At 64.5% G+C, this 53,974-nt stretch carries 61 protein-coding genes and 1 pseudogene (2 of these 62 only partly in view); 36 read left to right on the top strand and 26 right to left on the bottom strand.

The features are described 5' to 3' along the window. Together ACQY5B_RS03120 and ACQY5B_RS03115 are read left to right on the top strand one after the other, a co-directional pair. Positions 1-948, top strand: partial view of a UbiH/UbiF/VisC/COQ6 family ubiquinone biosynthesis hydroxylase gene (locus ACQY5B_RS03120; protein ID WP_420326418.1) — the 3' portion only. Its footprint begins 300 nt before the window's first position; only the last 948 of its 1,248 coding nucleotides appear in the window; the start codon falls outside the window, past its left edge; the stop codon is at positions 946-948. A gap of 73 nt (positions 949-1,021) precedes the next feature. After that, the gene (locus tag ACQY5B_RS03115; RefSeq protein ID WP_305969151.1) at positions 1,022-1,774 is read left to right on the top strand and encodes an SDR family NAD(P)-dependent oxidoreductase; all 753 of its coding nucleotides are present in this window, start codon (positions 1,022-1,024) and stop codon (positions 1,772-1,774) included. A gap of 66 nt (positions 1,775-1,840) precedes the next feature. Here ACQY5B_RS03115 and ACQY5B_RS03110 read toward each other — a convergent pair whose 3' ends face one another. Continuing rightward, the gene (locus ACQY5B_RS03110; RefSeq protein WP_420326419.1) at positions 1,841-3,370 is read right to left on the bottom strand and encodes a hypothetical protein; all 1,530 of its coding nucleotides are present in this window, start codon (positions 3,368-3,370) and stop codon (positions 1,841-1,843) included. A gap of 154 nt (positions 3,371-3,524) precedes the next feature. On the opposite strand from ACQY5B_RS03110, the gene ACQY5B_RS03105 reads away from it, so the two are divergent. Together ACQY5B_RS03105 and ACQY5B_RS03100 are read left to right on the top strand one after the other, a co-directional pair. Next, positions 3,525-4,280, top strand: a complete 756-nt coding sequence (locus tag ACQY5B_RS03105; protein ID WP_305969153.1) for an SDR family oxidoreductase — start codon at positions 3,525-3,527, stop codon at positions 4,278-4,280. Beyond that, the gene (locus tag ACQY5B_RS03100; protein ID WP_420326420.1) at positions 4,277-4,885 is read left to right on the top strand and encodes an enoyl-CoA hydratase/isomerase family protein; all 609 of its coding nucleotides are present in this window, start codon (positions 4,277-4,279) and stop codon (positions 4,883-4,885) included. Before ACQY5B_RS03105 ends, ACQY5B_RS03100 begins: the two co-directional genes overlap by 4 nt. On the opposite strand, the gene choV is transcribed toward ACQY5B_RS03100, so the two are convergent. Both choV and choW read right to left on the bottom strand, forming a co-directional pair. Next, positions 4,882-5,889 (bottom strand): choline ABC transporter ATP-binding protein, encoded by a 1,008-nt coding sequence (gene choV, locus ACQY5B_RS03095; RefSeq protein WP_420326421.1) that lies wholly within the window; start codon positions 5,887-5,889, stop codon positions 4,882-4,884. The two genes, ACQY5B_RS03100 and choV, sit on opposite strands and share 4 nt — an antisense overlap. Further along, positions 5,886-6,719 (bottom strand): choline ABC transporter permease subunit, encoded by an 834-nt coding sequence (gene choW, locus ACQY5B_RS03090; protein ID WP_305969156.1) that lies wholly within the window; start codon positions 6,717-6,719, stop codon positions 5,886-5,888. The genes choV and choW overlap by 4 nt, the downstream gene beginning before the upstream one ends. Before the next feature lie 131 nt (positions 6,720-6,850). Between choW and ACQY5B_RS03085 the strand changes: the two genes are divergently transcribed. Further along, a complete protein-coding gene (locus tag ACQY5B_RS03085) occupies positions 6,851-7,486 on the top strand; it encodes a glutathione S-transferase family protein (RefSeq protein ID WP_420326422.1) in 636 nt (211 codons plus the stop codon). A gap of 44 nt (positions 7,487-7,530) precedes the next feature. Here the strand turns inward: ACQY5B_RS03085 and choX are convergent, their stop codons facing one another. Beyond that, complete coding sequence (gene choX, locus ACQY5B_RS03080) at positions 7,531-8,451, bottom strand: choline ABC transporter substrate-binding protein (RefSeq protein ID WP_420326423.1); 921 nt, start codon at positions 8,449-8,451, stop codon at positions 7,531-7,533. A 158-nt stretch (positions 8,452-8,609) separates the two neighbouring features. Here choX and ade point away from each other — a divergent pair, with 158 nt between their 5' ends. Next, positions 8,610-10,304, top strand: a complete 1,695-nt coding sequence (ade, locus tag ACQY5B_RS03075) for an adenine deaminase (RefSeq protein WP_420326424.1) — start codon at positions 8,610-8,612, stop codon at positions 10,302-10,304. A gap of 34 nt (positions 10,305-10,338) precedes the next feature. Here ade and ACQY5B_RS03070 read toward each other — a convergent pair whose 3' ends face one another. Next, entirely contained in the window at positions 10,339-11,514 is a 1,176-nt protein-coding gene (locus ACQY5B_RS03070; RefSeq protein WP_420326426.1) for a lytic murein transglycosylase, read from the bottom strand. A gap of 257 nt (positions 11,515-11,771) precedes the next feature. Here ACQY5B_RS03070 and ACQY5B_RS03065 point away from each other — a divergent pair, with 257 nt between their 5' ends. After that, a complete protein-coding gene (locus ACQY5B_RS03065; protein WP_371931748.1) occupies positions 11,772-12,128 on the top strand; it encodes a response regulator transcription factor in 357 nt (118 codons plus the stop codon). A gap of 6 nt (positions 12,129-12,134) precedes the next feature. Here ACQY5B_RS03065 and ACQY5B_RS03060 read toward each other — a convergent pair whose 3' ends face one another. The 7 genes from ACQY5B_RS03060 to def (ACQY5B_RS03030) all read right to left on the bottom strand — a co-directional run bounded on the left by ACQY5B_RS03060 (position 12,135) and on the right by def (ACQY5B_RS03030) (position 16,387). Then, positions 12,135-13,124, bottom strand: a complete 990-nt coding sequence (locus ACQY5B_RS03060) for a glutathione S-transferase family protein (protein WP_420326427.1) — start codon at positions 13,122-13,124, stop codon at positions 12,135-12,137. A gap of 97 nt (positions 13,125-13,221) precedes the next feature. Further along, positions 13,222-13,455 carry a GlsB/YeaQ/YmgE family stress response membrane protein gene (locus ACQY5B_RS03055; RefSeq protein WP_420326428.1) on the bottom strand — a complete coding sequence of 78 codons (234 nt, stop codon included), beginning with the start codon at positions 13,453-13,455 and terminating at the stop codon, positions 13,222-13,224. Positions 13,456-13,590: 135 nt separating this feature from the next. Further along, positions 13,591-13,833 carry a hypothetical protein gene (locus ACQY5B_RS03050; protein ID WP_420326429.1) on the bottom strand — a complete coding sequence of 81 codons (243 nt, stop codon included), beginning with the start codon at positions 13,831-13,833 and terminating at the stop codon, positions 13,591-13,593. A gap of 58 nt (positions 13,834-13,891) precedes the next feature. Beyond that, a complete protein-coding gene (gene fmt, locus ACQY5B_RS03045) occupies positions 13,892-14,803 on the bottom strand; it encodes a methionyl-tRNA formyltransferase (RefSeq protein ID WP_420326430.1) in 912 nt (303 codons plus the stop codon). A 65-nt stretch (positions 14,804-14,868) separates the two neighbouring features. Beyond that, the gene (def, locus tag ACQY5B_RS03040) at positions 14,869-15,363 is read right to left on the bottom strand and encodes a peptide deformylase (protein WP_420326431.1); all 495 of its coding nucleotides are present in this window, start codon (positions 15,361-15,363) and stop codon (positions 14,869-14,871) included. Further along, a complete protein-coding gene (gene def / locus ACQY5B_RS03035; RefSeq protein WP_420326432.1) occupies positions 15,360-15,863 on the bottom strand; it encodes a peptide deformylase in 504 nt (167 codons plus the stop codon). Before def (ACQY5B_RS03035) ends, def (ACQY5B_RS03040) begins: the two co-directional genes overlap by 4 nt. Next, complete coding sequence (def, locus tag ACQY5B_RS03030) at positions 15,860-16,387, bottom strand: peptide deformylase (RefSeq protein ID WP_420326433.1); 528 nt, start codon at positions 16,385-16,387, stop codon at positions 15,860-15,862. The genes def (ACQY5B_RS03035) and def (ACQY5B_RS03030) overlap by 4 nt, the downstream gene beginning before the upstream one ends. A 103-nt stretch (positions 16,388-16,490) precedes the next feature. On the opposite strand from def (ACQY5B_RS03030), the gene ACQY5B_RS03025 reads away from it, so the two are divergent. Beyond that, on the top strand, positions 16,491-17,666 hold the full coding sequence (locus tag ACQY5B_RS03025; RefSeq protein WP_420326434.1) for a MalY/PatB family protein: 1,176 nt from the start codon (positions 16,491-16,493) through the stop codon (positions 17,664-17,666). 102 nt (positions 17,667-17,768) lie between these two features. Here the strand turns inward: ACQY5B_RS03025 and ACQY5B_RS03020 are convergent, their stop codons facing one another. The 6 genes from ACQY5B_RS03020 to ACQY5B_RS02995 form a co-directional block, all read right to left on the bottom strand. Next, on the bottom strand, positions 17,769-18,389 hold the full coding sequence (locus tag ACQY5B_RS03020; protein WP_420326435.1) for a trimeric intracellular cation channel family protein: 621 nt from the start codon (positions 18,387-18,389) through the stop codon (positions 17,769-17,771). A gap of 13 nt (positions 18,390-18,402) precedes the next feature. Next, positions 18,403-18,855 (bottom strand): ribonuclease HI, encoded by a 453-nt coding sequence (rnhA, locus tag ACQY5B_RS03015; protein ID WP_305969171.1) that lies wholly within the window; start codon positions 18,853-18,855, stop codon positions 18,403-18,405. Continuing rightward, a complete protein-coding gene (locus ACQY5B_RS03010) occupies positions 18,848-19,438 on the bottom strand; it encodes a class I SAM-dependent DNA methyltransferase (RefSeq protein ID WP_420326436.1) in 591 nt (196 codons plus the stop codon). The genes rnhA and ACQY5B_RS03010 overlap by 8 nt, the downstream gene beginning before the upstream one ends. A gap of 41 nt (positions 19,439-19,479) precedes the next feature. Further along, entirely contained in the window at positions 19,480-19,932 is a 453-nt protein-coding gene (locus ACQY5B_RS03005; protein WP_420326437.1) for a DUF3429 domain-containing protein, read from the bottom strand. A gap of 24 nt (positions 19,933-19,956) precedes the next feature. Then, a complete protein-coding gene (gene ispH, locus ACQY5B_RS03000) occupies positions 19,957-20,913 on the bottom strand; it encodes a 4-hydroxy-3-methylbut-2-enyl diphosphate reductase (RefSeq protein ID WP_420326438.1) in 957 nt (318 codons plus the stop codon). Positions 20,914-21,137: 224 nt separating this feature from the next. Beyond that, on the bottom strand, positions 21,138-21,710 hold the full coding sequence (locus tag ACQY5B_RS02995) for a LabA-like NYN domain-containing protein (RefSeq protein ID WP_219513532.1): 573 nt from the start codon (positions 21,708-21,710) through the stop codon (positions 21,138-21,140). A gap of 173 nt (positions 21,711-21,883) precedes the next feature. Between ACQY5B_RS02995 and folK the strand changes: the two genes are divergently transcribed. The 8 genes from folK (at position 21,884) to acpS (ending at position 28,519) form a co-directional block, all read left to right on the top strand. Further along, positions 21,884-22,408 (top strand): 2-amino-4-hydroxy-6-hydroxymethyldihydropteridine diphosphokinase, encoded by a 525-nt coding sequence (gene folK, locus ACQY5B_RS02990; protein WP_420326440.1) that lies wholly within the window; start codon positions 21,884-21,886, stop codon positions 22,406-22,408. A gap of 98 nt (positions 22,409-22,506) precedes the next feature. After that, positions 22,507-22,860 carry a DNA-directed RNA polymerase subunit omega gene (rpoZ, locus tag ACQY5B_RS02985; RefSeq protein WP_043142299.1) on the top strand — a complete coding sequence of 118 codons (354 nt, stop codon included), beginning with the start codon at positions 22,507-22,509 and terminating at the stop codon, positions 22,858-22,860. A gap of 28 nt (positions 22,861-22,888) precedes the next feature. Beyond that, positions 22,889-25,039, top strand: a complete 2,151-nt coding sequence (locus ACQY5B_RS02980; protein ID WP_305969176.1) for a RelA/SpoT family protein — start codon at positions 22,889-22,891, stop codon at positions 25,037-25,039. Positions 25,040-25,055: 16 nt separating this feature from the next. After that, the gene (locus ACQY5B_RS02975; RefSeq protein ID WP_305969177.1) at positions 25,056-25,691 is read left to right on the top strand and encodes a DUF2062 domain-containing protein; all 636 of its coding nucleotides are present in this window, start codon (positions 25,056-25,058) and stop codon (positions 25,689-25,691) included. 93 nt (positions 25,692-25,784) lie between these two features. Then, positions 25,785-26,534, top strand: coding sequence for a pyridoxine 5'-phosphate synthase (locus ACQY5B_RS02970; protein WP_420326441.1), 750 nt, complete (start codon positions 25,785-25,787; stop codon positions 26,532-26,534). 113 nt (positions 26,535-26,647) lie between these two features. Beyond that, positions 26,648-27,481, top strand: coding sequence for a 2OG-Fe(II) oxygenase (locus ACQY5B_RS02965; protein WP_420326442.1), 834 nt, complete (start codon positions 26,648-26,650; stop codon positions 27,479-27,481). Positions 27,482-27,591: 110 nt separating this feature from the next. Next, entirely contained in the window at positions 27,592-28,050 is a 459-nt protein-coding gene (locus ACQY5B_RS02960) for a hypothetical protein (protein ID WP_305969180.1), read from the top strand. A 67-nt stretch (positions 28,051-28,117) separates the two neighbouring features. After that, positions 28,118-28,519: a holo-ACP synthase gene (gene acpS / locus ACQY5B_RS02955; RefSeq protein ID WP_420326443.1), complete on the top strand. Its 402-nt coding sequence runs from the start codon at positions 28,118-28,120 to the stop codon at positions 28,517-28,519. 17 nt (positions 28,520-28,536) lie between these two features. Here the strand turns inward: acpS and ACQY5B_RS02950 are convergent, their stop codons facing one another. Beyond that, entirely contained in the window at positions 28,537-30,222 is a 1,686-nt protein-coding gene (locus ACQY5B_RS02950) for a trypsin-like peptidase domain-containing protein (RefSeq protein ID WP_420326444.1), read from the bottom strand. A 324-nt stretch (positions 30,223-30,546) separates the two neighbouring features. On the opposite strand from ACQY5B_RS02950, the gene lepB (ACQY5B_RS02945) reads away from it, so the two are divergent. The 7 genes from lepB (ACQY5B_RS02945) to recO all read left to right on the top strand — a co-directional run bounded on the left by lepB (ACQY5B_RS02945) (position 30,547) and on the right by recO (position 36,288). Beyond that, on the top strand, positions 30,547-31,380 hold the full coding sequence (gene lepB / locus ACQY5B_RS02945; RefSeq protein WP_305969183.1) for a signal peptidase I: 834 nt from the start codon (positions 30,547-30,549) through the stop codon (positions 31,378-31,380). Next, positions 31,377-32,345 (top strand): signal peptidase I, encoded by a 969-nt coding sequence (gene lepB, locus ACQY5B_RS02940; protein ID WP_420326446.1) that lies wholly within the window; start codon positions 31,377-31,379, stop codon positions 32,343-32,345. The genes lepB (ACQY5B_RS02945) and lepB (ACQY5B_RS02940) overlap by 4 nt, the downstream gene beginning before the upstream one ends. After that, a complete protein-coding gene (rnc, locus tag ACQY5B_RS02935; RefSeq protein WP_305969185.1) occupies positions 32,342-33,022 on the top strand; it encodes a ribonuclease III in 681 nt (226 codons plus the stop codon). The genes lepB (ACQY5B_RS02940) and rnc overlap by 4 nt, the downstream gene beginning before the upstream one ends. 189 nt (positions 33,023-33,211) lie before the next feature. Further along, complete coding sequence (locus ACQY5B_RS02930) at positions 33,212-34,102, top strand: DMT family transporter (RefSeq protein ID WP_420326448.1); 891 nt, start codon at positions 33,212-33,214, stop codon at positions 34,100-34,102. An 88-nt stretch (positions 34,103-34,190) separates the two neighbouring features. Then, complete coding sequence (era, locus tag ACQY5B_RS02925; RefSeq protein ID WP_420326449.1) at positions 34,191-35,099, top strand: GTPase Era; 909 nt, start codon at positions 34,191-34,193, stop codon at positions 35,097-35,099. Continuing rightward, positions 35,099-35,428: a DUF1491 family protein gene (locus tag ACQY5B_RS02920; protein ID WP_420326450.1), complete on the top strand. Its 330-nt coding sequence runs from the start codon at positions 35,099-35,101 to the stop codon at positions 35,426-35,428. The genes era and ACQY5B_RS02920 overlap by 1 nt, the downstream gene beginning before the upstream one ends. Positions 35,429-35,562: 134 nt before the next feature. Beyond that, positions 35,563-36,288 (top strand): DNA repair protein RecO, encoded by a 726-nt coding sequence (gene recO / locus ACQY5B_RS02915; RefSeq protein WP_420326451.1) that lies wholly within the window; start codon positions 35,563-35,565, stop codon positions 36,286-36,288. On the opposite strand, the gene ACQY5B_RS02910 is transcribed toward recO, so the two are convergent. Then, on the bottom strand, positions 36,272-36,658 hold the full coding sequence (locus tag ACQY5B_RS02910; RefSeq protein ID WP_420326452.1) for an META domain-containing protein: 387 nt from the start codon (positions 36,656-36,658) through the stop codon (positions 36,272-36,274). The genes recO and ACQY5B_RS02910 overlap by 17 nt on opposite strands. A gap of 92 nt (positions 36,659-36,750) precedes the next feature. Here ACQY5B_RS02910 and pgsA point away from each other — a divergent pair, with 92 nt between their 5' ends. The 4 genes from pgsA to ACQY5B_RS02890 are packed head-to-tail and all read left to right on the top strand — an operon-like array spanning position 36,751 to position 38,930. Further along, on the top strand, positions 36,751-37,416 hold the full coding sequence (gene pgsA / locus ACQY5B_RS02905; RefSeq protein ID WP_305969191.1) for a CDP-diacylglycerol--glycerol-3-phosphate 3-phosphatidyltransferase: 666 nt from the start codon (positions 36,751-36,753) through the stop codon (positions 37,414-37,416). Then, positions 37,416-37,661 (top strand): molybdopterin converting factor subunit 1, encoded by a 246-nt coding sequence (gene moaD, locus ACQY5B_RS02900; RefSeq protein WP_420326453.1) that lies wholly within the window; start codon positions 37,416-37,418, stop codon positions 37,659-37,661. Before pgsA ends, moaD begins: the two co-directional genes overlap by 1 nt. Before the next feature lie 5 nt (positions 37,662-37,666). After that, positions 37,667-38,110 (top strand): molybdenum cofactor biosynthesis protein MoaE, encoded by a 444-nt coding sequence (locus tag ACQY5B_RS02895; protein WP_420326454.1) that lies wholly within the window; start codon positions 37,667-37,669, stop codon positions 38,108-38,110. 49 nt (positions 38,111-38,159) lie between these two features. After that, positions 38,160-38,930: an FCD domain-containing protein gene (locus ACQY5B_RS02890; RefSeq protein ID WP_305969194.1), complete on the top strand. Its 771-nt coding sequence runs from the start codon at positions 38,160-38,162 to the stop codon at positions 38,928-38,930. Positions 38,931-39,102: 172 nt separating this feature from the next. On the opposite strand, the gene ACQY5B_RS02885 is transcribed toward ACQY5B_RS02890, so the two are convergent. The 3 genes and pseudogenes from ACQY5B_RS02885 to ACQY5B_RS02875 all read right to left on the bottom strand — a co-directional run bounded on the left by ACQY5B_RS02885 (position 39,103) and on the right by ACQY5B_RS02875 (position 41,444). Continuing rightward, the gene (locus ACQY5B_RS02885) at positions 39,103-39,558 is read right to left on the bottom strand and encodes a hypothetical protein (RefSeq protein ID WP_420326455.1); all 456 of its coding nucleotides are present in this window, start codon (positions 39,556-39,558) and stop codon (positions 39,103-39,105) included. A 183-nt stretch (positions 39,559-39,741) separates the two neighbouring features. After that, positions 39,742-41,075, bottom strand: a pseudogene (locus ACQY5B_RS02880) (ammonium transporter). A 30-nt stretch (positions 41,076-41,105) separates the two neighbouring features. After that, entirely contained in the window at positions 41,106-41,444 is a 339-nt protein-coding gene (locus tag ACQY5B_RS02875; protein ID WP_305969197.1) for a P-II family nitrogen regulator, read from the bottom strand. 253 nt (positions 41,445-41,697) lie between these two features. Between ACQY5B_RS02875 and ACQY5B_RS02870 the strand changes: the two genes are divergently transcribed. Together ACQY5B_RS02870 and ACQY5B_RS02865 are read left to right on the top strand one after the other, a co-directional pair. After that, entirely contained in the window at positions 41,698-43,851 is a 2,154-nt protein-coding gene (locus ACQY5B_RS02870) for a transglycosylase domain-containing protein (RefSeq protein WP_420326456.1), read from the top strand. Positions 43,852-44,069: 218 nt separating this feature from the next. Beyond that, the gene (locus tag ACQY5B_RS02865) at positions 44,070-44,831 is read left to right on the top strand and encodes a hypothetical protein (protein WP_420326457.1); all 762 of its coding nucleotides are present in this window, start codon (positions 44,070-44,072) and stop codon (positions 44,829-44,831) included. Positions 44,832-45,259: 428 nt separating this feature from the next. On the opposite strand, the gene ACQY5B_RS02860 is transcribed toward ACQY5B_RS02865, so the two are convergent. Both ACQY5B_RS02860 and ACQY5B_RS02855 read right to left on the bottom strand, forming a co-directional pair. Continuing rightward, entirely contained in the window at positions 45,260-45,847 is a 588-nt protein-coding gene (locus tag ACQY5B_RS02860) for an MlaC/ttg2D family ABC transporter substrate-binding protein (protein ID WP_305969208.1), read from the bottom strand. Between the two features lie 13 nt (positions 45,848-45,860). After that, complete coding sequence (locus ACQY5B_RS02855) at positions 45,861-46,607, bottom strand: MlaA family lipoprotein (RefSeq protein WP_305969209.1); 747 nt, start codon at positions 46,605-46,607, stop codon at positions 45,861-45,863. Between the two features lie 196 nt (positions 46,608-46,803). Here ACQY5B_RS02855 and ACQY5B_RS02850 point away from each other — a divergent pair, with 196 nt between their 5' ends. From ACQY5B_RS02850 to ACQY5B_RS02825, 6 genes are all read left to right on the top strand, one after another. Then, positions 46,804-48,534: a type I secretion system permease/ATPase gene (locus ACQY5B_RS02850; protein ID WP_420326458.1), complete on the top strand. Its 1,731-nt coding sequence runs from the start codon at positions 46,804-46,806 to the stop codon at positions 48,532-48,534. Continuing rightward, the gene (locus tag ACQY5B_RS02845) at positions 48,531-49,835 is read left to right on the top strand and encodes an HlyD family type I secretion periplasmic adaptor subunit (RefSeq protein WP_420326459.1); all 1,305 of its coding nucleotides are present in this window, start codon (positions 48,531-48,533) and stop codon (positions 49,833-49,835) included. Before ACQY5B_RS02850 ends, ACQY5B_RS02845 begins: the two co-directional genes overlap by 4 nt. A gap of 109 nt (positions 49,836-49,944) precedes the next feature. Then, a complete protein-coding gene (locus tag ACQY5B_RS02840; protein ID WP_043142615.1) occupies positions 49,945-50,409 on the top strand; it encodes a RidA family protein in 465 nt (154 codons plus the stop codon). Then, the gene (locus ACQY5B_RS02835) at positions 50,409-51,158 is read left to right on the top strand and encodes a glycerophosphodiester phosphodiesterase family protein (RefSeq protein ID WP_420326460.1); all 750 of its coding nucleotides are present in this window, start codon (positions 50,409-50,411) and stop codon (positions 51,156-51,158) included. Before ACQY5B_RS02840 ends, ACQY5B_RS02835 begins: the two co-directional genes overlap by 1 nt. 34 nt (positions 51,159-51,192) lie before the next feature. Then, positions 51,193-52,392 (top strand): GNAT family N-acetyltransferase, encoded by a 1,200-nt coding sequence (locus ACQY5B_RS02830; RefSeq protein WP_420326461.1) that lies wholly within the window; start codon positions 51,193-51,195, stop codon positions 52,390-52,392. After that, positions 52,389-52,679 (top strand): 4a-hydroxytetrahydrobiopterin dehydratase, encoded by a 291-nt coding sequence (locus ACQY5B_RS02825; RefSeq protein WP_305969214.1) that lies wholly within the window; start codon positions 52,389-52,391, stop codon positions 52,677-52,679. Before ACQY5B_RS02830 ends, ACQY5B_RS02825 begins: the two co-directional genes overlap by 4 nt. A gap of 48 nt (positions 52,680-52,727) precedes the next feature. Here ACQY5B_RS02825 and ACQY5B_RS02820 read toward each other — a convergent pair whose 3' ends face one another. Continuing rightward, a complete protein-coding gene (locus tag ACQY5B_RS02820) occupies positions 52,728-53,216 on the bottom strand; it encodes a peroxiredoxin (protein WP_305969215.1) in 489 nt (162 codons plus the stop codon). A gap of 83 nt (positions 53,217-53,299) precedes the next feature. On the opposite strand from ACQY5B_RS02820, the gene ACQY5B_RS02815 reads away from it, so the two are divergent. Continuing rightward, on the top strand, positions 53,300-53,974 hold the 5' portion of the coding sequence (locus ACQY5B_RS02815) for an NAD(P)/FAD-dependent oxidoreductase (protein WP_420326462.1). It continues 531 nt past the right edge of the window; only the first 675 of its 1,206 coding nucleotides appear in the window; it begins with the start codon at positions 53,300-53,302; its stop codon lies beyond the right edge, outside the window.

Raw genomic sequence — 53,974 nt, 5'->3', positions numbered from 1 at the left:
GGTGTCTTCCTGGGCCTGCATTTCGACAGTGCCGAGATCGAGGACGGCCCGATGGGCTACATGGTCGAGGACCGCTACCTGCGACGCGCCCTGTTGGTCGCACTGGCAGATTCGGAGATGATCGAACACCGCGCCGAAAGCCTTGTCACCGCGCAGGAGGTCACGCCGGAGGGCGCGGCGGTCACGCTGGCGGATGGGACCGTGCTGCGCGGGCGGCTGATCGTGGGCGCGGACGGGCAGAAAAGCGGTGTCGCGCGCCGGGCAGGCATCCGGCGGATGGGTTGGACCTATGGTCAGACAGCGCTCGTCTGCGCCATCGCGCATGAGGAACCGCATCACGGTGTGGCGCATCAATTGTTCCTGCCCGCCGGACCGCTGGCCATCCTGCCGCTGACCGGCAACCGTTCCAGCATCGTCTGGAGCGAAACCGACGCGCGGGCCAAGGCCATCAACGCCTTGCCGGACGCAGGGTACCTTGAAGTGCTGCGCCCGCGCTTCGGCGACTTCCTGGGCGAGATCTCCCTGGCCGGCGCGCGATTCACCTATCCGCTGACCCTGTCGCTGGCCCGGGCCTTCGTGGCGGACCGGGTGGCGCTGGTGGGGGATGCAGCGCACCGGATGCATCCGATCGCGGGCCAGGGGCTGAACGCGGGACTGCGCGACGTCGCCGTGCTGGCACATGTGATCACACATGCAGCGCGGCGCGGAGAGGACATCGCGGCGCCGGGCGTGCTGGACCGCTACACGCAGTGGCGGCGGTTCGACACGGCGACGCTCGCCGCCTCCACCGACCTGTTCAACCGGTTGTTTTCAAATGACAACCCGCTTCTGCGGGCCGCGCGCGACATCGGCATGGCGGCGATCAATGCCGCCCCCAACTTGCGACGCGGTTTCATCCGCGAGGCGGCCGGGTTGACCGGCGACCTGCCTGACCTCATGCGGGCATGACACGCGTCTGACGGGGCTTCCCCCCGATCTGCGGCCTGCCTAGAGTGCCCGGCAGAAGATCGGGAGGACATCAATGGACAAGAAATGCGCAATCGTCACCGGCGCCGCGCGCGGCATCGGCCTGGCCACGGCGGACCTGTTCCTGGAGAACGGTTGGCAGGTGGCGATGCTGGACCGCGACGGGGACGAGTTGCTGAAGCAGACCGCCACGCGCGAAAACGTGCTGCCGCTGGTGCGGGACGTGTCGAACCCGCAGGACGTGGCCGCGATGGTGCGCGAAGCGCATGGCTGGGCCGGCCGCATCGACGCGCTGATCAACAACGCGGGCGTGGCCGAATTCGGTCCCATCGAAGACTGCGATTTCGCGATGTGGAGACGGGTGATGGAAACCAACCTGGACGGCGTTTTCCTTTGCTCCCAGGCGGTCACGCCTTACCTGAAGGACACGCATGGGGCCATCGTCAACATCGCCTCGATCAGCGGGTTGCGCGCCTCGACGCTGCGGGTGGCCTATGGCACCTCGAAGGCGGCGGTCGTCCACCTGACCAAGCAGCACGCCGCCGAGCTGGGCGAATTCGGCATCCGGGTCAACTGTGTCGCACCGGGGCCGGTCAAGACCAAGCTGTCGATCGCCGTTCACAGCCCCGAGATCATCCAAGCCTACCACGACTCGATTCCGCTGAACCGCTACGGCAGCGAACGCGAGCTGGCCGAGGTGATCGTCTTTCTGGCCTCGGAGAAAGCGTCCTACGTCAGTGGTCAGATCGTGTCGGTGGACGGTGGGTTCGATTCCACGGGCGTGGGCCTGCCGGCTTTGCGGGCCTGAGCCACATCAAAGGAACGAAAAAGGGCGGGGATATCCCCGCCCTTTTGCTGGCCCCGAACAGGCCTCTTACTGGATACGTTGGCCGTTGGCCAGAACGTGACCCTCGGCGTTGACCTCGATGGTCGACGTCGCGGTGTCGGGGTCGGTGCCGGGCACGGTGAACATCGACATCATCATGCGGAAGCCCATCGCGTCCTCTTCGGGCAGCAAGCCCATCGAGATCAGGCTGTCGACAAGGCCGTTCGCACCCGCGATCGACACGTCCAGCTTGCCCTCGGGACGCGGAACGCCGCCGAATGTCTGCAGGTCGGTGTTGTCGAAGGTGAAGGCGCCCGAGCCCTTGACCATCGCGCCCACCGCATCGACCACGAGGGTGTTGAGCGTCAGCGAGTTCAGCTCACCCGGCATACCGCCGGTCATGCCCAGCTTTTCCATCGACTCGGGGTCCAGCAAGCTGACGAAGGGCGTGACCATCGCGTCCAGGCTGAAGGCAACTGTGGCCGGATCGCGGGGCAGCACCTGGCCCGGGTCAAAGATGTTCCACAGCATGTCGTCCATCGTGAACTCGCCAAGTGTCAGCGACAGCGACGCCGGGCGGGGCTCTTCGGACGGAGAAAGCGGCATCACCAGAGAGAAACCGGCCTCGCCCAGGGCTGCATTGATCGGCAGCGGCAGTTCCGGGCCGGCCATTGCAACGGTCTGATCCAAAGCCGAGAGGCTGTAGGACAGGTCGGTTTCCGACACGGCCACACCAAACTGGCCACCGGAAGAGCTGAACATGCCGGTGGTCGGGCCGTCGCCTTCGTCGAGACTGAACTCGGTCTTGCCGCCGTTGTGCTTGAGCACCGCGTCGACCATGCCGCCGTTCTTGAACATCGAAGTCGGGTCGTCGACGTCCAGATCCAGCGGCAGGCGGGTGGTGCCCGTGCTGCTGAGACCGGCAAGGTTCATCGAGAACGCAAAGGCCTCGTCTCCATCGGGTTCGTCGAAACTGACGTCGATGGCCAGGTCGCCCATCGTCATATCCTGTTCGATGCTGCGCATCACATCGTCCAACACGATGTGCGAGGTGCCCGACAGCGGCCCCATGCTCATCGTTGCGCTGATGATGTCGCGGCCGTATTCCTCGTTGTCCTCGTGGTTGAAGACACGGGTCAGTTCCAGCGCGACCCGCTCGCCCGAGTAGGTGTAGCTCAGATCACCGGGGTTGCCCGAGACCAGCATCTCGAGGTCGGTGTGGGTCATTTCCAGCGCGACTTCGCCGACAACCTCGTCACCGTCTTCGACAAAATAGACCATGACCTCGCCCACCTCGGGGTAGGTGATCGCGACGCTGCCTTCGCCGGCTTCGGCAAAGGTCATCGGCGGCATGGTCACGCGGACAAGGCCATCCTCTTCGGGGATGGTCACGACCATCGTCATGTCCGAGATCACCAGCGACGAACCTTCCATCGTCTCGGTCGCGGTGATCTGGTAGCCGAAGTTGGACATGTAGGCTTCGAAGTCGTCCCAGACCTGCTGGGGCGTGACATCGGCCCAAGCCTGTCCGGCCATAGCAACAATGGCCAGCGCCGAGGCTGTTGCGTAGCGTTTCATAATCTCTCCTCTCTGTCGGGGCAAACGAATGTATGCAGTGTCAAGGCCTTCCGAGGGCCGGTCAAGGGACTGGATTCCATACTATTGAGCGATTACGACAGTTGCGAGACGCCTTTTTGTGGCGCAATTCACCTATTTTAGCAGGAGACCGGGCATGAGCAGCGATCTGAACGGAAAGACGGTGCTGATCACGGGCGCAAGCCGCGGGATCGGGGCCGAGGCGGCGCGGGCATTCGCCGCGGCTGGGGCACGGGTGGCGCTGGTGGCGCGCACTGCCGAGGCAATCGCGGACCTGGCCGGCGAGATCGGCGAACAGGCGGTGGCGATCCCCTGCGACATTGCCCGCTACTGGGAGGTCGAACAGGCCGTGTCCAAGTGCCTGCAGGCGCATGGGGGACTGGACATCCTGGTGAACAACGCCGGGGTGATCGAACCCGTGGCACGCATGGCCGATGCCGATCCCGAGGCCTGGGGCGAAGTCATCGACATCAACCTCAAAGGGGTGTTCCACGGCATGCGCGCGGCGCTGCCCGTCATGCTCGAAGCCGGTGGCGGCACGGTGCTGACCATCGGATCCGGCGCGGCACATGGCCCGGTCGAAGGCTGGTCGCACTACTGTTCATCCAAGGCGGGCGCGCTGATGCTGACCCGGATGATGGACAAGGAATACCGCGACCAGGGGATGCGGGCGATCTCGCTCTCGCCCGGGACGGTGGCCACGCAGATGCAGCGCGAGATCAAGGCCAGCGGCATCAACCCCGTCAGCCAGCTTGACTGGTCGGCCCATATCCCGCCCGAATGGGTTGCGAAAACCCTGGTCTGGATGTGTTCGGACGCGGCGGACGGCTGGCTGGGGGACGAGGTTTCCCTGCGGGACGAGAGCATTCGCAAGGCCGTGGGACTGGCATGATCCGGCTGGATCGCGACGGCGGGCTGTGGATCGCCACCATCGACCGGCCGGAAAAGGCCAATTCTCTGACCGCCCGGATGCTCGAAGAGCTGTGCGACATCGCCGAGGATGCGCAGACGGGCGCGCGGGCGCTGGTGCTGACCGGCGCGGGAAAGGTCTTTTCTGCCGGTGCAGACCTGGAGGCGGCCAAGGCCGGGCTGGCGGTCTCGCCCCTGTGGGAGCGGCTGTCGGGGGCAATCACCCGGCACCCGGGCCTGACGATCTGCGCATTGAACGGCACCGTTGCAGGCGGGGCGATGGGCATGGCACTGGCCTGTGATCTGCGGATTTCCGTCCCCGGCGCCAAGATCTTTTACCCGGTGATGAAGCTGGGCTTTCTTCCCCAGCCGTCGGACCCCAGCCGCCTGGTGGCACTGGCGGGGCCGTCCCGGGCCAAGATGATCCTGATGGCAGGCCAGAAGATCCCCGTCGAAGAGGCGCAAACCTGGGGCCTTGTCGACCGGCTGGTCGAGGGCGACCTGCTGGACGAGGCGCGCGCGCTGACCGCCGACACGGTGGACGCCGGTCCGGACCACGCCCGCGCGATCAAGGGGCTGATCGTCTAGGTCCCCGAGCAGAGCCGGGCGATCACGCTGTCGGCGGTCACACGCCCCAGCGCTTCCCCCGCTTCGGTCACGGTCAACGGACCGTCCTTCAGCCTTGGCATCAGGTCGCGGATCGGCGTTTCCGCCGCGACCTCGATGGACCCGGCGCCGGCTTCCATCACGTCGCGCGCGGTCAGTACGCCCAGAGGGTTCATGTTGGCGACGAAGTCGGCGACGTAATCCGATGCGGGGTTCGAGAAAATCTCGCGCGGGGTGCCGGTCTGAACGATGCGGCCACCTTCCATGATGGCGATGCGATTGCCGATCTTGAAGGCCTCGTCGAGGTCATGGCTGACAAACAGGATGGTACGTTTCAGCTCGCTCTGCAGGTCCAGCAGTTCGTCCTGAAGACGGCTGCGGATCAGCGGATCCAGAGCGGAAAACGGCTCGTCCATCAGAAGGATCGGCGCATCGGTGGCAAAGGCGCGGGCAAGGCCGACGCGTTGCTGCATCCCGCCCGACAGTTCGCCCACCTTGCGACCCCCCCAGTCCGCCAGGCCCACAAGCGCCAGCTGGCGCTCGACGGTCCGGGCGCGATCCGCGGTCCCCTGCCCCGCCAGTTCGAGGCCGAAACCCACGTTTTCGGCCACCGTGCGCCAGGGCAGCAGGCCGAACTGCTGAAAGACCATCGCGACATGCCCCTGCCGGACACGACGCAGGGCGCTCTTGGAACAATTGGTGACATCCGTCACCTCGTCCCCGCAGGACACCCTCACCGCGCCCCGGCTGACCTTGTTCAACCCGTTGACCGCGCGCAACAGCGTCGACTTGCCCGACCCCGACAGCCCCATGAGAACGACGATTTCGCCTTCCTCCACGTCGAGCGAGCAGTTGTGCGCCCCGAGGACCTGCCCGGTTTCGGACTGGATCTCTGCCCGGTCCCTGCCTTCATCGGCCAGAGGCAGGGCCCGCTTGGGGTGGTCGCCGAAGATGATGGAGACGTTATCAAAGGAAACAGCGGTCATTTGCCACCCACCCGCAGCGCACGATCAAGCATGATGGCGACGACGACGATGATCAGCCCCGCCTCGAACCCAAGGCCCGTGTCGACCCGGTTCAGCGCGCGCACAACCGGCACGCCCAGTCCGTCGGCCCCCACCAGAGCCGCGATCACCACCATCGACAGCGACAGCATGATGGTCTGGTTCAGCCCGGCCATGATCTGCGGCAGCGCGCTTGGCAGCTCGACCTTCCACAGCTTCTGTCCGGGCGTGGCGCCGAAGGCATCCGCCGCCTCCAAAAGCGACTTGGGTGTCGAGGATATACCGAGATGCGTCAGGCGAATGGGCGCGGGCACGACAAAGATCACGGTTGCGATCAGGCCCGGCACCATGCCGATGCCGAAAAAGACGATGGCCGGGATCAGGTAGACGAAGGTGGGCAGCGTCTGCATCAGGTCGAGAACCGGCCGAAGGAACCGATAGAGGCCGGGATTATGGGCGGCAAAGATGCCGATGGGCACGCCCACCCCCATGCAGACCACGCAGGCCGAGAGCACCAGCGTCAGGCTTTCGGTCGTTTCTTCCCAGTACCCCTGGTTGAGAATGAAGAGAAAGCCAAGCAAGACCATCAGTGGCACCTGCCAACTGCGGTGCAACGCGGCTGTGGCGGCGGCGAACAGCAGCACGACCAGCATCTCATGCGGCGTCTGCAGAAGCCAAAGGATCGCGTCGATCAGCGCCTCCATCGCCACGGCCATGCCGTCGAAAAACCATCCTCCGTGTTCCTGCAACCAGTCGAAGACCGCCTCCGCGGCATCACCTACGGGGAGCTTGTGCTCGGTCAGCCAGTCCAAATGTCATCCCTTTCCGTTCCCGGGCCAAGCATGGGGGCTGTTCGGTCAGATGTGAAGCGGGTTTAGCGATTGACGCTTGGTGACGGGCGCCCGACGTGCGAGCCTGAGAACATGGACCTCGGAGAGAGATCATGAGTGACATCACCCTTTATACCAACCCCATGTCGCGGGGGCGCATCGCCCGCTGGATGCTGGAAGAAACCGGCGTTCCCTACCAGACAGAGGTCCTGCAGTACGGTCCGGAGATGAAAGCCCCCACCTACAGGGCGTTGAACCCGATGGGCAAGGTGCCGACCCTGGTGCATGGCAAGACCATCATCACGGAATGCGCGGCGATCTGCACCTATCTGGCGGATGCCTTTCCCAAGGCCGGGTTGGCGCCAGAGCCGGGGTCGAACGCGCGGGGCGCTTACTATCGCTGGCTGTTCTTTGCCGCCGGGCAGGTCGAGGCAGCGGTGACCGCGGCCTCTTTCGGCTTTGACACGCAGGATGAACAGTCCTTTGGCCGCGCCGGCTGGGGCAACCTCGAGACGGTGACGGATACGCTGGATGGGCTGCTGTCGGACGGGCGGACTTACCTGCTGGGCGATACGTTCTCGGCGGTGGATGTCTACCTGGGTTCGCAGATCGCCTGGGGGCGCGAGTTCGGCAGCTTGCCCGACCGAACCACCTTTGGCCCCTATGTCGCACGGATCATGCGACGCGATGCGGCGATCCGGGCGCAGGACATGGACAATGCCCTGATGCCGCAACAGGACGAGAGTTAGCTCAGGCGGCGCGGAACGGGGGCGCCTTGGCGCCCCCGCCGGGATCACTTCAGCGCGTCCATGACCGCGGCCTTGGCGTCGCCACCGTCGATCGCGGTCACGCCGTCCAGCCAACCGTCCAGAACGCCGGTGTTAGCCGACAGCCAGGTCCTGGCGGCATCCTCGGGGTCTTCACCCTCGTCGAGGATCAGGGCCATGATCTCGTTTTCCATCGCCAGGCTGAACTCGAGGTTCTTGAGCAAAGCGCCGACGTTGGGGCATTCATCGACGTAACCGACACGGGTGTTGGTATAGACCGTCGCGCCACCCAGGTTCGGACCGAAATAATCGTCGCCGCCGGTCAGGTAGGTCAGGTCGTAGTTGGCGTTCATCGGGTGCGGTTCCCAGGCCAGGAAGACCACGGGCTCATCGCGGCTGACCGCGCGCCCGACCTGCGCCAGCATCCCCTGTTCCGAGCTTTCCTTGACCTCGAATTCGCTGAGGCCGAAAGCATCCGCGTCGATCATGTCCATGATCAGGCGGTTGCCGTCGTTGCCCGGTTCGATGCCATAGATCGTTTCGTCCAGCGCATCCGCATGGTCGGCGATATCGGCGAAATCCGTGATCCCCAGCGCGGCGCCGGCGGCATTGGTGGCCAGGGTGTATTTTGCCCCCTGCAGGTTGTCGCGGACGGTCTCGACCGTGCCTGCGTCGCGGTAAGGGGCAATATCGGCCTCCATCGTCGGCATCCAGTTGCCAAGGAAGATGTCGATGTCGCCCTCGGCCATCGAGGTATAGGTCACCGGAACGGACAGCACCTTGATATCCGTCTCATAGCCCAGCGCGTCCAGCACCAGCGTGGTGGCGGCGGTGGTGGCGGTGATGTCGGTCCAGCCCACGTCCGAAAAGGTGACGGTGCCGCAATCGGCCATCGCGGTTCCCGCAACAAGGCTCAGCGCAAGCGCGGAAGTGAGGGTCTTTTTCATGGAAGTCTCCCTGGTTGGCTTTGCGCGCAAGTAGATCGTGCCTTGGGGTCCATTGCAACCGGCGGATGGGTCGGCTTGGTTGCGGCGGCGTAAGCCCTCGCAGGGGACCGGACGCTGTGCCATCATCCGGCACGAAGCAGTTTTCGAAAGGCAAAGTCATGGCGGATCTGGAACGACGCATCGCGCAGGGGCGCGGGGATGAACCCGCGGACAAGGTGCTGCGCGGTGGGCGGGTGTTCGACCTGATGACCGGAGAGTTGCTCGACGGCGACGTCGCCATCTCCGGCGACACAATCGTCGGCACCCTGGACCGCTACGAAGGCCGCGAGGTGATCGACGTCACTGGGCTGATCCTGGTGCCGGGGTTCATCGACACCCATCTGCATATCGAGTCCTCGCTGGTCACACCTTTCGAGTTCGACCGGTGCGTGGGGCCGCGCGGGGTAACGACGGCGATCTGCGACCCGCATGAAATCGCCAACGTGATCGGCGAGGCCGGCGTGCGCTATTTCCAGCAGGCCAGCCGCCATACGTTGATCGACATTAAGGTCCAGCTGTCGTCCTGCGTGCCCTCGACCCATATGGAAACCGCGGGCGCCGAACTGACCGCCGCGGAGATTGCCGGGCTGATGGGGCACGCGTCGGGCCTGGGTCTGGCGGAGTTCATGAATTTTCCCGGCGTGATCCACCGTGATCCCGCCTGCATGGACAAGCTGCGCCTGTTCGAGGGCGGCCATGTGGACGGGCATTGCCCCCTGTTGTCCGGCAAGGACCTGAACGCCTATGTCGCGGCGGGCATCCGGACCGAACATGAAGCGACCAGCGCGGAAGAGGCCCTGGAAAAGCTGCGCAAGGGGATGCGGGTGCTGATCCGCGAAGGCTCTGTCTCCAAGGACCTGAATGCGCTGCAACCGCTGCTGAATGAACGAACGGCGCCTTACATGTGCCTCTGCACCGACGACCGAAACCCGTTGGACATCGGCGAACACGGGCACCTTGATTACATGATCCGAGAGTTGATCCGGCTGGGGTGCTCGCCATTGTCGGTTTACCGCGCGGCCAGCCTTTCGGCCGCCGAGGCCTTTGGCCTGAAAGATCGCGGCATGATCGCCCCAGGCAAACGGGCGGATATCGTCGCCGTCGGCTCGCTGGTCGCCTGCGACGCGCAGATGGTGCTGGCGGGCGGCGTCATGCTTTCGGAGGCGGCGTTTTCCGCACGCGAGACGGTGGCGCCTGTGGGGCGCGCTTCGGTCAAGGCGCCGCAGGTTTCACCCGAAAATTTCCGGGCACGGGCCAACCGTGTCGAAACGGATGTCATCGGCATCCGCGAGGGCCAGATCCTGACCGACCACCTGCACGAGGACATTGCCATCGTGGACGGTGACAAGGCGCCGGACGTCACCCGCGACCTGGTGCGCATCGCGGTGGTGGAGCGGCACGGCAAGAACGGGAATATCGCCACGGGGTTCGTGAAGGGTTTTGGCCTGAAGGCCGGGGCGATTGCCTCGACCGTCTGCCACGACCACCACAATATCGCCTGCGTCGGCGTGGACTATGCCGATATGGCCGTGGCCGCCAATCGGCTGTCCGAGATCGAAGGCGGTTTCGTGGTGGCCCGAGATGGCGAGGTCCGGGCCGAGCTGGCGCTGCCCGTGGCCGGCCTGATGAGCCTGGAGCCCTTCGAGGAAGTCCGCGCCCGGCTGGTCGACCTGAGGGCAGCGGCGAAGTCGCTGGGCGTGACGCTGGAAGAACCCTTCCTGCAACTTGCCTTCCTGGCATTGCCGGTGATCCCGGCGCTCAAGATCACCGACCGGGGAATGGTGGACGTGAACCGTTTCGAGATCATCGGGTAACGCAGCGCCCTGTCCGCCGCACGGTTTGCCCCGTTTACAGCCGGTTCAGCAGCGCAGGCGTCGGCCAGGCATCCGCCGGCATTCCCAGTTCGCGCTGAACATCGCGGACCGCGCCGCGGGTGCCCGCGCCGAGGATACCGTCGATTTCTCCCACGTCGTAGCCGCGCGCGGCCAGCTTGGACTGCAGGCGCTTCATCTGGTCACCGGACAGCCCGGGCTCGGGGTTGCCCGCGTCGTAGACTGGCGCGCCCTCCAGCCGGGTGCCGAAGTAGGCGGCGGTCAGAACATAGGTAAAGCTCTGGTTCCATTCGAAATAGACACTGAAGTTCGGATAGGCGATGAAGGCCGGCCCTTTGCGCCCCTGCGGGATGATGATGGATGCCTCCAGCCGACCATCGTCCAGCGCCCCGTGCTTGCCGCGCACACCCAACTGTTCCCATTCCGCCACCGTCTTGGTGGTGTGCATGCCGGTGTCGTACCAGTTCAGGTCGGAGGGCAGTTCAACCTCCTGCAACCAGGGCTCGTTCGGGCGCCACCCGAGGTGCGACAGCATCTTGGCGCCGGACATCAGGGCGTCGGGGGCCGAGGTCTTGGGCGTCACATGGCCGTCGCCGTCACCATCGACGCCGTTGATCAGGATGTCCTTGGGCAGCATCTGAACCATGCCGATCTCACCGGCCCAGGCGCCGGTCGTGGTGCGCGGGTCGAAATCGCCATTCTCGTACAGCTTGAGAGCCGCGAATATCTGCGGCCGGAAGATCTCGGGGCGGCGGCAGTCATGCGCCAGCGTCACCAGCGCGTTGAGCGTGTTGAAATCGCCTTGGAAGGCCCCGAAATCGGTCTCGAACGCCCAGAAGGCCAGCAGGACACCGCGGGAAAGGCCGTACTCGCGTTCGATCCGGTCGAAGACGGAGTTGTAGCGGTCCGCCATCTGGCGTCCGTTGTCCAGCCGGTACTGGCTTATCAGCTTGCGCGAGAAGGTGATGAAAGGATCCTGAAAGATCCCCTGCCGGCGATCGGCCCTCAGCACGGCGCTGCTTTGCTGCGCGCTGGCAAAAAACTGCCGAACCGTGGCGGGATCATGTCCCTGCGTGACCGCCTCTTGCGCCAGACCGTCGACGAAGGCGCCAAAGCTTCCGCCACAGGGCACGTCCTGCGCCTGCGCCGCGCCTGCCAGCATCAGCGCTCCGATAATTGCCGAAAACCGCATCGAATTCCTCGTTTGCTCTGTTTGGCGGCACATTATCAAGACCGGCGCCCGGGGCAAGCGCGCTTCGCTTTCGGGGCAACTTGTGGCAGGTTTCCGACCGGGCAGTCGCTGACAACCGAGGCGGGTATTTACCCTTTATTCAAAATTCTCATGGCAATTAACCGTTTCTTCACTCCTGTGAACACATGATGAAGACAAGGAACGGTTCACAGGGGATATTCTACCCCAGTGCTGGGTGCGAGGAGAGTCGCTTGAACGTGCTGATCGTGGAAAACAGCGAGCCGTTGGCTCAGCTGTGGAAGAGGCATATCCAGCGTGGAGGTGCCCAAGTCTGGACGGCCGCCACCGAGGAGGCCGCCTTTGACCTGCTTGCGGCTCAGAATTTCGACATCATCATCCTGAACGTGGTGCTGGAGGGCGGCAACGCGCTGGCCGTCTCCGACCTGGCGCAATATCGCCAACCCGAAGCGCGGATCATCTTCGTCACCAATACGACCTTCTTTTCGGACGGGTCGATCTTCAACCTTTGCGCCAATGCCTGCGCCTTTCTGCCCAGCAGCACCTCTCCCGACGATCTCGCGACGATGGTCAGGCACTACGCCCGGACGGGCTGACGCGGCTTAGGCCGCGCGCTGCTTGTCACGCCCATGCGGCGCGTCAAGATCCAGGTCCGGGCCCACGGGCACGATGCGGTGCGGGTTCACCGTTTCTTGGCTATAGTGGTAATGCCGCGTGATATGATCGAAATTCACCGTCTCCGCCACGCCCGGCCACTGGTACAGTTCACGGGTATAGGCCCAGAGATTCGGGAAATCGACGATCCGCGCCCGGTTGCACTTGAAGTGACCGTGATAGACCTTGTCAAAGCGGATCAGCGTGGTGAAGAGCCGCCAGTCGGCCTCTGTGATTGCGTCCCCCATCAGGAACCGGTTGTGTGACAGCCGATCCTCGATCCATTCCAGCGTTTCGAAAAGCGGGTGTACAGCGTCGTCATAGGCCTTTTGCGTGGTCGCAAAGCCCGACTTGTAGACGCCGTTGTTCAGCGTGTCATAGATGCGCGCATTGATCGGCTCGATCGCTTCGCGCAGAGCCTCGGGCCAGAAATCCTGCGTGTTGCCGGTGATCCCGTCGAAGGCACTGTTGAACATGCGGATGATCTCGGCACTTTCGTTCGAGACGATGGTTTCACGTTGCTTGTCCCACAGCACGGGAACGGTGACGCGGGTCGTCGCCTGCGGGTCGGCCTTGGTATAGATGTCACGCAGGTAGGGCAGGCCATAGAGCGTATCGCCCGTCGCCCCCTTGCTATCGGTGTCGAAGGTCCAGCCGTCGCCCAGCATGTCCGGATGTACAGCACTGACCGTGATCAGGTCCTGCAACCCCTTGAGCTGGCGAAAGATCAGCGCGCGATGCGCCCAGGGGCAGGCATAGCTGACATAGAGGTGATAACGGCCCGCTTCCGCCTTGAAGCCGCCCTCGCCCGTGGGGCCGGGAGCGCCATCGGCGGTGATCCAGTTGCGCCAGCTTGACTCCGAGCGCACGAACTTGCCGCCGGTCTTTCCGGTATCATACCAGCCTTCGTGCCAGGTGCCGTCAACAAGTTGTCCCATGCGATCCTCCTTTGACTTGGCAGGGAGGTAGAACCACAAAGCTTGCACACCAAGGCCGATAGGCGCGCAGGAGGTCTGTGCAAGCGCACATGCACACCTAGCGCATGAAGGTCTGCCAGACCCAGATCAGCAGGAGCGCCCCCAGCACGGCGCCAACGAGTCCGGCCAATAGCCCCGTCACGGTCAGCAGAAACCGCAGGATCAGGCCGCCGATCAGCGCGCCGCCGATGCCGATGGCGATGGTCGGCAGGATGCCGGTATCCATCTTCATCATGCGGGTGGCAAGGAAACCGGCGGCGGCGCCGACAATGATGAGCCAGACAATAGGCATGGATGCTCCTCTTGGGCGGGCGCGTCTCTGCGGGCAGGATAGGCGAGCGGCACGGCGGCGCCTAGGGGGAAGACCCGGAAATGCGCCCGGCCCTCGGTGCCGGCGGCAATGGGCGTGACATGGCGCCACCCCGGGTCATCTGCGGCGTCGCCAGTGCGTCGGCACGATGATCAGCGCGCCGATTGAAGAGAGGATGGCATTCAGGCCCGGGCTGCGAAAACCAATGCCGAACATGATGGTGATAAAATAGAACAGGAAGGCACCGCCGATGCAAATGATGATGCTGGACAGGATGCCGTTCCTGGTAAATCCCGATTTCTCGGAGAGATAGCCGGTGATCCCGGCGATGACCACGGTGCCGATCAGGGTGGGGAACATAGGGGTCTCCTTGGGTCCGTGATCACGATAGGGGCACGGGCGCGCGATGCCCAGAGGTTCAGCCGCCCAGATGTGTGCCCTTGGGCAGTGGAAAACCGTTCAGAAAGGTTGCCGCGTCCTGCGCGCCCTTGCCTGCCCGTTGCGCGCGGCTGATGCGCAGGGCGCCGGTTCCGCAAGCCACGGTAAAGCAATCGTCCAGCAGCACGCCCGGCGCGCCCTGCCCGTCTGCCGGTTCGGCGCCCAGCAGCTTTATCCGGTCCCCCTTGTGCGTGGTCCAGGCGCCGGGAAAGGGCGCAAGTCCGCGGACCTGGCGCGAGATCTCTTCCGCGGGGCGCGTCCAGTCTACGGCGGCCTCGGCCTTGTCGATCTTGTCGGCATAGGTGACGCCCTCCTCGGGCTGGGGTTCGGGCACGAGGTCGTCGATCCGGTCGAGCGCCTGGGTGATGAGCCGCGCACCCATCTGGCTGAGCCGGTCGTGCAATTCGCCGGTCGTTTCCGTGGCACCGATGGGCGTGGCCTCGCGCAGCAAAACCGGGCCGGTGTCGAGCCCGGCCTCCATCTGCATGATGCAGACGCCGGTTTCGGCATCTCCGGCCATGATCGCGCGGTGGATCGGGGCCGCACCGCGCCAGCGGGGCAGCAGGGAGGCATGGATGTTCAGGCAGCCCAGTTTCGGCGCATCCAACACCGGCTGCGGCAGGATCAGACCGTAGGCGACAACAACCGCCACGTCGGCATTCAACTCGGCGAATGCGGCCTGGTCCTCGGGCGATTTCAGCCTTTCGGGATGTCGAACCGGCAGGCCCAGTGCCTCGGCGCGCTGATGCACCGGGGTGGGGCGGTCCTTCTTGCCACGTCCGGCGGGACGCGGTGGCTGGCAATAGACGCAGGCGATGTCATGGCCCGCCGCATGCAGCGCGTCGAGGACCGGGACAGAGAAATCGGGGGTGCCCATGAAGACAACGCGCATGTACCTGCTCCTGCGATGATCGTGTCGCGGGTGTAACGCAGGCAGGCGGGCGGGACCAGATGGCGTCAGCCGCGTTTGCGGGCCTTGCGCAAGAGCATGTCGCGTTTCATCTTGCTGAGCCGGTCGAAATACATCCGCCCGTTCAGGTGGTCGATCTGGTGCTGGACGGAAGTGGCCCAGAGACCGACCAGATCCTTGCGCACCTTCATGCCCTGCGGGTCGGTATAGGTGACGGTCACGGCGCGCGGACGGCTGATCTTCGCGTGCACACCGGGCAAGTTGGGGCTGGCCTCGTCATGGTCCCGGAACTCGACGGAGGCGTGCAGGATCTCGGGGTTGGCCATGCGCAGAGATTTGCCACGTTCGTCGGAGGCATCGACCACCGCAAGCCTCAGCATCACGCCGATCTGTGGCGCGGCAAGGCCGACGCCGGGCATGGCCTCCATCGTGTCGATCATGTCCTCCCAGATGGCACGGATCTCGTCGGTGATCTGCTCGACCGGAGCGGCGGCGGTGCGCAGGCGCTTGTCGGGCCAGGGGACGAAAGGACGTACGCTCATGCGTCCTGCCCCGCTTCGTAGGCCGCCAGGAGCGCATCGCGCCCCGCCGGGTCCAGCCGGTCGAAATGCAACACCCCGTCGAGATGGTCGTATTCATGTTGGGCGATCGTCGCCTCCGGCCCGGTCAGGATCAGTCGCTGCGCGGCGCCCGTAAGATCTGTGAAGGCAAGCGTGATCGTCGCAGGGCGGGTCACTTCCGCAGTCACGCCGGGAACGGAGAGGCAGCCCTCTGTTGACACCGCCTGCTCGTCAGAGGCCGACAGGATCGCCGGGTTGATGCAGACGAGCGGGGTCATGTCGCCCTCTTTCCAGCCCGCGTCCATGACAAAGAACCTCTGCATCACGCCGACCTGCGGCGCGGCAAGGCCACGACCGGGCGCATCGTACATGGTTTCGAACATGTCCGTCACCAGCGATTCGATGGCGGCGGGTTCCTGGACCGGAGCACAAGGCTGGGCTAGGCGCGGATCGGGCCATTTCAGGATCGGAAGAATGCTCACGCCTTTTCCCGCGCCCGCTCTTTCTTGAGCTTGACCATCTTGCGGGTGATCATCTGCCGCCGGAGCGGTTTCAGGTAGTCGATGAACAGCTTGCCGTCGAGGTGGTCGATCTCGTGCTGGACACAGGTGGCCCAGAGCCCGTCGAAGGTTTCGCGCTGCAGCTTGCCGTCGCGGTCAAGCCATTCGACGTCTACCACCTTGGGTCGTTCGACATCGGCATACTGGTCGGGGATCGACAGGCAGCCTTCCTCGTAGACGTTGCGTTCATCGCTGCTGGCCACCACCTGCGGGTTGAACATGACCAGGGGGCGTGCCTCGTCCACGTCATCTTTTTTCGCGCAGTCCAGCACGATCAGCCGCGACAGGATGCCGATCTGCGGCGCGGCCAACCCGATGCCCGGCGCGGCATACATGGTTTCCAGCATGTCATCCGAAAGGGCGCGCAGATCGTCTGACAGATCGTCGACGGGGGCGCAGACCTTTTTCAGGCGAGGGTCGGGGTGAATGAGGATCGGCCGTTTCATGCGCCCGATTTAAGCATCGCGGACGATATAGGCAAGCGCGGCCCCTTGCACCTGCCACCCGTCAGGATAGCCTGCGCCGCGTAGATGCAGAAAGGGGCAGGTGATGAGCCGGTTTGACGAGGACATCGACCGCGTGGGCACGCATTCGACCAAGTGGGACATGATGGAAAAGGCCTATGGCGTCTCGCCCGAGGACGGGCTGGCAATGTGGGTCGCAGACATGGATTTCCGTCCGCCCGATTGTGTCCGCGCGGCCCTGCAGCGGATGGTCGATCACGGGCTGTTCGGCTACTTCGGGCCCGACACCGCCTATCGTGACGCGATCCGCTGGTGGCTGGACGAGCGGCACGGCTGGGAAATCTCGCCCGACTGGATCTTTTCCACGCATGGGCTGGTGAACGGGACGGGCCTTTGCCTGCAGGCCTACACAGAGCCGGGGGACGGCGTGGTGCTGTTCACGCCGGTCTACCATGCCTTTGCCCGGGTCATCCGCGCTGCGGGGCGCGAGGTGGTGGAATGCCCGCTGGTGATGAACAACGGTCGTTACGAAATGGATTTCGACGCCTACGACGGCATGATGACCGGGCGTGAGAAGCTGGTGATGCTCTGTTCTCCACATAATCCCGGCGGCCGGGTCTGGACAGAGGAGGAATTGCGCGGTCTTGCCGAATTCGCAAAGCGGCATGACCTTGTGCTGGTCTCGGACGAGATCCACCATGACCTGCTGATGCCGGGCGAAAAGCACATTCCTATGGCCAAGGTCGACGCCGGCATCGAGGACCGGCTGGTGATGATGTCGGCCACCACAAAGACCTTCAACATGGCGGGCAGCCATATCGGCAATGTCATCATTCCCGATACCGCCCTGCGCAAACGCTTTGGCGACGTCATGGCGGGGCTGGGCATGTCGCCCAATTCCTTTGGCATGGTGACCGCCACCGCCGCCTATTCGCCCGAGGGCGCCGCCTGGGTCGATGAGCTTTGCGCCTACCTAGATGGCAACCGGCGGCTGTTCGACGAGGGCGTCAACGCGATTCCGGGCGTGACCTCGATGCCGATGCAGGCGACCTACCTGGCTTGGGTCGACTTCACGGGGACGGGCATGGCCCCCGAGGAATTCACCCGGCGGGTGGAAAAGGAGGCCCGGATCGCCGTGAACCACGGCAATACCTTCGGGACAGGCGGAGAGAGTTTCCTACGCTTCAACTTTGCCACGCCGCGCAGCCGGGTCGCCCTGGCCGTCGAACGCCTGCAAGAGGCCTTTGCCGACCTGCAATGACGGTCAATCCGAAAGGCTGATGCGAGGGGGCAGCCCCTCGCGCGCCCCGGGGAGATTTTCACCAAGAAACGGCACTGGGGAAGGACGACACAGCCCCCGTGGTTACTGTCGCGGCGGGCGCGGCCGGTAGACCGGCAGACGCCAACCCAACGTCAGCGACCCGGCGCGGAGTCCAACGGTCACCAGTGCCACCAGTCCGGCGCTGACCGCGGGCGAGGCGCCCGCCCGCGTGGCCAGGACACCGGCCAGCGATCCTGCAAGAGCGCAGGTGACGTAAAGTTCGCCTTGTTTCAGCACCAGCGGCAGTTCGTTGGCAACCACGTCGCGGGCCAGACCGCCGGCACAGCCTGTGGCGATTCCCATGACCAGCACGACGCCCACGGGCTGACCCAGCCCCTGCGCCACCCCGGCCCCGGCGGCCACGGCGACACCCAGCGCCAGCGCGTCCAGCCAGAGGATCGCGCGCATCCGGCTTTCCAGCAGGTGGGCCGTGAAAAAGACCAGCACGGCAGCGCCTGTCACAACCGCAAGATAGGTCTGGTCGGCAATCCAGATCGGCGTGCGGTTCAACAGCGTGTCGCGCAAGGTTCCCCCGCCCAGCCCCGTCAGACCGGCGAGAAAGGCAAAGCCAACGATGTCCAGCTGCGCGCGGCTGGCAACCAGCGCGCCGGTCAGCGCAAAGACCAAGACAGCGGCATAATCTAGCAGGACCAGCAGGCTCATGCGCGGGATCCGCTCATTTCTTGAAGGGCGCCATGCCCGCGCGCGCCAATTCGTCGGCACGCTCGTTTTCCGGGTGGCCGGCGTGGCCCTTGACCCACTCCCAGGTCACGTCATGGCGCTTCTGCGCTTCGTCCAGCCTCTGCCAGAGTTCGACATTCTTGACCGGTTTCTTGGCGGCAGTCTTCCACCCGTTGCGCTTCCAGCCGTGGATCCAGCCGGTGACGCCGTTCTTGACGTAGGCGCTGTCGGTCACGACGGTGATGGTCGAGGGCCGGGCAAGGCTTTCCAATGCGTTGATCGCGGCCAGCAGTTCCATCCGATTGTTGGTGGTCTGTGCCTCGCCGCCTTTCAGCTCGCGCTCCTTTACGACCGTTTCGCCATCCATCGCCCGCAGCAAGGCGCCCCATCCCCCGGGACCGGGATTTCCGGAACAGGCGCCATCGGTATAGGCAAAAAGTTCAGGCATGCGCGGTCACCGTGATCCAGGGGGCCATGACATTGTCCAGGCCGAGGTCCTCGCCGTGACGGAAGGCACCGGGGGTGAAACCCGCGGCCCGAAGCAGGCCCGCCAGTTCGGCCTCGGTGTAGTAGGTATAGAGGCGGCCGAGGTTGTCGCGCTTGCTGCCCGAGCCGGACTTCACGCCGATGTGGAAGAGGCCGCCGGGCTTCAGCGCGCGGTGAATGGCCGCCAGGTGGCGTGGCATGGCCTCGCGCGGGGCGTGCAGCAGGCTGAAGTTGGCCCAGATGCCGTCATAGGCCGCCACGACTTCCAGCGCATCGAAATCCGCCTGGCGCGCGGTCACGCCAGGACGGGCCGACGCCAGTTCCACCATCGCGGCGGATGCATCCCATGCCTCGACGTGGCATCCGGCAGCGACCATGTGGCGCGCCGAGAGGCCCGGACCGCAGCCGAGATCAAGCACATGCGCCCCTGCGGGCAACGCCTCGATGAAGGCCCGCAGGGTGGCGTCCGGGGCGTCGGAGGCGGTGACCCGGGCGTAGTCCTGCGCCCGGCTGTCGTAGATACGGATGGTTTCACGGTCTGTCATGGCTGTGGTCTGGCCTTTTCCAGCGCCCTTCGCAAGCCGGTTCAGAGCAGTGCGGTGAGCAGCAGGCAAGCGACGACCAGCGCCGTCAGAAGGATGCGCAACTGCATCCACCAGGGCGGCGCCAGCCCCCAGCGCCAGAACGCCGCGTCCAGCAGCAACAAGGCGAGATACCCGAATGTCAGGTTGAGCGTGGCTGCGGTCTCGCCTCCGCCCGTGGTGAAAAAAGCCCAGAGCGCGGGAAGGACGGACAGCACGTAGCCGGTGGTCGCCCGGCTTCCCTCGGCCTTGGTGGCAAATCCCCACAGCACGCCGGACATGAAGGAGAGGATGACCGCGCCGTAGAACAGCTGGACATAGGGGCCGACGAAACGCGCGCCGAGGGCACCCAGGCCCCAATCGTGCAGGCCGGGCGAAAGCAGGGTCAGGACACCCCAGACAAAAGGCAGCACGCCGGCAAGGCCGAGACACAGGGCTGAACGGGGAATGCGGGACATCAGGCGGCCTCTTGTGATGGCGTGTCAGGCCGGTTCGCGCAGCACGCGCGGCACCTTGAACTCGACGTTTTCCTGTGCTGTCTCGATCAACTCGACCCTTACGTCGTGGCGGGCGCGGAAAGCGTCGATGACCTCCTCGATCAGCACCTCTGGCGCAGAGGCGCCGGCGGTGATCCCCACCGATGCGATGCCGTCCAGCGCACGCCAGTCGATATCTATGGCTCGCTGGACAAGCTGCGAGTAGGCACAGCCCGCACGGCGCCCGACCTCGACCAGGCGCTTCGAGTTCGAGGAATTGGGGGCGCCCACAACCAAAAGCGCGTCCGCCTTTGGCGCCAGTGCCTTGACCGCCTCCTGGCGGTTGGTGGTGGCATAGCAGATGTCTTCCTTGTGCGGGCCGACGATGGCCGGGAACCGCGCCTTGAGTGCAGCCACGATGTCGGTCGTGTCATCGACGGACAGCGTCGTCTGGGTGACGAAAGCTAGGCGCTCGGGGTCTCGCACCTCGACATGGGCCACGTCCTCGACCGTTTCGACCAGCAGCACCTCGCCCTTGGGCAGCTGGCCCATGGTTCCCACGGTCTCTGGGTGGCCGGCATGGCCGATCATGATCATCTGCAACCCGTTCTCGTGGTGGCGGGCGGCCTCGATATGCACCTTGGAGACCAGCGGGCATGTGGCGTCGACATAGATCATCTCGCGCTTGGCCGCCTCGGCCGGAACGGATTTCGGCACGCCATGCGCGGAAAAGATCACAGGACGGTCGTCAGGGCAGTCTTCCAGTTCCTCGACGAAGACGGCCCCCTTGGCGCGCAGATCATCGACGACGTATTTGTTATGGACGATCTCGTGCCGGACGTAGACCGGCGCGCCCCATTTCTCCAACGCCATTTCCACGATCTTGATGGCCCGGTCGACACCGGCGCAGAACCCGCGCGGCGCGGCAAGGTATAGAGTGAGCGGCGGCAGTCTGTCAGTCATCGCGCGGCCTTTCGTCCTGTGCTTGTCCCTGACCTAAGACCTTGACCCCTGCTCGTCCAGTGCGCCCCTTTGCCCAAGCCGGACAGGCCAAGGAACCGGCCCAAAGGTGGGGACCAAAAGGAAAGGGACGGCGCAGCGCACCGTCCCATCCGTTTCGGGCCGCCCTGCCCTGTCCCCGCGCCCTCATCCCTGTGGAGCGGGTTTCGGCACGGCGGCCTATGGTCTTACTTGCTCGAGGCGACCTCGAAGTTGCGTTCGACCTGGTTGTCGCGCGGCGGACGACCGATGACTTCACGCAGCTCGTCGAGCTCGATGAAGTTGTCGGCCTGGCGGCGCAACTCGTCGGCGATCATCGGGGGTTGCGAGCGGATGGTCGAGACCACCGAAACCCGCACGCCCTGCCGCTGGAGGCTTTCGACCAGCGGACGGAAGTCACCGTCACCGGAGAAGAGCACGATGTGATCCACCCGCGGGGCCAGCTCCATCGCATCGACCGTCAGCTCGATGTCCATGTTGCCCTTGACCTTGCGACGCCCCTGGCTGTCCGTGTACTCCTTCGCGGGCTTGGTCACCATCGTGAAGCCGTTGTAGTGGAGCCAATCAACCAGAGGGCGAATCGGAGAGTACTCATCGTTCTCCAGAAGCGCCGTATAATAGAAGGCCCGAACCATCTTGCCACGACGTGCAAATTCCTGTCTCAGGAGCTTGTAGTCGATATCAAACCCGAGAGCCTTGGCCGCAGCGTAGAGATTGGAGCCATCTATGAACAGCGCAAGCCGTTCGTCCTTGTAGAACATAAAATTTCCTTTCGTCCAATCGGCCCGCCAAGTCCGTGAGTGAGTGAGTGGTAGCGGGCGCGTCCGGCTAACATTATTGTTTTTTCCGCGCTTCGCAAGGCGCGGGGAAGTACCAAAAGGATAGTACGTTAGGGCAAATGGCACAAGAATTCCTTATAGCACTCGGCTCAAACTTGCCGTCCAGCGCGGGCGGCAGCAGCGACACCCTGGCCGCGGCATTGACCGCGATGACTGCTTCCGGGCTGCGTCTGCGCCGGGTCAGCCGGTTTTTCGCAACCCCCTGTTTCCCGCCCGGCAACGGGCCGGACTTCGTGAATGCGTGCGTGGCAGCGACCGGCCCCACTCACCCTCAGGTAGTATTGGACATCCTCCACGCCATCGAGTCCGAGTTCGGTCGAACCCGCGGAACGCGGTGGGCCAGCCGACCGCTGGACCTCGACCTGCTGGCCGCCGGTGACCTTGTGCGCCCGGATCCCGAGGGCCAGGCGCATTGGCGCAATCTGCCGCTGGAGCGACAGACGAAAGACGTCCCAGGCGAGTTGATCCTGCCTCATCCGCGCATCCAGGACCGCGCCTTCGTGCTGGTGCCGCTGGCCGACATCGCATCGGACTGGCGCCATCCGCTGACAGGCGCTACGGTGAAAGAGATGCTGGCAGCCCTGCCCGGGCAGGACCTTGCCGACGTCAGCGCCTTGTAACGGGCCTTGTGATGGCATCCCCCCCTTGTATCCCGGGCAAGGGCGCGTTATGTCATGCCTTTCTGAGGCCCTCGTAACAGGATAACGGAGCGCTTTTCATGGCACGCGTGACGGTAGAAGATTGCGTCGACAAGGTCCCGAACCGGTTCGAACTGGTGATGCTCGCCGCGCATCGTGCGCGCGAAGTGTCTTCCGGTGCCGCGATCACGGTCGACCGCGACAATGACAAGAACCCGGTGGTCGCCCTGCGCGAAATCGCCGAGGAAACCCAGTCCGCCGACGAGCTGCGCGAGCGTCTGATCGAGTCGAACCAGACCCAGATCGAGGTCGACGAGCCCGAAGAAGACGCGATGGCACTGCTGATGGGCGCAGAGCAGGACAAGCCGCAAGAAGACGACATGTCCGAAGAAAAGCTGCTGCGCGCGCTGATGGAGGCGCAGGGCCAGGGCTGAGCCCCCGGGCCGGCGGTGTGGTGCTGACATGATCTCGGCAGAAGACCTCGTCGATCTCGTCCGCAACTACAATCCGCGCACCAACGCAGATCTGATCATCGCGGCCTATGACTATGGCCGCGAGATGCACGAGGGGCAGTTCCGCAAGTCGGGCGAGCCCTATTTTTCGCATCCGGTTTCGGTGGCGGCGATCCTGACCGAGCAACAGCTCGACGACGCCACCATCGTCACCGCCCTGCTGCACGACACGATCGAGGACACGCGCTCGACCTTTGCCGAGGTCGAACGGCGTTTCGGGCGCGAGATCGCCGACCTTGTCGATGGCGTCACCAAGCTGACCAACCTCCAGCTGTCCAGTTCCGAGACCAAGCAGGCAGAGAACTTTCGCAAGCTGTTCATGGCCATGTCCAAGGATCTGCGCGTGATCCTGGTCAAGCTGGCCGACCGGCTGCACAACATGCGCACCATCCGCGCCATGCGCCCCGACAAGCAGGTGCAGAAGGCGCGCGAGACGATGGACATCTATGCGCCGCTGGCAGGCCGGATGGGCATGCAGTGGATGCGCGAGGAACTGGAAGACCACGCCTTTCGCGTGCTGAACCCCAAGGGCCGCGACAGCATTATCCGCCGCTTCATCACCCTGCAGCGTGAAACCGGCGACGTAGTGCAGCGCATCACCACCGACATGCGCCACGAGCTGGAAAAGGCAGGTGTCGAGGCCGAGGTGTTTGGCCGCGCGAAAAAGCCCTATTCGATCTGGCGCAAGATGCAGGAAAAGAAGATCGGCTTTTCCCGCCTCTCGGATATCTACGGCTTTCGCGTCATCACCCGGTCCGAGGCGGACTGCTATGGCGCGCTTGGCGCCATCCACCAGCGTTGGAAATCCATCCCCGGTCGGTTCAAGGACTATATCAGCCAGCCCAAGACCAACGGCTATCGTTCTATCCACACCACGGTGTCGGGGCGCGATGGCAAGCGGGTCGAGGTACAGATCCGCACCCGCGAAATGCACGAGGTCGCCGAGACCGGGGTTGCGGCCCATTGGTCCTATCGCGACGGGGTGCGAGCAGAGAACCGCTTTGCCGTTGACCCGGCCAAGTGGATCGCCTCGGTCACCGAACAGTTCGACGCCGAGGAAGACCACGACGCCTTTCTCGAGGCGGTCAAGCTGGAGATGTATTCCGACAAGGTTTTCTGCTTCACGCCCCAGGGTGACGTGGTGAAACTGCCGCGCGGGGCGACGCCGATCGACTATGCCTATGCGATTCATACGCGGATCGGGTCCAAATGCGTCGGCGCCAAGGTCGACGGCATCCGCGTGCCGCTGTGGACGCGGCTGAAGAACGGCCAGTCGGTCGAGATCATCACCGCCGAAGGCCAGGCGCCACAGGCGACCTGGCTGGACATGGCGACGACGGGCAAGGCGAAATCGGCAATCCGCCGCGCCCTGCGCGAAGCCAACAAGGAACGCTACGCCAAGCTGGGCCATGAACTGGCCCGGGCCGCCTTCGAATCGCGCGGCAAGAAAGCGACGGACAAGGTGCTGGAAAAGGCCGCGGCGACGCTGCGACTGGACGACACCGAAACCCTGCTTGCGCGACTGGGCAGCGCCGAACTGACCACCTCCGAGGTGGTCGAGGCGGTCTATCCCAACCTCGCGATCCAGGACGACGGCGAGATCGAGATGAAACGCGCGGTCGTCGGGTTGGAACATGGCCAGGGATTCGAACGGGCGAAATGCTGTCAGCCCCTGCCGGGCGAACGAATCGTGGGACTTGCGCATCGCGGCCACGGTGTTGCCGTCCATGCCATCGACTGCGCCGCCCTGGCAGATCACGAGGACCAGACAGAGCGCTGGCTGGACCTGCACTGGGCGGAGGGCAAGCACCCGGCCGTATATACGGTGTCACTCGAACTCACCATCGGCAACGATGCTGGTGTGCTGGGACGGATTTGCACATTGATCGGCGAGACCAAGGCCAATATTTCTGATCTGAATTTCATCGCCCGCAAACCGGATTTTTACCGCCTCATGATGGACATCGACCTGCGAGATGCGGAACATCTGCACTCCCTGATCTCCACGCTGGAGGCGGAAAGCCATGTGGCCGCTGTCGTCCGTCGACGTGACCCCGGGCTTGAATCGGTTCCGGCTGCGGCGACAGAAGCGGCAGAATAGGCAAGAAAGGCACAGCTTGGTCTTCAAGAGACGCGACAGACGGCCGATCGGCCGGATCGTGCTCGAAGTGCTCTGGCCACGAGGCGGCTGGGCGCGGGCGGCTCGGTATGTCCAGTTGCGCGTCAACCGGCTGCCCGATCCTCCCGACAGAATCGCGCGCGGCATCTTTGCCGGTGTGCTGACCACCTTTACGCCCTTTTACGGGTTTCACTTCTTCACCGCCGCGCTGATCGCCTGGATCATGCGGGGCAACATCCTGGCGGCGATCCTGTCGACGTTTTTCGGCAATCCGCTGACCTATGTGCCAATCGGCGTGATCGCGATGAAGACTGGGTATTGGCTGCTGGGGCTCGAAGCGGATGAGGATCACGGCAGCATAGGCAAGAAGTTCGTCAAGGCGGGCCAGGACCTCTGGGACAATTTCATCGCCATTTTCACCCCGGACAAGACCGACTGGAGCCACCTCAAGATCTTTTATGACGAGGTGTTCTTTCCCTACATGGTGGGCGGCATCCTGCCCGGCCTGATCGCGGCCACCATCGCTTACTATGTCTCGCGGCCGCTGATCACAGCCTTTCAGAACCGCCGCAAGGGGGCCATCAAGGCCAAACTGGCCGAGTTGAAGAAGAAAAAAGCGCGCGAGGCCAAGTGATCGCCGGGCCGTCCGGGACCACCCGATTCCCGCTTTCAATTTCCTGCCCGCCACTCTAGCTTTTGATCAAATTCCAGAACGGGGATCGCCTTCATGACCCAAACCGGACAACTGCGCCTTGGCGTCAACATCGATCACGTCGCAACCGTGCGAAATGCGCGCGGCGGCGCCTATCCCGATCCGATCCGGGCGGCCAAGCTGGCAGAGGAAGCCGGCGCCGACGGCATCACCGCGCACCTGCGCGAGGACCGGCGCCATATCTCGGACGCGGACATCGACGGGCTGATGGAAAACCTGAGCGTGCCGCTCAATTTCGAGATGGCCGCCACCGACGAGATGCAGAAGATCGCCCTGCGCCACAAGCCGCATGCCGTCTGCATCGTCCCCGAAAAGCGCGAGGAAAAGACCACCGAGGGCGGGCTTGAGGTGGCACGTGAAGAAAACAAGCTGGCGCATTTCATCGCTCCCCTGCGAGAGGCCGGTTGCCGCGTGTCGATCTTCATCGCCGCCGACCAGCGCCAGATCGAGGCCGCGCACCGGATCGGCGCGCAGGTGATCGAGTTGCACACCGGCGCCTATTGCGATTTCCACGCCGAAGGGCAGGTCGACAAGCGCGACGCGGAACTGGAACGGATGCGTGAAATGTCCACCTATGCGCATTCGCTGGGGCTGGAGGTGCACGCCGGACACGGGCTGACCTACGAGACAGTGCAACCCGTCGCCGCATTTCCCGAGGTCATGGAACTGAACATCGGCCACTTCCTGGTGGGAGAGGCGATCTTTCGCGGTCTCGGCCCGGCCATCGCGGAAATGCGCCGCCTGATGGACGCCGCGCGCGGCTGACCCGCGCGGATCGATCATTCGGTTCACAGCACTCCGCGGGATTGCCTCCATTTTTTCGCCGTAAAACCCGGGTACAGCGGGCCAAACCGCCTGCAATTGCCGAAGGTGCCGTCATGCCCGTCATTCCAATGGATCCAGAAACCCTTGCCATCGACGCAACGGCTGCCAAGGCGGCAGGCGCAGCCGCCGCCGCGACCTATCGCGATCGCCACCCCTATCCCTACGGCAGCTTTGACGATTTTCTGCCCGCAGAGGTGCTGGACCGTGTCCTGGAAGAGCTGAAACAACTGCCCGAAGCCGAGGACATGTTCAACCGCCCGCAGGAAAAGCTGAAATCCAGCTACCTGCCGGAGCGCCTGCCGCCCTACACGCGCAACCTGTTCTACGTCTTGAACTCGCGCCCCTTTGTGCGCTTCCTCGAAGAGATGACCGGCATCAACGGGCTGATCCCGGACCCCTTTTTCGCGGGCGGCGGCGTGCATGTGGTCGCCAACGGCGGGCACCTCGATATCCATGCGGACTTCAACCACAATCAGAAGCTCAACCTGGAACGGCGGCTGAATATCCTGATCTACCTGAACAAGGGCTGGAAAGAGGAATACGGCGGCTCCTTCGAGATCTGGAACACCGACATGACGGAAAAGGTCGCGGGCTTCGTGCCGCTCTTCAACCGCATGTGCTGCTTCAACACCGGGTCAGACACCTGGCACGGCAACCCCGAGACGGTGAACCATCCCGACGGAGAACCCCGGATGTCGCTGGCCCTGTATTACTACACCGCCACCTGGGACCACAGGCGCAAATCCCACACGACGCTGTTCAAACCCCGCCCCGGTACGAGGGATCAGGTCGACCGGCAGGTGAAGCGGGCTGACATGCTGCAAGACATCCTGCCGCCAGTCATTTTCCGCAAGGTGATCGGGCGCTTGCAGCGCCTCGGCTTCTGAACAGGCGCAAGATCGGGGAGGGTCGGGAAAGGTCGGGAAATCCCCGCCTCGCCCCCTTGTCCCGGAGGGGCTATCCTTGCGCAAAAGCAGTTCTGACAAGGATCAAGCCCATGAAACGCCTGTTCTGCGCCCTGCCCCTTGTCCTGCTTCCGGCCCTTGCGGCGGCACAGGAGACCATCGTCACCGTGCAGGATTGCGACTGGCAGGCCAGCGCCCGCAACATCGTCGAACCCTGGGAGGCGCACAGCCGTACCTTTTCCAACGGCAAGACCCGCCTGGCGCTGATGGACACTATCGAGCCCGCCGCCGGCTGGGCCTGGATGCTGGTGCTGTCGCCGCCCTATTCGGAACTGGGGGACCGTCAGTGCAAGGTGATCGGGCTGAACGGCATGGGCTTTGCCGGGATGGAATTCGGCGCCCTGACCGCCGACTACGACCCCGCCACGGGCCTGACATTCACCGTCCCTGTGAGCGTCTACGACCCGGCCACCGCCATGCCCGGCGCGGCGACCCTGCGCTTTACGCTCAACCAGGCCACCGGCGTCATCGACGGCGACATCCTCCCCTGATCTTGACCTTGGCGCGGCGCCGGGGTTTGTGGGGCGGGTTCCCACCCGCCCGCAGGAGGCTGACGCAATGATCCTTGGCATCGGCACCGACCTGGCCAACATCGACCGGATCGCCGGCACGCTCGACCGTTTCGGCGACCGGTTCCGCAACCGCGTCTTCACCGAAGTGGAACAGGCCAAGGCCGAACGCCGGGCGGATACGCCCGGCACCTACGCCAAACGCTGGGCCGCGAAAGAGGCCTGTTCCAAGGCGCTTGGAACGGGGCTGCGCATGGGCATCGCCTGGAAGGACATGGCTGTCAGCAACCTGCACACCGGCCAGCCCGTGATGGAGGTGACGGGCTGGGCAAAAGAGCGGCTGGAGGCGATGACGCCCGAGGGATACGAGGCCATCATCCACGTCACCCTGACCGACGATCACCCCTGGGCGCAGGCCTTCGTCGTGATCGAGGCGCGGCCCTGTACCTGATGCGCTATGGCGGGCTTTCAGGGCTTCAGTCGGCCCACGGGCATCGTGACAGACCAGGTTCGCCCGGCACGCGCAACCCCCAGCCTGAGGTTAGATTTGCCCTGGCCCGATGCCTTGCGTAGCCTGAGATAAAACGCTGGCACACTTCGAACGGGCTCACCGTCGACGCTTACAACTCGATCCCCAACCCGCAGCCGGGCGGTTTCCCCGGCACCGATCACCTCGACCGCAACAGAACCACCGAATTCAAGTTCGCCATAGCTGAGCCGATATCCGTCAAAGCGAAAGTCTCCGTCGGCAAGAGCACGGGAAAGTAAGGTCGCTCCCACCTCCTGCTCTACTCCGGATAGGCGGACAGTCACACCAAGGTTTCGACCGTTGCGCAGAACCTCAACATTCATTCTGCCCTGCATTTTCCGGGCAGCCCCGGAAAGCTTCAAGTACAGGCTAGCCGCACTCTCGACGGTGGCACCCCCGACCCGAACAACCATGTCCCCGGTCCGAAACACCGAGCCGGGATCTGCGCCAACCACACGCACAGCACCATGGCCGGTCAACTTGGCGCCCGCGACAAACAGAGTATTGCCATCGAAACGGGGCGCTTCATCGGGCCGTTCCAACCGCGCTAGGCCGTCGGTAACTGCTACAGGTGTATCGGATTTGGACGCCATTGCCGTAGTCAAGAACGTACTTGCACTTTTTGCGGCGGTCGTGCCCGGATACGCCTGAAGCAGGTCCGAAAGTGCTTGGGTCTGTGCCGCACCTTGCAACGACAGAGCCTTGGTCAGAGCCACCGCGGCCTCGACCTCAGGATCGCGCTTTGAGATCATCAGGTCCAAAGTGAATCCGGCACTTCTCGCGGCGCGGCTGTCGGGAAATTGCAAAACCACGTTTTCCAGCGCCGCGCGCCGCGCCTCGATGCCGTCCAGCTGCAGCGCCTCGGTCAGAGCCTCCTGGGCAAGGGTTTCCGGGTCCGGCTTGGGAATTACAACGGGCTCCGGCGCCGCCTTGGCCTGAAATCCCAGCCCCAACGCCGCTTCGACCGCCGCGATCTTGTGCCCACCGTTAAAGCCGCCGCGCCCGTGCAACCCACCCTGGTTGTGCAGGCCGACAACGGCCAAGGAGCGCGCGTCCAGCAGAAGGGAGCCGGACGAGCCGCCCGTCGTCTCGCAGCTATGGCGCAATTGCGACGCCTCTTCGGGCAGCTTGCTCTGGTCCGGGTGTACCTGACAGGTTCCGGATGAGAACTGCTGCGGATCGCCGTTCGGATGGTGGATCATCGTCAGCGCGCGCCGCGGGCGCACGCGCGGCTGCATCACCATCGGCACATGCCCGCCCAGTGCCTCGTTCGCATCCGCGCCGAAGATCTGCAGCACCATCGCGTCAAGCTTTTCATCCCGCGCAAGCTCGCGCGTCGAGACGGCATAAGTCTTGACGTCGCCGGTGAAATCCGCCGCCGTATAGCCAAAGTTGATACGCGCCTCCTGAACGAAGGTGAACCCCGCCGCGACCATGACATCGTTGTAGTAACAGTGGTTGTTGGTCAGCAGGCGGTTTCCGGGCAGGAGCGCCGCGGTACAGGTGGTCATCTGCGGGCTTTTCAGCGTCCGGGTCTGACCGTTGAGCGTCACCGTCCGAGGCTTGCCATCCGGCGTCATCAGGCAGACGTCCAGGCGCCCGATATAACGCGCGATATCCTGCACGTCGTCCGGGGCCTCGGTGATCGGGCGCCAGAACCCGCCGCGTTCCGATGCCCCTTGGATCAGCGCCTGAAGGGCCGAGCTTTGCGTGTCGATGCGAAAGGAGAATTTGCAACCTTCGAAAGCGCTGGCACCGTGTCCGGCTAGCACGAAGAGCAGCGCGGCGAGAAGGCGAGGCAAGGTCATGAAGAAATCCCGGACGGACCTGACAATCCGCAAACCGTAGCAAGCGCTGCCCTGCCCGGTCAACGCCCGGCCCTCGTGCCTTGACACGCCCTGCCCCGCCGCCCATGAAGCGCCGGACAGGTGAGGCAAAGGGCAGATCACATGGCGAAGGAAGAAAAGAAGGGCGGTCTCGTCGAGACCATCAAGACGGTTGTCTACGCGCTGCTGATCGCGGGCGTCTTCCGCACCTTCCTGTTCCAGCCTTTCTGGATCCCCTCGGGATCGATGAAGGACACGCTGCTGATCGGCGACTTCCTGTTCGTGAACAAGATGGCCTATGGCTATTCCTACGCCTCCTGCCCCTCGATCATCATTCCGCGTTTCGGCATCAACGTGGACGCGCAGGACTTCTGTGGCTGGGCCGATGGCGACAACAAGCGCCTCTTTGGTGGAGAGCCCAAGCGCGGCGACGTGGTCGTGTTCCGCCACCCGGTGTCGGGGCGCGACTTCATCAAGCGGTTGGTCGGCCTGCCGGGCGAACGCATCCAGATGCGCAACGGTGTGCTGCATATCAATGGCCAACCGGTCGAACTGACCCCGGATGGCACCTTCGAGGAACTGGCCGCGCCGCAAGGACCGCAGGGCCTGCGCCCGCGCTGCTCCAACGGCACGGTCGGCGACGGCGCCACCTGCATCAAGGAAAAGCTAATCGAGACGCTGCCCAACGGTGTCAGCCATTCGATCCTGAACATCGGCATGCAGGGATCCGACAACACCCCGGTCTACACGGTTCCCGAAGGGCATTACTTCTTCATGGGGGACAACCGCGACAACTCTTCGGACAGCCGCGTGCCCAATATCGCCAATGGCGTCGGCTTTGTCCCCTACGAGAACCTGATCGGTCGGGCTGACCGGATCATGTTCTCTTCCGCCGGTCGGTCGATGCTATTCTTCTGGACCTGGCGGAGCGACCGGTACTTCCAAGTGATCGAGTGAGCTTTCTGACTGAAGCCTTTGACTGGCGCGGCCTGACCGGCCGCGCCGGGTTCGTTCTGGCCGCCGTGCTGGTGGTTGCGCTGCTGGTCGCGCAGGGCCGACTGTCCCCGCTCAGCCCGGCCGGGGCCGTCGGGGCGCTGGCCGCGGCATTGGCAACCCTGCTGTTCTGGGGGCATGCCCGGCGGCGCCTGCGCGCGATGGGCTGGTCCGGCTGGTGGATGTGGGGCCTGGCGATCCCTCTGGTCTCTCTTGCGCTGGTGGCGATCATGGCAATCCGCCGCAATCGGCCCGATGCCACACCGGGCCCCTTCAGCCAGTCGGGTCGGGCGCTTGTCTGGGTCATGGTTGCCCTGATCGGCAGTCGCGTGTTCTGGGCGCCCTACATCATCCCGACCGGCAGCATGTCACCTACCCTTCAACCCGGCGACTACGCGCTGGCCACTCGCAGCTTTTCGGCTCCGGAACGCGGCGCGGTGATCGTCTTTCGGCATCCGGTCAGCGGGCTGGACTTCATCAAGCGGGTGATCGGACTGCCCGGCGACCGTGTGCAGATGCGCGATGGTCAGGTGATCCTGAACGGCACCCCCGTCCCGCAAACCTCCCTCCCGGACTGGAACGAACCCAACCGCCCCACAATGATCGGAACGCGTCCGCGCTGCCTGTCCCCAACGGCACCCGGCGCCCCCTGCATCAAACAGGCCGCGCGCGAAACCCTGCCCGGCGGCCCAAGCTACACCGTGCTGAACATCGGCACGCATCGCACCGACGACACCGTCGAATTCCGCGTTCCCGATGGGCATATCTTTGTCCTCGGCGACAACCGCGACAATTCGCTGGACAGCCGCATCCCCCGGAGATCGGGCGGTGTCGGGCTGGTTCCCCTGAGCCATGTTGCAGGTCGGGTGCGTCTGGTGCTCTATTCGCAGGAAGGGCGCGAAGGGCGTCTGCTGAGGACAATCGAATGAAGGTATCCGCCGAACTCATCGCCCTGCAAGAGTCGCTGGGCCACCGTTTCGCCGACCCGCGCCTGTTGCGTCGTGCGGTCACCCATGCCTCGATGTCCGGACCGGGGCGCGAGGACAACCAGCGGTTGGAGTTCCTCGGCGATCGCGTTCTGGGTCTGGTCATGGCCGAAGCCCTGCTGGAACGCGATCGCGCCGCGACCGAGGGTCAGATGGCACCCAGGTTCAACGCCCTGGTGCGCAAGGAAACCTGCGCCGACGTCGCGCGCCAGGTCGGTATCGGCAACGCTCTGAAACTGGGCCGGTCAGAACAACTCTCTGGTGGGCGGCGCAAGATGGCGCTGCTGGGGGACGCGATGGAAGCGGTGATTGCCGCGGTCTACCTGGACGCCGGGTTCGAGGCCGCGCGCGCCCTGATCCTGCGCCTTTGGGACAAACGCATCGACGCCGTCGAAGAGGACGCCAAGGACGCCAAGACCGCATTGCAGGAATGGGCGCAGGCGCGCGGCCACCAGCCGCCCAAATACGTCGAAACCGCCCGTAGCGGTCCGGATCATGCTCCGGTCTTCACCATCGAGGTTCGCCTGCCCGACGGCACCTCTGCCGAAGCGACCGCAGGCAGCAAGCGCCAGGCCGAGCAGATGGCGGCCCGGACCTTGCTGGACAAGTTGACCACCTGAGCCAGGTCCCGGCCCCTGTCTCTGAAAGAAGCCACCCGGGCGAGGCGCACAACGCGAGGTCAAAGCACCGAAACCGCCCCTGTTCGGCTTCCATCCCCGACAACCTCGCACAGCCAGCCCATATGCGAACTCTGGTTCAGCAGATGAATGCGCTGTACCGCTATGCGCATATCAACGCAGGGATCGCGCATGACCGACAATCTCAAGGGCAGCCTCTGGATGATGCTCGCCATGCTTGGCTTCGGGGTCGAGGACGCCTTCTTCAAGGCCGCCACCGGCTCCGGCGGGATTTCTCCCGGCCTCGGTACGGTGCAATTCGGCCTCTTGGCGATGACCATCTACGCCGTTCAAGCGCGGCGCCGGGGCGTGCCACTCTGGGATCCGGCCTACCTGCAAAGGGGCCTGCTGATCCGCACCGGGTTCGAGATCCTGGGCCGGCTCTTCTTTGCCCTCAGCCTGGCCTACACGCCGCTCTCGACCACCTCGGCCATCCTGCAGGCCGCGCCGCTGGTGGTCATGCTGTCCGCCGGGCTGATCCTGGGCGAACGCATCGGCCCGCACCGCTGGCTGGCCACAGCCGTGGGCTTCGCGGGCGTGCTGCTGATCATCCGCCCCTCCCCCGCGGGGATCGAGGCAAACGCAATCTTTGCCCTGCTCGGCATGATCGGATTTGCGGGCCGCGACGTGGCCACCCGCACCGCCCCCGCACATATCCGCCCCTCGCAACTGGGCGTGCTGGGATTTGCCGTCGTCACCTTCGCCGGCCTGGTCATCATGGCCTTCGAACCCGCGCCCAGCAAGCCAAGCCTGCCCGCCACGGCGATGATCTGCGGCACTGCGATCGCCGGGGTGGTCGGATATACCGCTCTCACCGCCGCCATGCGCACCGGCGAGGTCTCTGTCGTGGCCCCCTTCCGCTATTCCCGCCTGCTGGTGGCTCTGGTCCTGGCCTACACGGTCTTCGGCGAACGCCCCGACACGATAACCCTGACAGGCGCGGCGCTGATCGTCGCCTCGGGCATCTATTCGCTCTGGCGCGACGGGCGGAACAGGGCCTCCATCGACCGCGCAACCCCCTGAGACGGCCCGCCACATGCGAATCCTCTGGCCTTGACGCCCCATCTGGCCTAGGGGAAGCACTTCGAAATCGCATTCGGACAGATCTGTCATGACCACACGCGCCGGCTTCATCGCCCTCATCGGAGAGCCCAACGCAGGCAAATCCACCCTCACCAACGCGATGGTGGGGTCCAAGGTCAGCATCGTGACCCACAAGGTCCAGACCACCCGCGCCCGCATCCGCGGCGTGGCGATGGAAGGCGACAGCCAGCTGGTCTTCGTGGACACGCCGGGCCTGTTCAAACCGCGCCGCCGGCTGGACCGCGCGATGGTCGCCGCCGCCTGGGGCGGCGCCGCCGATGCCGATGTCATCGTGCTGCTGATCGAAGCCCACCGAGGCATCACCGAAGGCGTCGAAAGCATCCTCGAAGGCCTGAAGGACCTGCCACAGAACCGCACCGTCGCCCTGGCCATCAACAAGATCGACCGCGTCGAGGCACCGGCCCTCTTGGCCCTGACCCAGGCCATGAACGAACGCTACGCGTTTGCCCGGACCTTCATGATCTCCGCTGAAAAGGGTTACGGGATCGAGGACCTGCGCAGCTGGCTGGCCAATGAAATGCCCGAGAGCCCCTGGCTCTACCCCGAAGACCAGATCGCAGACCTGCCGATGCGCATGATCGCCGCCGAGATCACGCGCGAGAAACTGACCCTGCGCCTGCACCAGGAACTGCCCTACCAGCTGACCGTCGAGACCGAGAGCTGGGAAGAGCGCAAGGACGGCTCCGCCCGCATCGACCAGGTGGTCTACGTCGCCCGGGACGGGCACAAGGGCATCGTGCTGGGCCACAAGGGCGAGACGATCAAGGCCATCTCCAAGGCCGCCCGCGAGGAACTGACCGAATTTCTCGATCGTCCCATCCATCTCTTCCTGCAGGTCAAGGTGCGCGAGAACTGGCTAGAAGAGGCGGAACGCTACTCGGAAATGGGGCTCGACTTTCGCGACGGCAACGCCTGATGGCGCGGCTGACCGCGCGGTTCTGGGTGGATGCCTACCTTGCCCGGCTTCGCCTGATGGACATTCCCGCCTTCGTCACTGCCCACGGCGACGACACGGCCGGCGCCGTCCTGGTCAAGCTCAACACGCTCGACGGCCGGGCCCGCGCCTTCACCCGCGGCTTCGACCTCGCCAGCGGCGACCGCAAGTGGACCGACCTCACTTCCGGCCCGGAAACTGAGGTCGATGAAACCATCACGCGCCAACGCCGTTTCGATCCCGACCTCTGGGTGATCGAGGTAGAAGACCGCCACGGCCGCCACCTGCTCGACGATTCCGCCCTGGCCTGACCCGCACGTTTCTTCTCTCCCGAAATACTCATGCCCAAGGCCCCGAAAAGGGGCCGAGACATCCAGCGCAGCCGGAGGCTGCACCATTGGATCACGGCTTGCCAATTGGTGCGCGCGGGCCGATCTTTCGGCGCATGGACTGGCGCGACACGGGCATACTTCTCAGCACACGGAAACACGGCGAGACCTCGCTGATCCTCGAGGTCTTCACGCCGCAACATGGCCGTCACGCGGGTGTCTTGCGGGGCGGCACCTCGCGCAAGCTGGCGCCGCACCTTCAGCCCGGCGCGCAGCTCGACCTGTCATGGCGGGCGCGGCTCGAGGATCATATCGGCAGCTTCACAGCCGAACCCGAACGCTCGCGCGCCGCCGCCGCGCTGGGGGACCGGCTGGCGCTGGCCGGGCTCAACGCGGTCACCGCGCTGCTGGCCTTCTGCCTGCCCGAACGTGAACCCCACCCCGCGCTCTACGAACGCTCCGAACGGCTGCTGGACCTGCTGGATCGCCCGGATCTCTGGCCCCTGGCCTACCTGCAATGGGAACTGGCCTTGCTCGAGGAAATGGGGTTCGGCCTCGACCTGACCCAATGCGCCGTCACCGGCGCGACAGAGGGGCTGGATTTCGTCTCTCCCCGGTCTGGCCGCGCCGTGACCGCGCAGGGGGCCGGGGATTGGGCCGACAGATTGCTGCCCCTGCCGCCGGTCCTGCGGGGAACAGGCGAGGCCGGGGATGGCGAAATCCTGACCGCCCTGGAAACAACGGGCTTCTTCATGGAAAACCGACTGGCCGCGGAATTGCGGGACAAGCCTCTGCCGCCCGCGCGCGCCGCCCTGATCGCGCGGCTCAGGGCGCGGGTCTGAACACCAGTTCGCCGCCCTCCGCGTCGCGCAAGACCAGTTGGTCATCGCGCAGCTCTGCCTGCGTCACCTGCTGAAGAGCCATGACAAAGGCGTTCTCCTGAGCCAGCACTGGACAGGCCCGGCGGGTCATCCGCAACGGGCCAAAGCTCAGTTCGGGCCATGCCCCCTCGACCGTGCCACCGAAACTGTTGCAGGGCGCCTTGCCGTTCACCGTGCCGGGCATGGTCAGGTCCAGCGACGCGTCGAAATCCACCGCCGCGCCGCCCATGCTCTTCAGCACCCAACGCGCCTGTTCAGGGTGCAGGGTCATGCCCGCCCAGGCGCCCGGGACAAGCGCCGAAAGAAGTCCCGCCAAGATGAGTCCACGCATGATACCCCCGCTTTGCCTCGTCCAAAGGTGGGGTGTCGGGACCATGCGTGCAAGCCTTCCCCCTTGCCCGAGAACCGGTTAGAGAGGCTGCGATGAAACTGACATTGCCCAACCTTCTCACCATCCTGCGCCTGCTCGCCGCTCCCGGCGTTGCGGTGATGTTCCTGTACTTCTCGCGCCCGCTGGCGGACTGGGCCGCGCTGATCCTATTTCTGGGGGCCGCCGTGACGGACTGGCTGGACGGCCATCTGGCCCGCAGCTGGCAGCAGGAAACCAAGCTGGGCGCCATGCTGGACCCGATCGCTGACAAGGCGATGGTGGTCATCGCGCTGATGGTGATCGTCGGGTTTTCCTCCTGGTCGCCCTGGCTGGTCCTGCCGGCCACAGTGATCCTCTTCCGAGAGGTCTTTGTTTCCGGCTTGCGGGAATACCTCGGTGATACCGCCGGCACGCTGAAAGTCACCAAGCTGGCCAAGTGGAAGACCACGGCGCAGATGGTGGCCATTGCCGTGCTCTTTGCACAAGGCGTCTTTGAACACTATCTTGTTGTGTCGAGCATGGGCATGGACGACCAGATCATCGGCCAGATTCTCGATGGCGAGATCGAGGACGACCTTGGCCTGCGCTGGAAGCTGCAGGGCATGATCTGGTCCGGCAAGGGCGGGCTGACCCTGCTCTGGATTGCCGCGGCGCTGACGCTGGTCACGGGTTGGGACTACTTCCGCAAGGCCCTGCCCTTTCTGAAGGAGGATCGCTGATGGATGTGCTGTATTTCGCCTGGGTGCGCGAGAGGATCGGCCTGCCGCGCGAAAAGGTCGAGACCGAGGCCGCGACGGTGGCCGCCCTGGTCGAGGAACTGCGCGCACGCGAAGAGCGCTATGCCGCTGCCTTCGAAGACTTGGGCGCCCTGCGTGTGGCCGTGGACCAGGAGCTGACGGATTTCGATGCCCCCTTGGCGGGGGTGCGCGAAGTGGCCTTCTTTCCGCCGATGACGGGGGGCTGAGGGCCATGCGCGTCGTCGTCCAAGAGCCCCCGTTCGATTTCGGTGCCGAGGCCGCGGATTTTGCGGCCGGTCGGCACGACATGGGTGCGGTCGTCACCTTCACCGGCATCGTGCGCGATCTGAAGGGCGGCGGGCTGGACGCGATGGAGATCGAACACTACCCCGGCATGACCGAAAAAGCCCTTGAAAAGATTGCCAAAGAGGCCGTCGAGCGCTGGTCGTTGGGGGATGCATTGGTGATCCACCGTTATGGCCGGATGGAACCGGGTGAACAGATCATGATGGTCGCGACGGCGGCGCCGCACCGCAAGGATGCCTTTGAGGCGGCGGAGTTCCTGATGGATTACCTGAAGTCGCGCGCGCCGTTCTGGAAGAAAGAATTCAGCGCAGAATCAATGACTTGGGTCGCGGCACGGGATGAGGACGAGGACGCGTTGCGGCGGTGGTAACAGCAGCCGGGTTTTGGTAACTTCTCCTGACCAGCGGAAGGAACGCGCCATGCCCTTCGAAAAAGTCCAGGCCGAGAAGCTCTCGAAAACCGTTGTCCGGCAGATCGAGCTGCTGATCCTGCGCGGCGTTTTGCGCCCCGGCGAGCGCCTGCCCTCGGAACGTGATCTGTCGGAACAGCTTGGCGTCTCGCGACCCTCGCTGCGCGAGGCCGTGTCGGAATTGCAGGCGCGTGGCTTGCTGACCTCCAAGGCCAGCGCGGGCATCTTTGTCACCGGCGTGCTGGGATCGGCCTTTTCCGAACCACTGATCCAGCTTTTTGCCAATCACGACGAGGCGGTCTTTGACTACCTGTCCTTCCGGCGCGACCTGGAAGGGCTGGCCGCCGAACGCGCCGCGATCCACGGCACCGACAGCGATCTTGCCGTGATCGCAGCGGTTTTCGCCAAGATGGAGGCGGCCCACGTCAAGCGGAACCCGGCCGAAGAGGCCGGGCTGGACGCCGAGTTTCACCTGGCGATCATCGAGGCCAGCCACAACGTCATCATGCTGCACATGATGCGGTCGATGTACCAGCTGCTGCGCGAGGGCGTGTTCTACAACCGCCAGGTGATGTTCAAGCAGCGCACCACGAGAACGAGCTTGCTGGACCAGCACCGCGCCATCAACGACGCGCTGCAGGCGCGCGATGCCGCCGGGGCGCGAGCGGCGGTCGAAGCGCATCTTGACTACGTCGAGGCGGCACTGAGCGCGGACAGGACCGCTGAAAAGAACGAGGCCATCGCACGCCAGCGGCTTCGTCGGGAAAGCGAACGCCGCTAGAGCCCCACCCGCCGGTGCGGTCAGAAAGACTGACCAGGAGGCGCGCCCCGTCATTGGGCAAACCATGCACCCGGCCCCGGGTTTGAGCCCCGTGCGCCATGTACGTTTTGTACAAAACGTACGTCGATTTCAGCATTTTGTACAAAACACCCGCCCAGGCTGAATCCCTGGACTATGCGCGCGGATCACGGTGCAGAAAGCGCCGCACGGCGGCCTGCTGTTCGTCGGGAATCCCGGCGCGGGCAATGAGCCATTCCACCGCCTCGGAGATGCCCAGCGTCACCATCGTGTTCTCCTGCTTTCGCACGCCCGACAACTCGAAATAGGTGGCGGACATCCGCATCATGCCAAAGTTGGTGTCGTTGCTCATGACATAGGCGGCAAGGGCGCCGGTCGCGCCGAAGCCCTGCGCCTTGAGCCGGGTCGAATAGCGGCGCATGTCTTCGCCGGTGAACCGCGCCAAGTCGGCCTCGCGCATGTCGAAGACCACCGGACGGGTCATGTCCGCGGCAAGACCGCCAGCGGCCCGGACCGCGACGAAGGCCTCGATCGCCGCGTCCAGGTCAATCTCGCCCGACATGCGCCAGTACCGGACGCCCGGCACCTCCAGGAAGTCGTGAGATATCATCGGGCCCCTCTGATTGCCGGCGGCGTTTCCCCAAGGGAACCCATGGTTTCAGTCACGCAGCCCGGATGCAAGCCCGCCAGGAAGCAGAGGCGGACCAAGGGCTGCTTCCGATGTTCCGGCACGAAAAAACCCGGGCGCGAGCGCCCGGGCCAGTGGTCACAAGAACTGAGAGGAAGGAGAACCTCAGCCCTTGGAGAACTCGGGGTATGCCTCCATACCCAGCTCGGCCATGTCGAGACCGGTGATCTCTTCCTCTTCGGAGACACGGATACCCATGACGGCCTTGAGGATGAACCAGACGATCAGCGAGGCAACGAAGGTGAAGACACCGTAGCCGATGATGCCGATGATCTGCGTCGAGAGGCTGGCGTCACCGTTGTAGAAGACCACGGCGATGGTGCCCCAGATGCCGGCGCAGAGGTGCACCGGGATGGCGCCGACCACGTCGTCGATCTTGAACTTGTCCAGCATCGGCACGGCGAAGACCACGATGATACCGCCGATGGCACCGATCCAGAGCGAACCGAAGAGCGTGGGCGCAAGCGGTTCCGCGGTGATCGAGACCAGGCCCGCCAGGGCGCCGTTCAGGACCATCGTCAGGTCGACCTTCTTGTACATGATCTGGGTCAGGATCATCGCGGCGACGGCACCGGCCGCGGCGGCCATGTTGGTGTTGGCGAAGATGCGCGACACGTCCGACACGTCACCGACGGTGCCCATTGCCAGCTGCGAGCCGCCGTTGAAGCCGAACCAGCCCAGCCACAGGATGAACGTACCGAGGGTTGCCAGCGCCAGGTTGGAACCCGGGATCGGGTGCACCTTGCCGTCCTTGCCGAATTTGCCGATCCGCGGGCCAAGAACGATCGCCCCTGCGAGCGCGGCCCAGCCACCGACCGAGTGCACGACCGTCGAGCCGGCGAAGTCGGAGAAGCCCATTTCGGACAGCCAGCCGCCGCCCCACTGCCAGGAGCCGGAGATCGGGTACATGACGCCGGTCAGGATGACGACGAAGACCAGGAAGGGCCACAGCTTGATCCGCTCGGCCAGGGCGCCCGACACGATCGAGGCGGTGGCGGCGACAAAGACCAGCTGGAAGAAGAAGTCGGAACCGATCGAGGCGTAGTCAAGCGCCGCATCCGCAGCGGCCACGCCAACCGGGTCAAGGACGGTCGGGCTGAAGAACGGTCCGACATAGCCGGTCATGATCCAGCCGTCGCCCGGGTACATCAGGTTGAAACCGATGAGCCAGTACATGATCGCGGCAACCGAGAAGAGCGCGATGTTCTTGGTCATCTGCATGGTGACGTTCTTGGACCGCACCAGGCCGCCTTCGAGCATGGCAAAGCCGCGGCCATGAAGAACACCAGGAAACCCGCCATGCAGAACAGCAGGGTCGTCATGATGTAGGGGCCGATTTCGTCAAAGCCGGGCGCGGCCGCCTCGGCGTCCTGTGCCAGGCCCATGCTCGGCAGGGCCAGCAACAGCGCGGCCGGCGCAAGCGTCTTGAGAAGTTTCATGTCGTTATCCCTCATGATGAACTGCGCGCTTCAGAGCGCGTCTGCGTCGGTTTCGCCGGTGCGCACGCGCACGGCCTGCTGAACGTCGAGCACGAAGATCTTGCCGTCGCCGATCTTGCCGGTCTGCGCGGTGGTCTTGATGGTCTCGATCACCTGGTCGGTCATCGACGACGACACGACGATTTCGAGCTTGATTTTCGGCACGAAATTCACGGCGTATTCTGCGCCGCGGTAGATTTCGGTATGGCCGGACTGAGAGCCGAAGCCCTTGATTTCCGTTACCATCATGCCGCGCACGCCGATGCCGGTGAGGGCTTCGCGCACCTCTTCCAGCTTGAACGGCTTGATCGTTGCAATGATCAGTTTCACCTTGGTCCCCTTCGGTCTGGCAGGGTCGCCCCTGCATTGCACCCGCAGCAAAACTGGTCCGTGGCCTCAAAATGAAGGGATCGGCCCGGAATTCGGGCAAATTTTCGGGCGTGAGTGTCTATTTTTTAATCTCTTGGAATTTCGCGCATAAAATTTAGTCACAAAATAAACCGCTCTGACGTTCGGCGATGGTCAACATTCACGCTCGGGACGGGTAGAGTCGGGGCCAAAGAAGAGTGACGGGCAGATCTCGATGAGTTCCTCGAAGGGCAAATCCGGCCGCTTGGTGGCCGACAGGCGCTATCCGCGCAAAGCGCAGAAACCCGCCGCGAAACCGGCGCGCGGCCGCAAGACAAGCCAGCGGCGCAAACCCGTCCGGCGGCAGCGGCGCGGCGGCATTCTGGGCTTTTTCGGCACCATCCTGCGCTGGATCCTGCGGCTGATCTGGCGCGTAACGCTGTCGGCGACGGTGGTGGTGGCGCTGATCCTGGGATCTGCGGTGCTGTACGTCTACAGCGGGTTGCCCGAACTGTCGGATGTGACGGACGGGCGCGCGCGGGGCTCGGTGACGCTGCTGGACCGCGATGGCAAGGTCTTTGCCCTGCGCGGCGACCAGTTCGGCGGCGCGGTGACGGCGGACACCGTGTCCGAGCATCTCAAGAACGCGGTGGTGGCGACAGAGGACCGGCGATTCTACTGGCACTTCGGCGTCAGCCCGCGCGGCGTCGCCAGCGCGATCCGCATCAACCTGCGCGAGGGGCGCGGCCCCTTGCAAGGGCACGGCGGCTCGACCATCACCCAGCAGACCGCGAAACTGCTGTGCCTGGGCGTGCAGTACGACCCGGACGAGTGGGAGTCCGAGGCCGACTACGTTGCCGACTGCCGGCGCGGTTCGCTGTCGCGCAAGGCAAAGGAAGCGATCTATGCCATCGCGATGGAGGCCAAGTACACCAAGGACGAGATCCTCTCGATCTACCTGAACCGCGCCTACATGGGCGGCGGGGCCTATGGCGCCGAGGCGGCAGCACAGCGCTATTTCGCCAAGCCGGCAGCCGCGCTGAACCCGGCCGAGGCGGCGATGCTGGCGGGGCTGCTGACCGCGCCTTCGACGCTGGCGCCGACATCAAACCTCCAGCGCAGCCAGGATCGTGCGGCCACGGTGCTGCGACTGATGCATGACCAGGGCTATCTTGGCGAAGAGGACATGCGCCACTACCAGGAAAACCCGGCGGTGCTGGCGCAGGGCGCGCGCAACCTGGGCGGCGGCTATTTCGCCGACTGGATCATGTCGTCGGACATGGACTACCTGATCGGCGACACGACAGAGGACGTGATCATCGAGACGACGCTGGATCAGAGGATCCAGCGCGCCACCGCCGCAGCGGTCGACAAGGTCTTTGCCGAAAAGGTGCGCGAAGGGTCCAAGGCGCAGGTGGCGGTTGTGGTAATGTCGGCGGACGGCGCCGTGCGCGGCATGGTCGGAGGGCGCGACACCGATGCCACCGGCCTGTTCAACCGCGCCACGCAGGCGGTGCGCCAGACCGGATCGGCCTTCAAGCCCTTCGTCTATGCCACGGCGCTGGAACTGGGCTATTCGCCGCTGGATACGGTCGTCGACGAGCCCCATTGCCTGAACATCCCCGGTTCCGGCCAGTGGTGCCCCGAGAACTATTCGCGCCAGCATTACGGCCGGGTGAGCCTGGCCGAGGCGCTGGAGAAGTCGCTGAACATCCCGGCGGTCAAGGTGTCGGAAACCGTGGGCCGTGACCTGGTGCTGCGGGTGGCGCGCGATTTCGGCATCTACCGGGAACTGGTGGACACGCCGGCCCTTGCCCTGGGCGCCTCCGAGGCGACACTGCTGGAAATGACCGGCGCCTATGCGGGCATCCTGAACGGTGGGTCATCCGTGCGCCCCTACGGCCAGCGGCTGATCCGCTACAAGGGCGCGTCGGACCCGCTGATCGAGGCCAGCGGCGGCATGGGCGAACGGGTGATCCGCGAAGAGGCGGCGCGACAGCTGGTCTGGATGATGCGCCGGGTGGTGGCCCAGGGCACCGGCGGCCGGGCCGCCCTGCCCGACCGGCAGGTCGCGGGCAAGACCGGCACCAGCCAGGAGGCGCGTGACGCCTGGTTCGTGGGCTTTACCGCCGACTACGTCGCCGGGGTCTGGATGGGCTATGACGACAACACGCCACTGACCGGCGTGACCGGCAGCGGCCTGCCCGCGGAAATCTGGCACGAGGTCATGGTGCGGGTCCACGACGGCCTGCCGGTGCGCCCGCTGCCGATGATGGAGCCGGTGCCGCCCAAGGTCCCCGAGCCGGAGCCCCAGCCGGCCCCACGGCAACCGCAACGGCGCGATTCGATCCTTGAACAGGTGCTGCGGGACATCCTGGGCGGCAACTGAGCCGTCATCCGCCAGAACGGAAAAGGAGTGGGCCGGCCCCAGGGGGACCGCCATCCCTTTGTCGTAGCCATCCCTTTGTCGTAAATGACATGCGTGCGACCCGCGGTGGGCTGGGAGTGCAATAACCGCTTTGGAGCCCACCTTGCATAAAGTTGCAATTGCAGCGAACGTCTGCTTACAAGTCAACGGAGTTTACGCATGTCTTCGAGGGGCGCCAATTGACGACTGTACCAGCAACGCCAGCAGGGCTTTCCGGCAAGCTCGAGGTCACAATTCCCGAAGAAACGCATACGGCAGGCACACCCAGCGTGGTCAGAGTAGTTGTTCATAACCCCTTTCCTGTAGACGTAGAGATACTTGAGATACTGGCACCCCAATCCTCACTTGTTCGCAGGGTCGTAAGTCGTAGTGGCGAGCCACCTCAGAAGCAGCCTGAAACGGATGGTTTGGATTCGGTGGAATATGAATCCAGCAACAAGGTGAAAAAATTCACCGAGGGCGTCCTCTCCGCCTTTTTGGTATCATCCGTTAGTGTCGGAGGGTTGGGAGTGAGTGCCAGCTTCCCCGACAAGCGTCGGAGGTTCTCATTAACTGCGGAGCAAGGTTCGGATACAAGAATTGAGAGAGATTTGTCAGACTATGACGATGTATCAATCTCTGCTGAAAAAGACGCAACAGTTATAATAGCTTCGCCGACACTGGACGACCTGCCGCATGAACCAGAAACGCACGGGGTCAGACCACATTGTGACAAGGTCGCTTACTTCTCGATCGTTTCAAACGGCTGGCTCTTTTTCACTCCTCAGCGAATAAACTCAAGTACCGAAATCCGTTACAAGATCGCAGGTCAGGAGAGGACTCAAGTCGTATCTTCGTACTTTGATATTAAGCCACCATTGACATCAATGATATTTGGATCGCTGCTGGGGGGGAGGCCTTGGTTCAATTGCGCGTATCCTACAAAATGGAACAGCATTTGATTTTCAATCTTCCATTGTGTCAGTTGGCGCGCCTGTGATTATGAGTCTTATTGCGGCAATTGCCTTATCGAGGAAATCGGGAACACAGGGGTTCATTACTGTCGAAGATTTCTTCGGTGCGTTTGTAATAGGTTCTTTGATTGGATACGGTGGGTCAGAGTACTTTGACCGAGCGATCCTTCCTCAAGATGATTGATCCACCAATCAAGATAGAGCAGCCGTTCGGATATGTTCGTTAGAAGGCAGCTTCGTCCCGCATAGCCGACTTTCATCGCAACCATTCCCCAAAGTTTTCTTCGGGAGATAGCTTCTTGTCATCGGGCTGTCCGGAACGGTTCTCGGCTCCGCGCTGCATCAATTGATGCAAAGGGCCGGCCCCTTGGGGACCGGCCCGTTGTCATTTCGTGGGCAAGACGCGTGGGCGCGGGTCAGCCAGCCCGACGCAGGTCGGCAATCAGCTGGTCGATGTTGCCACGGCGGGCATCCAGCATGGCGCCGATCTCTTCCTTTTCGGACAGCAGCATGTCGGCGCCTTCCACGAACAGGTTGTAGAAGCGGTTCGAGTTCGAGACCCGGAAGGCGGTTTCCAGCGTCTTGGACCCACTCATGTGGGCCACGCAGCGCACTTCGTAGCCGCGGCTGATCGCATGGACCGACTGCACCTCGATGCGCCCGCCCTGGAACTCGCGGAACCGCTTGCCGTACTTGCGCGCGATGTAGCCGGTGAAGGCATCGGTAAAGGCCTTGCGCTGCGCGTTGCTGGCGCGGCGCGCGGCAACGCCCAGCACGTTGGCGGCGATCAGGGGCGTGTCGCCGTATTTCTTGAAGATCCGCTCGAAGTCGCGATACATCGAGGCCCCGGATTTGCCCGAGGCGATGACCGCGTTGATCTCGTTCACGAGGTTGTGCACGAGGTTCGCCGCCTGCTGGCCGGTCAGGGCAAGGGCGGGCATGGCGGGCATCGCGGCCAGGGCCGCGCCCGCCGCGATGAAATGGCGACGGTTGAGATGGGTCATCACGGGACTCCTCTTAGAAACCTTCTGTATCGACGGCGAAGGGATCAAAATCGCCCCCCGGTGCCTCTTCGCCGAGCTCGTAACGGCGCTGTTGCAGGTAGATCAACCGCAGCTGGGTATAGCTGTCGGCACTGTCGTAGAGGACCGAATCGACCGTGCCGCCGAACTGGCTGCGCTCGCCGAACTTGTCGATGGCCTTGGCGACGGTCCCGGCATATCGATCTGGAGTCGGAACGACATATTTCAATGGATCGGTGAATAGATCGACGATGTCACCGGCGGTATCCCGCTCGGTCGACGGGCCCAGCAGGGGCACCTCGAGGTAGGCGCCCTCCGGCACGCCCCAGACCGCCAGCGTTTCGCCGAAATCGGTCTCGTCCGGCTTGAGGCCCCATTCATTGGCCACGTCGAACAAGCCGCCGATGCCGATGGTGGCGTTCAGCGTGAAACGCATGGTGTTGCTGGTCGCCCGCAACAGGCGGCCCTGCATCAACTGGTTGACCACGGTCTGCGGCAGCGACACCGTGTCGGCGAAACTCGAAACGCGATCCTGCACGAAGGGCGGCACCGTCTCGGCGTAGCCCGGACCGTCTCCGCTGAAAAAGGTCTTGTCGACCTTCTTGTTGAAATCGTGTACCTTGCGGTTCCGCGTCTCGTAGGGGTCGTGGATGCCCCCCGGCGCGACCTCGGGTCCGGGGACGGAACACCCCGCGATGCCCAGAGCGACGGTCAGAACCACGACCGGCCTTAAATTCACCATCAACCCCCAGTCCTCTTCAAACCCCTTGGGAAAGCCTCGCGCCTTCCGTAAAAGGGTAGGTAATTTCATCTCCGCTCGTTCCCAACGAAGGATGCCGGAATCCCCGCCCATGTGGCACAATGGCGACAAGAGGCGGGACAGGGGTTCACTGTCACCGATTCCGGCCCAAGACACAACGAAGGGCTGATACAGGCTTATGAGCATGGCACAGAAAGACACCGGCCGCGAAGAATTGCGGGCAGCCCGCAGGCAAAGCCGGCCATATTACTGGTTTGTCGGCATCTTCAGCTTTTTCGTCAACATGCTGATGCTGACCGGACCGATGTACATGCTGCAGGTCTATGACCGCGTGCTTGGCTCCCGGTCCGAGGCCACGCTGATCGCGCTGTCGGTGCTGGTGGTCTTTCTCTATTCGATGATGGGTCTGCTGGACTACGTCCGGGGCCGAATCATGGGGCGGGTGGCGGCCCGGTTCCAGGCGGCGCTGGACCTGCGGGTCTTCGATGCCGTGCTGCGGCGCGCGGCGGTCCAGAACGATGACCTTGCCCAGACCGGGCTGCGGGACCTGGAATCGATCCAGAGGCTGATGTCCTCGCCGGTGCTGATGGCCTTCTTCGACATTCCCTGGACGCCCTTCTTCATCTTCGCGATCTTCATTTTCCACCCCTGGATGGGCATCCTCGCGATCTGCGGCGGCCTGTTCCTGATCGCGGTGACCCTGATCAACCAGACGGTCAGCAAGAACCCGACCCAGAAATCCAACATCGCCGTGATGCAGGCGGAACGCACCTCGGACCAGATCCGGCAGGAGGCGGAGATGGTGCAGGCGCTGGGGATGCGCGGCGATGCCTTCACCCGCTGGATGAAGGCGCGGTCGCAGGCACTGACGGGACAGATCCATTCGGCCGACCTGACCGGCACCTTCACCACGATCACCAAGACCTTCCGGATGCTGCTGCAGTCGGCGATGCTGGGCCTGGGCGCCTACCTCGTCCTGCAGGGAGAGCTGACGCCGGGCGCGATGATCGCCGGGTCGATCCTGATGGGCCGGGCGCTGGCCCCGATCGAACTGCTGATCGGCCAGTGGGTCCTGGTGCAGCGGGCGCGCAAGGGCTGGGACAACCTCGCCCAGCTCCTGACCGAGGTGCCCGAGGCCGGCAAGCCCACCGCCCTGCCGAAACCCAAGGCCAAGCTCGACGTGCAACAGCTGACCGTCGTCGCGCCGGGCGAACAGCAGGCGGCACTGCGACTCGTGTCCTTCAACGTCGGTCCGGGGCAGGCTTGCGGCGTGATCGGGCCGTCGGGCGCGGGCAAGTCCACGCTGGCGCGCGCCCTGACCGGGGTCTGGCGTCCCGCGGGCGGCAAGATCCGGCTCGACGGGGCATCGCTGGATCAATACGGCGCCGAGACGCTGGGCAAGCACATCGGCTACCTGCCCCAGCGGGTGACATTGTTCGACGGCACCATCGCCGAGAACATCGCCCGCCTGTCGCCCCAGCCCGACGCCGACAAGGTCGTCGAGGCGGCGATGAAGGCCGATGCGCACGACATGATCCTGAAATTGCCGCAAGGCTATGATACAAGGGTTTCGGCTGCCGGCGGGCGGCTGTCGGGCGGCCAGATGCAACGGATCGGGCTGGCCCGGGCGATGTACGGCGACCCGGTTGTGCTGGTGCTGGACGAGCCGAACTCGAACCTCGACAACGAGGGGTCCGAGGCGGTGAACAAGGCGATCAAGACCTTCAAGGAAGAGGGCAAGATCGTGCTGATCATGGCCCACCGCCCGGCCGCCATCAAGGAATGCGACCTGCTCCTGATGCTGGAAAACGGTGGTCGCGCGGCCTTCGGGCCCAAGGAAGAGGTCTTGCAGGCGATGGTCAAGAACCACGAGCAATTGCAGAAAGCCGGACCGGGAGGCGTCAGATGAACCCCGACAAGCAGTTTTCCCTGCGCATGCCGATGATCTTCGGGATCATCGGCCTGTCGATCCTGGTGGGAGGGTTCGGCACCTGGGCGGCGACGACGAACATTTCCGGCGCCATCGTGGCCTCCGGCCAGATCGAGGTCGACCAGAACCGCCAGGTCGTCCAGCATCCCGACGGCGGCGTGGTCGCCAAGATCCTTGTCGACGAGGGCGACACGGTCGAGGAAGGCCAGGTGCTGATCCAACTGGACCCGACACTGCTGCTGTCGGAACTGGCGATCATCGAGGGCCAGCTCTACGAGATGATGTCGCGCCGCGCGCGACTGCAGGCCGAACGCGACGGCAAGGACGAGATCGTCTTTGCCGAGGAGGTGCTCAAGCGCGCCGAGACCGATCCCGAAGTGGCCGAACTGGTCGAGGGTCAGCGCAATCTCTTTTTCGCCCGCCGCGATTCGGTCGAGGGCGAGATCGGGCAGCTACGCAAGCGCTCGGAGCAGATCGCCGACCAGGTCGTCGGCATCGTCGCCCAGCAGGAGGCGCTGGACCGGCAGCTGGACCTGATCCAGCAGGAGCTGGTCAACAAGGAAGGGCTGCGGGCACAGGGCCTTGTTCGGCAGCCCGAGATCCTTGCCCTCCAGCGCGAGCAGGCGCGACTGGCCGGATCGGTCGGCGAGCTGAAGGCCTCCAAGGCGCAGGCCGAGGGACGCATCACGGAAATCGACATCCAGATCCTCAGCCTGCAGACCAAGCGGCGCGAGGAGGCGATCACCACCCTGCGCGACCTGCAGTTCCGCCAGCGTGAACTGGCCGAGAAACGCCAGGCCATTCTCGAACGGCTCAACCGGCTCGACATCACGGCGCCGGTGGGCGGGGTGATCTACGGGCTGACGATCTTCACCCCGCGCTCTGTCATCCGCCCGGCAGACCCGGTGCTGTTCATCGTGCCGCAGGACCGTCCGCTGGTGATTGCCGCACAGGTCGAACCGATCCACATCGACAAGCTTTTCGTCGACCAGGAAGTGAGCCTGCGCTTTTCCTCGCTGGACCAGCGCGAGACGCCGGAACTTTTCGGCCGGGTCGTGCAGATCTCTGCCGATGCCTTCGAGGACCAGAACTCGCGCGTGCGTTACTACCGGGCCGAGATCGTGCTGAGCGAAGGCGAGATCGACCGCCTGCCCGAGGACGCGGCGCTGATCCCCGGCATGCCGGTCGAGGCCTTCATCCGCACCGAGGACCGCACGCCGCTGGCCTACCTGGTCAAACCCTTCACGGACTATTTCGCCAAGGCCTTCCGCGAGAGCTGAGACCTGCGGCCGGGCGGGTTTCCGACCGGCCCGGTGGCGCGCCGCAGGGTGCTTGCGCCCGGTTTGCGGCGCCGTTAGCGTGGCCGCGAAATCCGACAAGGAACGCATCATGACCAATGCCATCGACGCCCGCCTGGCCGAACTGGGCCTGACCCTGCCCGACGCGCCGGCCCCCGCCGCCAACTATGTGCCCTACGTCCTGTCGGGCAACCTGGTCTTTGTCTCGGGACAGATCAGCATGAACGCGGACGGGCTGATCACCGGCAAACTGGGCGCCGGACTGAGCGTCGAGGAAGGCGCCGCGGCGGCCCGCGCCTGCGCCCTGAGCCTGCTGGCACAGGTCAAGGCGGCCTGCGGCGGCGACCTGAGCCGCCTCAAGCGGGTGGTCAAGCTGACCGGCTTCGTCAATTCGACCGACGATTTCACCGACCAGCCCAAGGTCATCAACGGCGCCAGCGATACGCTGGTCGAGATCCTGGGAGATGCCGGTCGGCACTCGCGCTCTGCCGTCTCCGCCGCCGCGCTGCCGCTGGGCGTCGCCGTCGAGATCGAAGGCATCTTCGAGATCGCGTGATGGTGCCCCTGCCCGCGGCCTTTCTGGACCGCCCGATTGCCCACCGGGCCCTGCACGGGTCCGGGCGGCCCGAAAACTCGCGCGCGGCGATCCGCGCGGCGATGGAGGCGGGCTATGGTATCGAGATCGACCTGCAAATGTCTAAAGACGGGCAGGCGATGGTCTTTCACGACTACGCGCTGACCCGGCTGACCGGGGCCAGCGGGCCGATCCAGCAACGCAGCGCCACCGAGCTCGCGGGACTGACCCTGCTGGGCGGGGATGAGGGCGTGCCGCTGTTCGCCGAGGTGCTGGAGATCGTCGGCGGTGCCGTGCCGCTGTTGGTGGAACTCAAGGATCAGGACGGGCGGATGGGGCCCGACGTGGGGCGGCTGGAACGCGCCGCCGCCGAGGCCGCGCAGGGCTATCAGGGCCCGCTGGCCTTCATGTCCTTCAACCCGCATTCGGCGGCCGAGATGGCGCGCCTGTGTCCTGATGTCCCGCGCGGGCTGACCACCTGCGCCTGCACGCCCGAGGATCACCCGACCCTGGGCGCCGAGGCCCGCGCCGAGCTGCGCGCGATGCCGGGGATCGCGGAGATGGGGGCCGCGTTCATCAGCCACGATCATCACGATCTGGCCAATCCGCAGGTTGCCCGGCAAAAGGCGCGCGGGCTGAACGTGCTCTGCTGGACGATCCGATCGCCCGAAGAGGAGGCGCAGGCGCGGCAGGTCGCCGAGAATGTGACCTTCGAGGGGTACATGGCTTGATCGGCGCGCGCGGGATGCCAGATTGAGCCATGTCATGACGGATCAAAGCCAGACCCCCACCCTGACCGTCGAAGTGCTGTCTTCGCTGGACCAGATCGCCGCCGCGACCTGGGATGCCTGCGCCTGCCCCGAGGCCGCGGACGGCGGGCGCCCCAACGATCCCTTCACCACCCATCGCTTTCTCAAGGCGCTAGAGGACAGCGGATCGGTCGGGACGGGCACCGGCTGGGACCCGCGCTACCTGGTGGTCCGCGACAGGGAAGAGACGATCGCCGTGGCGCCGATGTACGGCAAGAGCCACAGCCAGGGCGAATACATCTTCGATTTCAACTGGGCCCATGCCTACGAAGGCGCAGGCGGGCGCTATTACCCGAAACTGCAGATCGCCGTGCCCTTTACCCCTGCCACCGGGCGGCGGTTCCTGACCAAACCCGGACACGAGGTTGCGGGCATGTCGGCGCTGGTTCAGGGGGCGGTGCAACTGGGCGCGGAAAATCGTCTGTCCTCGATGCACGTCACCTTCTGCACCGAGGCAGAGGCCATCGCGGGCGAGGAAATGGGCCTGTTGCGCCGCACCACGCAGCAATTTCACTGGCAGAACCACGACTACGCGGATTTCGACGCTTTCCTGGCCTCGCTGAGTTCGCGCAAACGCAAGAACATCCGCAAGGAACGCGCCCGTGCGCAGGCGTTCGGCGGCGAGATCGAGATGCTGACCGGCGACCAGATCCGCCCCGAGCACTGGGACGCCTTCTGGGTCTTTTACCAGGATACCGGCAGCCGCAAATGGGGCACGCCCTACCTGACGCGGGCCTTTTTCGAGGCGGCGCATGAGACCCTGCGCGACGACATCGCGCTGGTCATGTGCACGCGGGATGGACGGCCCGTGGCCGGGGCGCTGAACTTTATCGGGCGCGACGCACTGTATGGCCGCTACTGGGGCTGTATCGAGGACCACCCCTGCCTGCACTTCGAGGCGTGTTACTATCAGGCCATCGACCTGGCCATCGCGCTGGGGTTGGCCACGGTCGAGGCCGGGGCGCAGGGCGAACACAAGCTGGCGCGCGGATACCTGCCGCGCCAGTGCCATTCACTGCACTGGATCGCCGACCAGGGCTTTGCCGATGCGGTGGGGCGCTACCTGGACGCGGAGCGGCGTGCGGTGGACGAGGACATCGAGGTGCTGACCGCTTACGGCCCCTTCCGCAAGGACAGACAGGAGGACCACGAATGACCGAGAAACTGTCGGATACCGCCCGCAAGACCGTGCTGGAACCGCTGCTGGAGGCGGGCTGGGAGATGGTCGAGGGACGCGACGCGATAACCAAGACCTACCAGTTCAAGGACTTCACCGAGGCCTTTGCCTGGATGACCCGCGCGGCGCTCTGGGCGGAAAAATGGAACCATCACCCGGAATGGTTCAACGTCTACAAGACCGTGCAGGTGACGCTGTCGACGCATGACGTCGACGGGCTGTCCGCGCTGGATGCCAAGCTGGCGCGCAAGCTGGACAGCCTGTGACATAGGTGTCGGGAGGCCCGGGCCAGTGCCGGGCCTCCCGTGTCGCGATCAGATCGCGGACAGCAGCGCCTCGCCGCCCGAGGTCTCGCAGACGCCGGGGTTTTCCTCGAGGTGCAGGACAGAAACCTTGCCGTCCTCGACCAGCATCGCGTAGCGCTTGGACCGTTCATAAAGACCCGCGGGCGGGGCAGTGAAATTCATCCCGATGGCGGTGGTGAATTCGGACGCGGGATCGCCCAGCATCCCGATGCCCACGCCTTCGGCGCCGGTGTCCTTGCCCCAGGCACCCATGACGAAAGGATCGTTGACCGAAAGGCAATAGATCGCGTCCACGCCCTTTTTCGCGAATCCCTCGGCGGTGCGCATGAAGCTGGGCACATGGGCGGTGCTGCATGTGCCGGTAAAGGCCCCCGGAAGCCCGAAGATCACGACCTTGCGGCCCTTGGTCAGCTCGCTCAGCTTGACCTGTTCGGGGCCCTCGTCGCCCATACGGGACAGAGTTGCCTCTGGGAGGCTGTCACCTACGGAAATTGCCATTGTCCTGTCGCTCCTGCGAATTGCGTTTCTCCGAATCACGACTATAGGGTGTCCCGGGCAAAGGAAAACCGGAGGGCGGAGATATGAGCGATGTCGTGGTGATCGGTGCAGGACAGGCAGCGGCCTCCCTGGTGGCACGACTGCGGTCGAAAGGGCACGAGGGCAAGATCACCCTGATCGGCGAAGAGCCGGTGCCGCCCTACCAGCGCCCGCCGCTGTCCAAGGATTACCTGCTGGGCAAGATGGAACTGGAACGGCTGTTCCTGCGGCCCGAGGCGTTCTACGCCGAGAACGGCATCGACTTGCGCACCTCTGACACCGCGGTCTCCATCGACCGGGCTGACAGGACCGTGATCGCCGGCGGAGAGGCGATTTCCTACGACCATTGCGTCTTGTGCACCGGATCGGTCCCGCGCCGCCTGCCCGGCGCCATCGGTGGCGAACTGGAGGGCGTGCACGTGGTGCGCACGCTGCGCGACGTGGACAAGATGGCCCCCGACTGCACCGAGGACAAACGCGTGCTGGTTGTCGGCGGCGGCTATATCGGGCTTGAGGCCGCGGCGGTCTGCACCAAGCTGGGGCTGAAGGTGACGCTGGTCGAGGCCGCCGACCGCATCCTGCAACGGGTCGCGGCGCCCGAGACCTCGGCCTGGTTCCGGGCGTTGCACACGGCACGCGGCGTGGATCTGCGCGAGGGCGTGGGCCTGAAGCGGTTGATCGGCGAAACCCGCGTCACCGGCGCGGAACTGGCCGACGGC

This window comes from Antarctobacter sp. (assembly GCF_965277915.1).
Taxonomy (GTDB): Bacteria; Pseudomonadota; Alphaproteobacteria; order Rhodobacterales; family Rhodobacteraceae; genus Antarctobacter.
This window is presented reverse-complemented; position numbering and strand designations above follow the sequence as displayed.

What these genes read in the sequence shown, in the direction of transcription:
- ACQY5B_RS03115 (WP_305969151.1), top strand. Translation starts at nt 1,022, where the DNA reads ATGGACAAGAAATGCGCAATCGTCACCGGCGCCGCGCGCGGCATCGGC.
- ACQY5B_RS03110 (WP_420326419.1), bottom strand. Translation starts at nt 3,370, where the DNA reads ATGAAACGCTACGCAACAGCCTCGGCGCTGGCCATTGTTGCTATGGCC.
- ACQY5B_RS03105 (WP_305969153.1), top strand. Translation starts at nt 3,525, where the DNA reads ATGAGCAGCGATCTGAACGGAAAGACGGTGCTGATCACGGGCGCAAGC.
- ACQY5B_RS03100 (WP_420326420.1), top strand. Translation starts at nt 4,277, where the DNA reads ATGATCCGGCTGGATCGCGACGGCGGGCTGTGGATCGCCACCATCGAC.
- choV (WP_420326421.1), bottom strand. Translation starts at nt 5,889, where the DNA reads ATGACCGCTGTTTCCTTTGATAACGTCTCCATCATCTTCGGCGACCAC.
- ACQY5B_RS03085 (WP_420326422.1), top strand. Translation starts at nt 6,851, where the DNA reads ATGAGTGACATCACCCTTTATACCAACCCCATGTCGCGGGGGCGCATC.
- choX (WP_420326423.1), bottom strand. Translation starts at nt 8,451, where the DNA reads ATGAAAAAGACCCTCACTTCCGCGCTTGCGCTGAGCCTTGTTGCGGGA.
- ade (WP_420326424.1), top strand. Translation starts at nt 8,610, where the DNA reads ATGGCGGATCTGGAACGACGCATCGCGCAGGGGCGCGGGGATGAACCC.
- ACQY5B_RS03070 (WP_420326426.1), bottom strand. Translation starts at nt 11,514, where the DNA reads ATGCGGTTTTCGGCAATTATCGGAGCGCTGATGCTGGCAGGCGCGGCG.
- ACQY5B_RS03060 (WP_420326427.1), bottom strand. Translation starts at nt 13,124, where the DNA reads ATGGGACAACTTGTTGACGGCACCTGGCACGAAGGCTGGTATGATACC.
- ACQY5B_RS03055 (WP_420326428.1), bottom strand. Translation starts at nt 13,455, where the DNA reads ATGCCTATTGTCTGGCTCATCATTGTCGGCGCCGCCGCCGGTTTCCTT.
- ACQY5B_RS03050 (WP_420326429.1), bottom strand. Translation starts at nt 13,833, where the DNA reads ATGTTCCCCACCCTGATCGGCACCGTGGTCATCGCCGGGATCACCGGC.
- fmt (WP_420326430.1), bottom strand. Translation starts at nt 14,803, where the DNA reads ATGCGCGTTGTCTTCATGGGCACCCCCGATTTCTCTGTCCCGGTCCTC.
- def (WP_420326431.1), bottom strand. Translation starts at nt 15,363, where the DNA reads ATGAGCGTACGTCCTTTCGTCCCCTGGCCCGACAAGCGCCTGCGCACC.
- def (WP_420326433.1), bottom strand. Translation starts at nt 16,387, where the DNA reads ATGAAACGGCCGATCCTCATTCACCCCGACCCTCGCCTGAAAAAGGTC.
- ACQY5B_RS03025 (WP_420326434.1), top strand. Translation starts at nt 16,491, where the DNA reads ATGAGCCGGTTTGACGAGGACATCGACCGCGTGGGCACGCATTCGACC.
- ACQY5B_RS03020 (WP_420326435.1), bottom strand. Translation starts at nt 18,389, where the DNA reads ATGAGCCTGCTGGTCCTGCTAGATTATGCCGCTGTCTTGGTCTTTGCG.
- rnhA (WP_305969171.1), bottom strand. Translation starts at nt 18,855, where the DNA reads ATGCCTGAACTTTTTGCCTATACCGATGGCGCCTGTTCCGGAAATCCC.
- ACQY5B_RS03010 (WP_420326436.1), bottom strand. Translation starts at nt 19,438, where the DNA reads ATGACAGACCGTGAAACCATCCGTATCTACGACAGCCGGGCGCAGGAC.
- ACQY5B_RS03005 (WP_420326437.1), bottom strand. Translation starts at nt 19,932, where the DNA reads ATGTCCCGCATTCCCCGTTCAGCCCTGTGTCTCGGCCTTGCCGGCGTG.
- ispH (WP_420326438.1), bottom strand. Translation starts at nt 20,913, where the DNA reads ATGACTGACAGACTGCCGCCGCTCACTCTATACCTTGCCGCGCCGCGC.
- ACQY5B_RS02995 (WP_219513532.1), bottom strand. Translation starts at nt 21,710, where the DNA reads ATGTTCTACAAGGACGAACGGCTTGCGCTGTTCATAGATGGCTCCAAT.
- rpoZ (WP_043142299.1), top strand. Translation starts at nt 22,507, where the DNA reads ATGGCACGCGTGACGGTAGAAGATTGCGTCGACAAGGTCCCGAACCGG.
- ACQY5B_RS02980 (WP_305969176.1), top strand. Translation starts at nt 22,889, where the DNA reads ATGATCTCGGCAGAAGACCTCGTCGATCTCGTCCGCAACTACAATCCG.
- ACQY5B_RS02970 (WP_420326441.1), top strand. Translation starts at nt 25,785, where the DNA reads ATGACCCAAACCGGACAACTGCGCCTTGGCGTCAACATCGATCACGTC.
- ACQY5B_RS02965 (WP_420326442.1), top strand. Translation starts at nt 26,648, where the DNA reads ATGCCCGTCATTCCAATGGATCCAGAAACCCTTGCCATCGACGCAACG.
- ACQY5B_RS02960 (WP_305969180.1), top strand. Translation starts at nt 27,592, where the DNA reads ATGAAACGCCTGTTCTGCGCCCTGCCCCTTGTCCTGCTTCCGGCCCTT.
- acpS (WP_420326443.1), top strand. Translation starts at nt 28,118, where the DNA reads ATGATCCTTGGCATCGGCACCGACCTGGCCAACATCGACCGGATCGCC.
- lepB (WP_305969183.1), top strand. Translation starts at nt 30,547, where the DNA reads ATGGCGAAGGAAGAAAAGAAGGGCGGTCTCGTCGAGACCATCAAGACG.
- rnc (WP_305969185.1), top strand. Translation starts at nt 32,342, where the DNA reads ATGAAGGTATCCGCCGAACTCATCGCCCTGCAAGAGTCGCTGGGCCAC.
- ACQY5B_RS02930 (WP_420326448.1), top strand. Translation starts at nt 33,212, where the DNA reads ATGACCGACAATCTCAAGGGCAGCCTCTGGATGATGCTCGCCATGCTT.
- era (WP_420326449.1), top strand. Translation starts at nt 34,191, where the DNA reads ATGACCACACGCGCCGGCTTCATCGCCCTCATCGGAGAGCCCAACGCA.
- ACQY5B_RS02920 (WP_420326450.1), top strand. Translation starts at nt 35,099, where the DNA reads ATGGCGCGGCTGACCGCGCGGTTCTGGGTGGATGCCTACCTTGCCCGG.
- recO (WP_420326451.1), top strand. Translation starts at nt 35,563, where the DNA reads ATGGACTGGCGCGACACGGGCATACTTCTCAGCACACGGAAACACGGC.
- ACQY5B_RS02910 (WP_420326452.1), bottom strand. Translation starts at nt 36,658, where the DNA reads ATGCGTGGACTCATCTTGGCGGGACTTCTTTCGGCGCTTGTCCCGGGC.
- pgsA (WP_305969191.1), top strand. Translation starts at nt 36,751, where the DNA reads ATGAAACTGACATTGCCCAACCTTCTCACCATCCTGCGCCTGCTCGCC.
- moaD (WP_420326453.1), top strand. Translation starts at nt 37,416, where the DNA reads ATGGATGTGCTGTATTTCGCCTGGGTGCGCGAGAGGATCGGCCTGCCG.
- ACQY5B_RS02895 (WP_420326454.1), top strand. Translation starts at nt 37,667, where the DNA reads ATGCGCGTCGTCGTCCAAGAGCCCCCGTTCGATTTCGGTGCCGAGGCC.
- ACQY5B_RS02890 (WP_305969194.1), top strand. Translation starts at nt 38,160, where the DNA reads ATGCCCTTCGAAAAAGTCCAGGCCGAGAAGCTCTCGAAAACCGTTGTC.
- ACQY5B_RS02885 (WP_420326455.1), bottom strand. Translation starts at nt 39,558, where the DNA reads ATGATATCTCACGACTTCCTGGAGGTGCCGGGCGTCCGGTACTGGCGC.
- ACQY5B_RS02870 (WP_420326456.1), top strand. Translation starts at nt 41,698, where the DNA reads ATGAGTTCCTCGAAGGGCAAATCCGGCCGCTTGGTGGCCGACAGGCGC.
- ACQY5B_RS02860 (WP_305969208.1), bottom strand. Translation starts at nt 45,847, where the DNA reads ATGACCCATCTCAACCGTCGCCATTTCATCGCGGCGGGCGCGGCCCTG.
- ACQY5B_RS02855 (WP_305969209.1), bottom strand. Translation starts at nt 46,607, where the DNA reads ATGGTGAATTTAAGGCCGGTCGTGGTTCTGACCGTCGCTCTGGGCATC.
- ACQY5B_RS02850 (WP_420326458.1), top strand. Translation starts at nt 46,804, where the DNA reads ATGAGCATGGCACAGAAAGACACCGGCCGCGAAGAATTGCGGGCAGCC.
- ACQY5B_RS02845 (WP_420326459.1), top strand. Translation starts at nt 48,531, where the DNA reads ATGAACCCCGACAAGCAGTTTTCCCTGCGCATGCCGATGATCTTCGGG.
- ACQY5B_RS02840 (WP_043142615.1), top strand. Translation starts at nt 49,945, where the DNA reads ATGACCAATGCCATCGACGCCCGCCTGGCCGAACTGGGCCTGACCCTG.
- ACQY5B_RS02835 (WP_420326460.1), top strand. Translation starts at nt 50,409, where the DNA reads ATGGTGCCCCTGCCCGCGGCCTTTCTGGACCGCCCGATTGCCCACCGG.
- ACQY5B_RS02830 (WP_420326461.1), top strand. Translation starts at nt 51,193, where the DNA reads ATGACGGATCAAAGCCAGACCCCCACCCTGACCGTCGAAGTGCTGTCT.
- ACQY5B_RS02825 (WP_305969214.1), top strand. Translation starts at nt 52,389, where the DNA reads ATGACCGAGAAACTGTCGGATACCGCCCGCAAGACCGTGCTGGAACCG.
- ACQY5B_RS02820 (WP_305969215.1), bottom strand. Translation starts at nt 53,216, where the DNA reads ATGGCAATTTCCGTAGGTGACAGCCTCCCAGAGGCAACTCTGTCCCGT.